Source organism: Enterococcus sp. AZ170 (genome assembly GCF_050545135.1).
Lineage (GTDB): Bacteria > Bacillota > Bacilli > Lactobacillales > Enterococcaceae > Enterococcus_L > Enterococcus_L ureilyticus.
Window position 1 is genome coordinate 346,029 of the sequence record NZ_CP172947.1, and the last position, 57,671, is coordinate 403,699.

Annotated in this window: 48 protein-coding genes (2 of these 48 cut by a window edge); 28 read left to right on the forward strand and 20 right to left on the reverse strand. The window is 35.8% G+C overall.

Features of this window, described 5'->3' with window-relative positions; translation table 11 throughout:
• Positions 1-1,012, forward strand: partial view of a DUF1846 domain-containing protein gene (locus IGJ55_RS01590; RefSeq protein ID WP_429951105.1) — the 3' portion only. Its footprint begins 497 nt before the window's first position; only the last 1,012 of its 1,509 coding nucleotides appear in the window; the start codon falls outside the window, past its left edge; the stop codon is at positions 1,010-1,012.
• Positions 1,013-1,136: 124 nt separating this feature from the next.
• Here the strand turns inward: IGJ55_RS01590 and IGJ55_RS01595 are convergent, their stop codons facing one another.
• On the reverse strand, positions 1,137-1,718 hold the full coding sequence (locus tag IGJ55_RS01595) for a helix-turn-helix transcriptional regulator (protein ID WP_430607188.1): 582 nt from the start codon (positions 1,716-1,718) through the stop codon (positions 1,137-1,139).
• 940 nt (positions 1,719-2,658) lie between these two features.
• Here IGJ55_RS01595 and IGJ55_RS01600 point away from each other — a divergent pair.
• Both IGJ55_RS01600 and IGJ55_RS01605 read left to right on the forward strand, forming a co-directional pair.
• Positions 2,659-3,936: a radical SAM protein gene (locus IGJ55_RS01600; protein ID WP_430607189.1), complete on the forward strand. Its 1,278-nt coding sequence runs from the start codon at positions 2,659-2,661 to the stop codon at positions 3,934-3,936.
• 179 nt (positions 3,937-4,115) lie between these two features.
• Positions 4,116-5,312 (forward strand): MFS transporter, encoded by a 1,197-nt coding sequence (locus tag IGJ55_RS01605; RefSeq protein WP_430607190.1) that lies wholly within the window; start codon positions 4,116-4,118, stop codon positions 5,310-5,312.
• A gap of 273 nt (positions 5,313-5,585) precedes the next feature.
• Here IGJ55_RS01605 and IGJ55_RS01610 read toward each other — a convergent pair whose 3' ends face one another.
• The 8 genes from IGJ55_RS01610 to IGJ55_RS01645 all read right to left on the reverse strand — a co-directional run bounded on the left by IGJ55_RS01610 (position 5,586) and on the right by IGJ55_RS01645 (position 11,938).
• Positions 5,586-5,942: a VOC family protein gene (locus IGJ55_RS01610; protein ID WP_430607191.1), complete on the reverse strand. Its 357-nt coding sequence runs from the start codon at positions 5,940-5,942 to the stop codon at positions 5,586-5,588.
• A gap of 64 nt (positions 5,943-6,006) precedes the next feature.
• Positions 6,007-6,780 carry a helix-turn-helix domain-containing protein gene (locus IGJ55_RS01615; protein ID WP_430607192.1) on the reverse strand — a complete coding sequence of 258 codons (774 nt, stop codon included), beginning with the start codon at positions 6,778-6,780 and terminating at the stop codon, positions 6,007-6,009.
• 160 nt (positions 6,781-6,940) lie between these two features.
• Positions 6,941-8,146 carry a tyrosine-type recombinase/integrase gene (locus IGJ55_RS01620; RefSeq protein WP_430607193.1) on the reverse strand — a complete coding sequence of 402 codons (1,206 nt, stop codon included), beginning with the start codon at positions 8,144-8,146 and terminating at the stop codon, positions 6,941-6,943.
• Positions 8,147-8,149: 3 nt separating this feature from the next.
• Positions 8,150-8,350 (reverse strand): DUF3173 family protein, encoded by a 201-nt coding sequence (locus IGJ55_RS01625; RefSeq protein WP_086330727.1) that lies wholly within the window; start codon positions 8,348-8,350, stop codon positions 8,150-8,152.
• Between the two features lie 90 nt (positions 8,351-8,440).
• Positions 8,441-8,818, reverse strand: coding sequence for a hypothetical protein (locus tag IGJ55_RS01630; RefSeq protein ID WP_430607194.1), 378 nt, complete (start codon positions 8,816-8,818; stop codon positions 8,441-8,443).
• Positions 8,805-9,953, reverse strand: coding sequence for a replication initiation factor domain-containing protein (locus IGJ55_RS01635; RefSeq protein WP_430607195.1), 1,149 nt, complete (start codon positions 9,951-9,953; stop codon positions 8,805-8,807). The genes IGJ55_RS01630 and IGJ55_RS01635 overlap by 14 nt, the downstream gene beginning before the upstream one ends.
• 153 nt (positions 9,954-10,106) lie before the next feature.
• On the reverse strand, positions 10,107-11,486 hold the full coding sequence (locus IGJ55_RS01640) for an FtsK/SpoIIIE domain-containing protein (RefSeq protein WP_430607197.1): 1,380 nt from the start codon (positions 11,484-11,486) through the stop codon (positions 10,107-10,109).
• Positions 11,487-11,539: 53 nt separating this feature from the next.
• Entirely contained in the window at positions 11,540-11,938 is a 399-nt protein-coding gene (locus IGJ55_RS01645; RefSeq protein ID WP_176893364.1) for a hypothetical protein, read from the reverse strand.
• Between the two features lie 291 nt (positions 11,939-12,229).
• Here IGJ55_RS01645 and IGJ55_RS01650 point away from each other — a divergent pair, with 291 nt between their 5' ends.
• The 3 genes from IGJ55_RS01650 (at position 12,230) to IGJ55_RS01660 (ending at position 14,560) form a co-directional block, all read left to right on the forward strand.
• Positions 12,230-13,159 carry a hypothetical protein gene (locus tag IGJ55_RS01650; protein WP_430607198.1) on the forward strand — a complete coding sequence of 310 codons (930 nt, stop codon included), beginning with the start codon at positions 12,230-12,232 and terminating at the stop codon, positions 13,157-13,159.
• Between the two features lie 134 nt (positions 13,160-13,293).
• Entirely contained in the window at positions 13,294-13,755 is a 462-nt protein-coding gene (locus IGJ55_RS01655; protein WP_430607199.1) for a TFIIB-type zinc ribbon-containing protein, read from the forward strand.
• Positions 13,745-14,560 (forward strand): hypothetical protein, encoded by an 816-nt coding sequence (locus IGJ55_RS01660; RefSeq protein WP_430607200.1) that lies wholly within the window; start codon positions 13,745-13,747, stop codon positions 14,558-14,560. The genes IGJ55_RS01655 and IGJ55_RS01660 overlap by 11 nt, the downstream gene beginning before the upstream one ends.
• A 115-nt stretch (positions 14,561-14,675) precedes the next feature.
• Here IGJ55_RS01660 and IGJ55_RS01665 read toward each other — a convergent pair whose 3' ends face one another.
• Positions 14,676-15,365, reverse strand: coding sequence for a hypothetical protein (locus tag IGJ55_RS01665; RefSeq protein ID WP_430607201.1), 690 nt, complete (start codon positions 15,363-15,365; stop codon positions 14,676-14,678).
• 62 nt (positions 15,366-15,427) lie between these two features.
• Complete coding sequence (locus IGJ55_RS01670; RefSeq protein ID WP_430607202.1) at positions 15,428-18,268, reverse strand: LysM peptidoglycan-binding domain-containing protein; 2,841 nt, start codon at positions 18,266-18,268, stop codon at positions 15,428-15,430.
• Between the two features lie 184 nt (positions 18,269-18,452).
• On the opposite strand from IGJ55_RS01670, the gene IGJ55_RS01675 reads away from it, so the two are divergent.
• Complete coding sequence (locus IGJ55_RS01675; protein ID WP_430607203.1) at positions 18,453-18,776, forward strand: helix-turn-helix domain-containing protein; 324 nt, start codon at positions 18,453-18,455, stop codon at positions 18,774-18,776.
• A gap of 373 nt (positions 18,777-19,149) precedes the next feature.
• The gene (locus IGJ55_RS01680) at positions 19,150-19,719 is read left to right on the forward strand and encodes an antirestriction protein ArdA (RefSeq protein ID WP_430607204.1); all 570 of its coding nucleotides are present in this window, start codon (positions 19,150-19,152) and stop codon (positions 19,717-19,719) included.
• Between the two features lie 30 nt (positions 19,720-19,749).
• Here IGJ55_RS01680 and IGJ55_RS01685 read toward each other — a convergent pair whose 3' ends face one another.
• From IGJ55_RS01685 to IGJ55_RS01700, 4 genes are all read right to left on the reverse strand, one after another.
• Positions 19,750-20,571, reverse strand: a complete 822-nt coding sequence (locus IGJ55_RS01685) for an S-4TM family putative pore-forming effector (protein WP_430607205.1) — start codon at positions 20,569-20,571, stop codon at positions 19,750-19,752.
• 2 nt (positions 20,572-20,573) lie between these two features.
• Positions 20,574-21,221: an SEC-C metal-binding domain-containing protein gene (locus IGJ55_RS01690; protein WP_430607206.1), complete on the reverse strand. Its 648-nt coding sequence runs from the start codon at positions 21,219-21,221 to the stop codon at positions 20,574-20,576.
• Entirely contained in the window at positions 21,218-22,393 is a 1,176-nt protein-coding gene (locus IGJ55_RS01695; protein WP_430607207.1) for a nucleotidyltransferase domain-containing protein, read from the reverse strand. Before IGJ55_RS01695 ends, IGJ55_RS01690 begins: the two co-directional genes overlap by 4 nt.
• A gap of 266 nt (positions 22,394-22,659) precedes the next feature.
• A complete protein-coding gene (locus IGJ55_RS01700; protein ID WP_430607208.1) occupies positions 22,660-23,949 on the reverse strand; it encodes a hypothetical protein in 1,290 nt (429 codons plus the stop codon).
• 241 nt (positions 23,950-24,190) lie between these two features.
• On the opposite strand from IGJ55_RS01700, the gene IGJ55_RS01705 reads away from it, so the two are divergent.
• Complete coding sequence (locus IGJ55_RS01705) at positions 24,191-24,580, forward strand: hypothetical protein (protein WP_430607209.1); 390 nt, start codon at positions 24,191-24,193, stop codon at positions 24,578-24,580.
• Between the two features lie 189 nt (positions 24,581-24,769).
• On the opposite strand, the gene guaA is transcribed toward IGJ55_RS01705, so the two are convergent.
• Both guaA and coaA read right to left on the reverse strand, forming a co-directional pair.
• Positions 24,770-26,326, reverse strand: a complete 1,557-nt coding sequence (gene guaA / locus IGJ55_RS01710) for a glutamine-hydrolyzing GMP synthase (RefSeq protein WP_348921641.1) — start codon at positions 26,324-26,326, stop codon at positions 24,770-24,772.
• Between the two features lie 95 nt (positions 26,327-26,421).
• Complete coding sequence (gene coaA / locus IGJ55_RS01715; RefSeq protein ID WP_069641246.1) at positions 26,422-27,345, reverse strand: type I pantothenate kinase; 924 nt, start codon at positions 27,343-27,345, stop codon at positions 26,422-26,424.
• Positions 27,346-27,503: 158 nt separating this feature from the next.
• Between coaA and IGJ55_RS01720 the strand changes: the two genes are divergently transcribed.
• From IGJ55_RS01720 to IGJ55_RS01790, 15 genes are all read left to right on the forward strand, one after another.
• Positions 27,504-28,094, forward strand: a complete 591-nt coding sequence (locus IGJ55_RS01720; protein WP_430607211.1) for a GDSL-type esterase/lipase family protein — start codon at positions 27,504-27,506, stop codon at positions 28,092-28,094.
• 10 nt (positions 28,095-28,104) lie between these two features.
• Entirely contained in the window at positions 28,105-28,707 is a 603-nt protein-coding gene (locus IGJ55_RS01725; protein WP_430607212.1) for a class I SAM-dependent methyltransferase, read from the forward strand.
• Between the two features lie 275 nt (positions 28,708-28,982).
• Complete coding sequence (locus IGJ55_RS01730) at positions 28,983-31,667, forward strand: Ig-like domain-containing protein (protein ID WP_430607213.1); 2,685 nt, start codon at positions 28,983-28,985, stop codon at positions 31,665-31,667.
• Between the two features lie 123 nt (positions 31,668-31,790).
• On the forward strand, positions 31,791-32,750 hold the full coding sequence (locus IGJ55_RS01735; RefSeq protein ID WP_430607214.1) for a LacI family DNA-binding transcriptional regulator: 960 nt from the start codon (positions 31,791-31,793) through the stop codon (positions 32,748-32,750).
• Between the two features lie 79 nt (positions 32,751-32,829).
• Positions 32,830-33,711, forward strand: coding sequence for a ribokinase (gene rbsK, locus IGJ55_RS01740; protein ID WP_429951061.1), 882 nt, complete (start codon positions 32,830-32,832; stop codon positions 33,709-33,711).
• The gene (gene rbsD, locus IGJ55_RS01745; RefSeq protein WP_069641148.1) at positions 33,708-34,097 is read left to right on the forward strand and encodes a D-ribose pyranase; all 390 of its coding nucleotides are present in this window, start codon (positions 33,708-33,710) and stop codon (positions 34,095-34,097) included. The genes rbsK and rbsD overlap by 4 nt, the downstream gene beginning before the upstream one ends.
• 20 nt (positions 34,098-34,117) lie before the next feature.
• A complete protein-coding gene (locus IGJ55_RS01750) occupies positions 34,118-35,599 on the forward strand; it encodes a sugar ABC transporter ATP-binding protein (RefSeq protein ID WP_430607215.1) in 1,482 nt (493 codons plus the stop codon).
• A 2-nt stretch (positions 35,600-35,601) separates the two neighbouring features.
• A complete protein-coding gene (locus tag IGJ55_RS01755) occupies positions 35,602-36,546 on the forward strand; it encodes an ABC transporter permease (RefSeq protein WP_069641150.1) in 945 nt (314 codons plus the stop codon).
• Positions 36,547-36,568: 22 nt separating this feature from the next.
• The gene (locus IGJ55_RS01760; protein ID WP_430607216.1) at positions 36,569-37,504 is read left to right on the forward strand and encodes a D-ribose ABC transporter substrate-binding protein; all 936 of its coding nucleotides are present in this window, start codon (positions 36,569-36,571) and stop codon (positions 37,502-37,504) included.
• A gap of 301 nt (positions 37,505-37,805) precedes the next feature.
• Entirely contained in the window at positions 37,806-38,771 is a 966-nt protein-coding gene (locus IGJ55_RS01765) for an ABC transporter permease (protein WP_422851585.1), read from the forward strand.
• Positions 38,772-38,785: 14 nt separating this feature from the next.
• A complete protein-coding gene (locus IGJ55_RS01770; protein WP_069641153.1) occupies positions 38,786-39,706 on the forward strand; it encodes a carbohydrate ABC transporter permease in 921 nt (306 codons plus the stop codon).
• Positions 39,707-39,827: 121 nt separating this feature from the next.
• Positions 39,828-41,294 (forward strand): ABC transporter substrate-binding protein, encoded by a 1,467-nt coding sequence (locus IGJ55_RS01775; protein ID WP_429951053.1) that lies wholly within the window; start codon positions 39,828-39,830, stop codon positions 41,292-41,294.
• A 175-nt stretch (positions 41,295-41,469) separates the two neighbouring features.
• Positions 41,470-42,084, forward strand: coding sequence for a YesL family protein (locus tag IGJ55_RS01780; protein WP_430607217.1), 615 nt, complete (start codon positions 41,470-41,472; stop codon positions 42,082-42,084).
• Positions 42,077-43,801 carry a sensor histidine kinase gene (locus IGJ55_RS01785; protein WP_429951052.1) on the forward strand — a complete coding sequence of 575 codons (1,725 nt, stop codon included), beginning with the start codon at positions 42,077-42,079 and terminating at the stop codon, positions 43,799-43,801. The genes IGJ55_RS01780 and IGJ55_RS01785 overlap by 8 nt, the downstream gene beginning before the upstream one ends.
• A gap of 110 nt (positions 43,802-43,911) precedes the next feature.
• Positions 43,912-45,408, forward strand: coding sequence for a response regulator transcription factor (locus IGJ55_RS01790; RefSeq protein ID WP_429951051.1), 1,497 nt, complete (start codon positions 43,912-43,914; stop codon positions 45,406-45,408).
• A gap of 57 nt (positions 45,409-45,465) precedes the next feature.
• On the opposite strand, the gene IGJ55_RS01795 is transcribed toward IGJ55_RS01790, so the two are convergent.
• Both IGJ55_RS01795 and IGJ55_RS01800 read right to left on the reverse strand, forming a co-directional pair.
• Positions 45,466-47,607, reverse strand: a complete 2,142-nt coding sequence (locus IGJ55_RS01795) for a GH92 family glycosyl hydrolase (RefSeq protein WP_429951049.1) — start codon at positions 47,605-47,607, stop codon at positions 45,466-45,468.
• A complete protein-coding gene (locus IGJ55_RS01800) occupies positions 47,608-48,645 on the reverse strand; it encodes a GntR family transcriptional regulator (protein WP_069641159.1) in 1,038 nt (345 codons plus the stop codon).
• Positions 48,646-48,806: 161 nt separating this feature from the next.
• Between IGJ55_RS01800 and IGJ55_RS01805 the strand changes: the two genes are divergently transcribed.
• The 4 genes from IGJ55_RS01805 (at position 48,807) to IGJ55_RS01820 (ending at position 56,681) form a co-directional block, all read left to right on the forward strand.
• The gene (locus IGJ55_RS01805) at positions 48,807-50,096 is read left to right on the forward strand and encodes a glycoside hydrolase family 125 protein (protein ID WP_430607218.1); all 1,290 of its coding nucleotides are present in this window, start codon (positions 48,807-48,809) and stop codon (positions 50,094-50,096) included.
• Between the two features lie 24 nt (positions 50,097-50,120).
• Positions 50,121-52,811: an alpha-mannosidase gene (locus tag IGJ55_RS01810; protein ID WP_430607219.1), complete on the forward strand. Its 2,691-nt coding sequence runs from the start codon at positions 50,121-50,123 to the stop codon at positions 52,809-52,811.
• 18 nt (positions 52,812-52,829) lie between these two features.
• Positions 52,830-53,717, forward strand: coding sequence for an ROK family protein (locus IGJ55_RS01815; RefSeq protein WP_207120403.1), 888 nt, complete (start codon positions 52,830-52,832; stop codon positions 53,715-53,717).
• Positions 53,718-53,939: 222 nt separating this feature from the next.
• On the forward strand, positions 53,940-56,681 hold the full coding sequence (locus IGJ55_RS01820; RefSeq protein WP_430607220.1) for an endo-beta-N-acetylglucosaminidase: 2,742 nt from the start codon (positions 53,940-53,942) through the stop codon (positions 56,679-56,681).
• A gap of 76 nt (positions 56,682-56,757) precedes the next feature.
• Here IGJ55_RS01820 and add read toward each other — a convergent pair whose 3' ends face one another.
• Positions 56,758-57,671: the 3' portion of an adenosine deaminase gene (add, locus tag IGJ55_RS01825; RefSeq protein WP_207120405.1), read on the reverse strand. The gene runs 94 nt beyond the window's last position; only the last 914 of its 1,008 coding nucleotides appear in the window; the start codon falls outside the window, past its right edge — the gene reads right to left on this strand; it ends in the stop codon at positions 56,758-56,760.

A 57,671-nucleotide genomic window follows, 5' to 3' on the forward strand; every position in this document is an offset into this window, starting at 1 on the left:
AACAAAACCAATCGTGGTGGTTACAGCACCAGGACCTGGTAGCGGGAAATTAGCGACTTGTTTGAACCAACTATATCATGAAAGCCGTAATGGTAAGACTGCTGGCTATTCAAAATTTGAAACCTTCCCAGTATGGAATGTTCCATTAAAGCATCCTTTAAATATTGCCTATGAAGCAGCAACCGTTGATTTAAAAGATGTGAATATGATTGATTCATTCCACTTTGATAAATACCAAGAAGTTGTGGTTAATTATAATCGTGATGTTGAGACATTCCCTGTAATCAAACGGATCATCGAAAAAATTACGGGAGAAGAATCTGTCTATCAATCACCAACAGACATGGGCGTTAACCGTGTCGGCTTTGGGATCGTCGATGATGATGTGGTGAAAGAAGCCTCTAAGCAAGAAATCATTCGTCGCTGTTTTGCCACAGAATGTGACTTTAAAAAAGGCTTGATCGATGAGGAAATTGTTAATCGCATTAAATTGATAATGGAAGAAGTGGAACTGAAAAAAGAAGACCGCAAAGCAGTACTTCCTGCCAGACAATATTCAGAGCAATTAAGAGAACAAACCCAAAGTAATGATACCCCTGCCGTTATTGCCTTTGAGTTACAAGATGGTCGAATTGTAACAGGGAGAACCAGCAGCTTAATGGATTCGTGTTCATCAGCTATTTTGAACTCGATTAAGACGTTAGCCAATATTTCAGATGAAATTTTATTATTATCGCCAGTGATTCTTGAAACGATTCAAACCATGAAACAAAAAGAGCTTCACAGTAAGATAACGGCTTTGAAAGCCAATGAAATATTGATTGCTTTAGCAATCAGTGCGGTGACGAACCCGACAGCACAATTAGCATATGATAAATTATCTGAATTGAATGGTGTACAAGCACATTCTACTGTGATGTTGAGTAAGAATGATGAACAAACGTTAAGAGAACTAGGCTTAGATATTACCAGTGATGCAGTTTATCCGTCTGAGAATTTGTATTATATTTAATTTATGAGATGCTGATAATGGTCAATAAACATAAAAGTGGTTAAAAAAAACAGTTGAAAGTTGATGATCAACGTTCAACTGTTTTTTTTAGGCTAAGACCATAAGTATGAGTGTATTGAAAAATTTACGAAAGCCAAACCCACAAAAATGAGCTAATTGTAGCAAGTATTCCAGCTACTAATGAAAAGCCAACAACGATTTTTGCTTTATTCCAACGATCCCTTTTTTTATCACGTTTGGCTCTCGCCGTTTCAAGATCGTTCCCATCCATAAAAGCCACAATTTCACTATAGGTTTGCACATCTTTTTCCTTTTTGATTTTCTCGATTTTTAGAGCAGCCACCATAGAAATTGCCCAAAGAACGAGAGGAATACTTAAGCCATACCAATCCCAAAGTAATAGGGCCGGTCCAATGGATAAAACCGCTAGCACAATAAATAAAAGCATAACCCAAGAGAGTCGATTCATTCTTTCTGCTTCAATATCTTGAGTGTTTTTCATAATTTCTACATCTCCTTTGACTAATTCATCTAAGGTGACATCAAAAAGAGTGCTCAGTGCAATCAAATTATGAATATCAGGATAAGTATGATCGTTCTCCCATTTAGAAATTGTTTGCCGTGTAACATAGATTTTTTCTGCAAGTTCCTCTTGAGAATACCCATCTCTTTCACGATAAATTTTTAATTGCTTATTAAAGTTCATTTTGCTGTCTCCTTTGATTATAAGATAATACACAAGGGCTTATTTTGTCTGTCAATAAGCGTGTACGTTAGCAGAAATTTGGGTGTATACAGGTGTTTACATTGGGAGAAACGTTGATATAACTGATTTTTTAGAATAGGGTTCAATGAAGCGAACGAGTGTCTGGAATAACAATTCCGATGCCTATTTTTTATGTATAGTCGAGAATTAAGTAGTCAAGGTTTTGCAAATTTGAGCTTTATGAAGTTACCCTATAAAAATAATTATGACACAAGTGCACACTTAATTACAGTTAAAAAAGAATTTGAAGGGAGGGCTATTATTTAGTCTGTTCCACTTAATTGGCAAGTTCAGTTGATATTATTTCTTAGAGGACTTCTGAAATGTCAATTTGAACTGATTGAGTAGTTATATAAGGAAAGTCATGTCATTGTCGATATTTTTCAAGAAGTTTATCTCTTCTGATATTAAATTATAATATTTTTTAAGGGTTATCCTTACTGAATGATTTTCACATATTAGATTAGACATAAAAAAGGCTCAAATATATTTTTCAGGTTCGTTTTCTTGAATATTTTCTTTGTATTGTGATATTTTGAACAATAAAATTGTTTACATTTATGAACTTGATGATATAATTAATTTATATTAATTAAGAAAGGGTGTGGAAAATATGAAAAAACCAGAATTCGTTTTACTAAATTCTAACCAAACTGCAATGATGGAGTCAGGATCTACTGTAGTAAATTGTGCGCAAGGAAGAAAATAGTGTGATGTTATTTTTCTAGTGATAGTCAGGAATTTATATGAGGGTTCTCTTGTATTTTTTGACTATCTCTTATATTTTTTAAGAAAATAAATTAGGAATGTATTCATGTTTTTATAGCTGATATTAGGTTGGAAAACATTTTATAATAATATAGGATTGGAGGTGTATTGTATGTATTTATCGTTAAAAGAAGGAAACTATCTTTTGAATCAACCCACAGGAATTTCTTTTTCATATTTACTTAATGGTACGTATATGAATATTGGGGTAAACAAAAGCGCAGAGGATATTTTGCTTAGATTAAGTGGACAATATGAGCAAGAAATGATCGTGGCAGAGCTTTGTGAAGTATATAATGAAAATCATGCTGTAGTTAATAAATTCGTTAACGAATTTATTAATACCCTAAAGTCCAACAATGTTATTGTTGAATCAAATGAGATAAAGAATAACATTGTTTTAAGAGGCAGTGGAACATACTATACACCAGAACATGTTACCTTCGAATTAACGCATAAGTGTCCGTTAAGTTGTCAACATTGTTTTGTGGATGCTGGATTTGGCAGTGAGATGGATAGTTTGAAATGTAAGGAGTCTCTTCAAGAATTACTGGATATGGGTGTAAGTGTGATTCAGTTAACTGGTGGCGAGCCATTTGCATATAGTGAAGTTGATCAAATAATCGAAATAATTCGTCGAGAAGGTAGAGCAATCCATATAACAACAAGTGGTTATATTTATACTAAAACCGTTCAATCTTGTTTAGATTTATTATCTGAAAGCGATACTTCGCAAATTCAAGTATCAATTGATGGGCTTAAAGAGATACATAATCAAATACGAGGGAAAAAAGATTCATATGATAAAGCAGTAAAATTTATTAAGGAATGTGTAAAAAGGGGAATAAACACAAGCGTGGCTACTTCTCTAATAATACAGCCTGTTGAGGAAATCGAAAAATTAGCTAGCATAGTTAAGGAGCTTGGAGTGACAGAGTATAAGTTAGGCTTAATTACGAATCAAGGAAGGGCGAAAGACAATAATCTTGATGGTTATACTTATAATGAGTATCGTAGCATGGTAAAATACCTGAAAAAGAAATTTGATGATGAATTTTTTACAATAGAAGAAATAGAAGAGAAAAGTGAGATAGGTAACTGCGGAGCAGGTTATAAAACATTAAAAATCAAACCGGATATGATGGTAACTCCTTGTGCCATGATGCAGTTGAACATAGGGAATTTAAAGCAAGAATCCCTTAAAACAATTTTAAGTAGAAGTTTCAAGTTGTTCTCAAAATTAGAATTTCCAGATTCAAAACAGTGTTCGACATGTTCAGAAGAAGATTATTGTAAAGGATGTATTTCAGAAGCCATTATAAGAAAAGATTCAGTTAGTGTCTGTAACTGGGAAGTGAAACAGCAAGGGGTATTGTGTAAAATTATTTGATCTTGTATGTGAGACTCATAAAAAGATGTAGTTGAAAAATAAGATGGTGCTATCAGTGATAGTGTACCATTATGAGGAGAATTTACGTATGAACATTTAAAATTACTTTACTTTGAAAGAATAAAGAAAAAAATCAAAGAGACAAATTTCTGTTTCTTGATAAGTAAAGGTGAGGAAAAATGGAAAAAAATAGAGCGTTTAAAAAGCTTGTTATCGGTCAAATGTTTGCGAATATTGGCGATATTATTTACACAATTGCCGTCGTGAGTTCAGTTTTTACGCTAACGAACTCTGCATTAGCAGCTTCCCTAGCACCAGTTATTATGACTGTTGGGACAGTATTTTCTGGATTGCTAACGCCGGTCTTAATTAACTATGCTACACTGACAGATATTTTACGAAAAACTCAATTATTTAAAACGTTTATATTAATAGGATTAGCAGTTTATTTAAACCTAAAAGTAAATAATGAAAATCTGTTCTTTTTGTATACATTTATTTTTAGTATTTCTTTTTTAGATGGTTGTGCTGAACCAATAAGTAGGGCACTCATACCTCATTATGCTGCAAAGTCTTATTTGATACGTGCTAATAGCATTTTTAGTACAATGCTCCAAATTGTCAGTATTGGTGGTTGGGCAGTGGGTTCTTCTTTATTGATAATCTTCTCTATACCTGGCTTAATTTGGATCAATGTTGGTATATTTGCTATTGCTACTTTCGCTTTTTGGTATTTACCAAAAGTTTCTACGACTGATAACGCTGAAGGAGATAGATGGAAACACCTGATTTCTGGGTGGCAAGAAATACGCAAACAACCCATTATATTTACAATTGTGAGTATGGATATACTTGAGAGTATTGCAAATACGGCGTGGATTTCAGCCGTTGTATTAGTCTTCGTGAAAGATGTTTTACATGTTTCAGAAAACTGGTGGGGCTACATTAATGCCACTTATTTTCTAGGTGCTGCTCTAGGAAGTATGCTTGTTTTTTATTTAAATGTAATGGTTGATAAGAATAAATCTAAAATAATAGTCATCAGTTCAGCTTTGGGCGGAGTCATTACGTTACTCGTTGCTTTGGGAGGAAATCCATTTCTTATTTTAGTGTATTCAATTCTGATAGGTGTATTCTTACAAGTTAAGAATATCCCTCAAGCTACGATTCTACAACAGAAAGTCGATAGGAATAAATTAACATCCGTGTATGCTGCAACAGGTATATTGAATACTGCAACCTTTTCTTTATCATCACTAATGATGGGAGCTGTGGCAGATGCTTTAGGTGTGAATATTGTTTTTGTTCTTTCAGGAATATTATTATTTGTGGTTGCTTTTATAGCGAAAAATAAAAGAAAATTGCTAGATGGGTAGGAACAAGGAGTAAAATGCCAATTCAACTAATTGTGATGAATTATAGTGACTATTAAGAGACCGAAAGGGAAGTCTGATTCAGGTCTCTTTTCTTGTTGAAAAAGATTGTACTAAAGTAATAAAAAAGCCGTGGAACCTTTTCAGTAAAGGATTCATGGCTTTTTTAGCAGATGTAATTTGATAAATCAAAGTCAAAATTTCTAGAATTTAAAAACGACGAATCATCTATCCGTCGTTTTAGCGTGATATTCATTATATAGACACTGTTTAAATCTATTCTTGATCGTATAACCAATAGAACGATAACTTATTGCCATCTGGATCAGAGAAATCAACGTATCGAATGATACCTGGTACATCCTCTATCGCCTCGTCAACGATTACGCCAAGTGTTTTTAAACGTTCAAATTCTGTGTCTAAATCTTCCACTTCTAAACGTAAAACATTCTCTGAAACATTCATTTTTTCTTCGAAAAGTTGAATCCAAATAGAACCAACTGGATACTCAATAACGCCTTCAACAGGGTTGATTTTCTCATCACTCATAAGAAGTTTTTCATACCAACATGCAGACGCCTCCAAATTACTTACTGGTAGACCTACAGTGATACTCTTTACATTTAAACTCATAAACATTTCCTCCATTCCATCAACATACGACTATCTTATCATTTCACGGTCAAATAATATTATTCTAGATTGTGTTCTTTAAACGGGCAATCAAAAGCTTTCCCACATTCACTAATATTGGTGGGTCTTCTGGTATCGGTTCTCTCAGCTTAATCGTGTAATGATTGCCAGAACAGTTTGGAAAAGATAACTTTTCATCTTCTTTCCCCCTCAAACTATTGCCTAAGTTAAAGTAAGATAGAACATTATTGGAACGGCTTATCCCACAAGCTAATAAAAAAAAGTCTCCACTTGGAATATTTTTCAATTTATTTCCGATTAAATTTTTAGTCGCTAATCCAGATATAGGCAGGTGATTCGGTATAAGTGTCCGGAAAAGTCCAATAAATACAATTCCCATCTCAAATCCATCAGGTACTTCAATCGTTACTGTGCAAAAAGAATGACTCTTTTCTTCAAAATGCGCTATCGACTGATCCTTATCATCCGTTTCAAAACGTTTTATATCATCAAAAAGTTCACTCATTTCCGTTTTATATGCTCTAGGAGAACTACCTGTATATTTTTTAAACGTATTCGTGAAACTACCGCTGCTTTCAAAACCTGAACGTTCTTGTAGGTCAAGTATTCGCTTTTCTTCATCAAGTTCAAAGATCGCCTTTTCAACTTTTAAACTAGAGAGGAATTCAACAACACTGAATCCATTTATTTCTTTAAATTTCCGACTAAAGTGATGTTTATCATAACCAAAGTGAACGGCAATCTCCTCACTTGTCATTTTTCTACTAACAGCTTCTTCTGAAATGAAAGAAAGAATTTCTGGCATTTTCGTTTTCATTTTTATTCCTCCTTTAAAGAAAAAGCTTTGAGAATCCCTATAAATAAGGATTTTCAAAGCTTTTTATATCACTCCCACTCCACGTAATTTTTAAGTTTAAAACGCTGTTATATCAACGTTTTCCACCAGAAAACATCGTTTTGGTAGGGAAATGGTAGGGTTAAAATTTTACTGCCTGATTTCCATTAAAAATTGCAACTTTTGATTCTTTAGCAAAAGTAAATTGAATATTGCCAGTCATTTGTTCGGCGATACCTTCATCATTTCTGCTCCACAGGTGAGCGTAATGCTTGAGTGTGATCTCTGGGCTAGAATGACCTAATCGTCGTGAAACAACTAGAATATCAGCATTAAATTCATTGATTAAGTAGCTGACATGAGAATGTCTCAATCCTTTGCCTTGAATAGCAGGAACTTTAGCCAATTTTGCATAGCGTTCAATGACACGTTGTACGGTAGAACGATACAATGGCAAGTCAGTATAGCTTAAAATGAATTGTTCTACACCATGCTTTTTTTGGATTTTTTTCCATTCTGCCAAGATATGAACAGTATCATCATCTAATGAAATAACACGCATACCACTCTCAGTTTTAGTATAAGGCTTTCTGGCGAAGTCATTATGATTCTTCATATCTAATGTATGATGAATACGTAATTTTTGACGTTTTAAGTCAACATCGTACCAATTTAATGCTAAGCCTTCACTGACTCGAATACCTGTCATGTAGTACAACCAAATCATCGTGAAGCACATATGCTCATAAAAATCCTCTTTGTATATGACGGATAATACTTTTTCGAATTCTTCTTTTGTCCAATAAGCTACAATTGATTTTCCTTTAGGGATTGCTTTTGTTCGCTTAGAGATATTCTCAGGGAGAAACTCTAATAAAACAGCGTAATCTAATGACTTGCGAAACATGCCATACATGAGCGAACTATACGCTTGGGAGTAGCCACTTTTGGTTAGTAACCAAATTCGATAGCCTTCACAATCTACTACAGAGATATCTCGTAGCTTTTTATCATGAAAGTAATCAGTGATTTGCTTTAGTCCACATTCACGAGAGCTCCATGTACTACGCTGAACAGATGATTTATAATGCGGAATATAGGAATGTTCCATAAATTCATCATAGGTCAAGTCATAGTTAGCATAGCCATTTCTTTTCATGTACTCACTTTTGATTCTAGTCACTTCTTTATGCGCTTCTTTAGCAGTTGCAAAACGTTTCCCTAATTGATCTTTGGTTCCTTTTTTCTGAATCCGTTTGCCAGTGGTTTTGTCTAAACCAAGTTCAATTACATATGAAAAACGACCTTTAGCATCTTGATAGACACAGGGGTACTTTGTTTTTGCCATTCGTTATTCCTCCGATTCAAGAGGAACACCGATAATTTCTTCAACTATTTTTCGTGGGACAATTCCCACTCTTTTATTATTATAATAGGCTACACCACTGTTTACAAGTTTAAGTTTAGCCTGTCGAATAATCGTAGTAGCTTGATGCTTTTTAAATCCTAATTTTTCGAGGTCTACTCTTGAGACCATGTTGTTTTTATACATAAGATACCTACTTTCTTTCATCGCTTAAACATGCGATAATAGCAGCAGTGGGTAGTACTACTGCTATCCGCATAATGTTTGTAACGCTCACTATTCTTTGCTTTCGTCGGCTGAATAGTGAGTATTTAGTTTGTTCCTTTCGACAAGTGAGATAAAGAAATAGACTTTGAAGTAACTGCTAATGAGTACATTTTCTGGATCGTCGATTAGAAGATTGTTAAACCTTTCTTTTTCCAGTTCGAGTTGATTACCAATGCTTGGATTCTGATGAATCTTGGAAAAATACACATCCCATAAATCAAACAGGTCTTCTACTAAAGTAGAATCGTTTGCGAATAGGATACTATCATTGATGAACTCAGCCATTAGATACGATTCGAATTTTTTAGATTCATCTAAGCTCTGATAATATTCATTGCTTATTTCTAGATTGCGAGCTTTGAACGCTAATAGATCACGATTTTCCATCTTTTTCACCTCCTTTCAATGATAGATCACGCCATGGAAATATCTTTCTTCCTTGATATTCTTCACGATATTTCATGATGTAGTTATAAGCATCTCTATTGGCTTCGTAGGCATTATTGTAGTAGTCGAATAAGTAGCCAATGAAGTTGTTAATTCCTTTTTGTCCGTAGAAATCATAGATTTTATAGAACGTAGGCATTAAACCAGAACCAGTACAGAGGTAGTTAATTGAAACCTCTAAGTTTGATTCCTGTGGTTTTCGTCCGTCAAGGATATCTGAGAGACCATCTGAATAAGCCAGCATGACTTTGGTTAATGTGGTATAGGTTTCATCGAATACATTATAGAAACGATATTTTTCACAGAAGGTGCTAAAAAGAAAGCCGCTCAGTTCTTCTTTCGTTTCAATTTTTACAAGCTCTTCACTAATTTGATGAGCGTACATTTGCCTAAAGCTTGCTTCAAACCTCACCCAATCGTTACAGTGCTTTGCTTCTGTATAATGAGTTGCATGTTGTGCGTTATCTAGCTGTTCAAGCTTTTTATCATAAATTCTCATGAGTAAGCGAGTATTTTTCTTTTTTGATCCGACGTAGATGGTATTAACAATTTGATTGTTGACAACAGCACTAATTTTACTGCTGTTTTTGCGATCATTTTTGTCTACAAGATAGTCAACTTCACTTACTAGACGATCATAGATAGTCGCTACAGAAAGACCTTCATCAAGAAAATCAATGGCAATATCAATCCTTGAAATATGAGCAGCCCCTTCATAGTAGTCTTCCAGTTTTTTGAAATCCTGTATGACTTTGGATGCAATGACATCTCTAGTGAACAAGTATTTACTAAATGCTTGTCCAGAAAAATGTACGTAGACTCCCATGTTTGGCATCATTTCGTTGTAACACACCTGTAGCATAAAAGCTTTATCATTATCATATTTAAGCACAGTTGTATAGCCTGCAAATCCTTTTTCACTGATAGACGGTCTATCAAATACAGTGCTCAATTCTAAGATAGTATCGATCAGTGTTACAAGATGCTGTGCTTGAGATTGCCAATCATCTAGTGAATCAATCTCAGATGAAGTGAACACTAGACTCATTTCATCTACTTTTACGGTTACTGCCATTAGACACCTCTTTTCCAATTAATTGTTTCATCGATAACAATAAGTGTTAGTTGTTGAGTGTGGGTCATTACTAATGCCCACACTTGGCACACCGCCTTTAGCTGCTGCGCAGCACAGGCGATGTGAATGTTCTTGCATGGTAATGAGCGAAACTCAAGCATCATTCACTTTTTTAGTCGTTGTTAAGCTCTTAATTGCCTCATAGATATCAAACGATAAACGAGGCATAGAGCATAACGAAGGTATGTTAGCCTTTCCAGATAGTGTATAGATACCTCTACCGACAGTCATTTTTGAAGTTGGAATCTGTGCGCCTTGTCCAAAAGCTGTTACATAAGTCAGGTCTTCTGAATCGCCTAAAACGCACTTGAAGATCATTTGATCACGAATCAGTGTATTCACGATGTCAGCATCGCTTTTTTGAAGGGCAATAATGATGAAACAGCCTAGTTGACGACCTTCAAGGATAATGTTTGTAATGATTTTCATTGCTTTATCACGTACATCTTTTTTCTCCACTTTTAGTGATTGGATGAATGAAGCGTACTCGTCAAATATAAAGACGTTTGGTTTCATGTGAAAATCGCTGTAAGATAAATCTAAACCCTCATGTAATCTTGCTCTCAGTACCATTTTCCGTTGCTGCATGGCTTTATCAAATGTTTCTAACAGAGACAAGATTTCTTCAACAGAGCTGGCACTATTACCAATCATTTCACCGATAATACTTATCGATGAAGCTTTTGGGTCAGCGATATACATATTCCAATCTTTTAGAAGACCTTGAAGTACATAGCTGTAAAGACTATATGATTTACCACTGCCAGTTTGTCCGACCAACATCGAATGATGTAGCTCATATTCTAAGTTTTTATCAACAGTGACAGTGTACCGATTGTTTGAGATTACATGTTTAAATTCATCAAGTGACTGAGCAATAATTTGTGTATCAATATTTACTTGATAACATTCATAGATAATCCAATTATTATCTTCACTTGAGTAACAGTTTTCTAAAACGAAGTCCTTTAAAGCAGGTGAAATATTGAGTTTTAACAATTTTTCAGATAGCTGTAAAGACGATTTTAGCTGCACAATTAAGCGTTGCTCACTATCCAACCACTGTAACTGAATTTTAGGTGTTTTAGCTAACTTTTGACCATTAGCTCGACTTGCATATTCTGAATATAGCTTTGCATCTACTAGTTGTTTATCGAGAGATCGATAAATGTTGAATAACCAAACAGAACGCTTGATTCCATATTTTCTAATGTTGAACTTTACAGAAAATATAAGTAGCAGAGCAACAATAGAGACTATGAAAGTAACGATTAGCAGGACTTGCAGTAGTTTCAGCTTGTCATAGCCCCAATCATGTAAAATAGATTGGCTGTAATGCATAATAATACGATTAATTGTGAAGGCTGCAATCAAGATGATTATTAGACTGACACCGTAATTTAGATTGCGGTGAGCGACACTCATGACTTTTGCATTTGAGGAAGCCTGAGGAACAGGGGAATTCTTTTTCATGTGATACCCTCCTTGATACAGAGCTGAATGAATCAGCTCTGTAATTCTCTGGTTTATTTTTGTTGTTGTTTTAGACGTGTTTCATATTCTTTAGCATCCATTAAGATACCTTCAAGGGACAACTGATTTTGATAGTCTCCATACGTTGTAGCTTTTGATAAAGAAACAATTTTTACTTCTTGACGTTTGTTGAATTGTGCAGGTTTCATTTCTGCTGGTGTTTTGATTGTAAGCTTTTCAAAAAGATTCAGTTCAGAGCCTTTTTCGCCATAATCGAAATTATCAGAGGTGATAACAACAGTTGTCTTGATTCCTAACTGTGTCACGTGATGTTCATCTGTGTGCGCATAATAAGGTTCCTGTGATAGAGCCTCTAACTTCCAGCTTTTTTGAATTGCTTCTAGTTCGATTTGAACTGGTCTTTTTATTTTATTCAGTGCTTTTAGTGCCATTAGTACTCCTTTGCGATGAGAGATCAATTTCTCTCATCGGTGCTATTTTTCTTAGCTAGCACAAGCTATTATTTTTTGATCTATTGATTATGAATGCATTCAGTTTTCAAAGATCAAGTTGTTTTGTAATTTGTATACGCGTATCGAATTACAAGACTTATAATAGCATCTGTTTTTCGATAAATCTATATAAAAAGGCTTTGTGACAGTGTTTTGAGTAACGATAAATAATTCGATACACTTTGAATTTTGTTGAGATTTGGTATAATGAGAAATGAAGGAGTGGATAGTATGGCTAAATCAGATTTAAGAAATAAACTTCTAAATCTTCAAGAAATTTTAGATATGGTTGATGAAGTGGTAGGCTACTCTAGCTTTGGTGATCATGTAATAGGTGAAACAACATGGCGTAAATATGTGAGGTTATACAATGAATTTAAGAAAGAAGAAGAAAAAGTTAAAAAAGTTGGTCAGACTAAAGGGTCAAAATATTATTTATCCGATGTAGAAAAAGTTATTCAGTACAATATGAAAAGGATTGAGAATAATTGGTTTGATAAAACAACATTCTTACCAAAAAGAAGAAATGTTGTGACTGTTCCCAAAAATACTTCTAAGGAAAATAAAGAACTATACAGATATTTAAATTCTTATTTGGAGCCAGAAGAAAGAGTAGATAGAACAACTTTTATGGAAATGGTTAAGAACAAAAGAAATGAAGTTCCTGAATTTACCAAGATTCCAATTGTAGAGATAGCTAAATCAATTAATGAAGAAAGAGTAGAAAAACATTTTAATGTTTTTGACACTGATGATAAGTATGACTTTCTGAAATCACCACAAATAGAAAAAGATTTGTTTTTGAAATTATTTGATCTAGATGCTTACCACTCAATTCTTGAAGACGTTAATGATAGTGAGTATGATCGACGTTATAATCGTAAGCTTGAGTACATGATTAATAATCCGATAGTTTTTCTAAAAGAAGAGCATCGCAAACATATTATGGCACTTGAAAAAGAAAAGTTTTGGGGAGAAGAGGGTTCATCCTTTTTGGTGGGTGTTGCGGTTGGGGAGTACTATGAAGATTTTCATGGTGAAGATTTGATATATAATGGTATTGAATTAGGAGAACTTCACCAAGGTAATAAAAAATATTGGAGAGAAAATAATGAGTGTAAAGATGAGCTGAAAATTGGGGATGATGATCTTTTGATGTAAAACTACATTAAAATTGTATTGTGATTGTAATGTAGTATAGAAACCGACTATACAAGCTTCTTTTGTTAATGTTTTATGATAAAATGAATATAATCTGTTTAGTTTTAAATAATTAACAATAAGGATGTGGTTTCGTGTCGGATAATGTAACATTTAATATTTCTGTTCCATCTGATTCAGAGGGATTTGTCATTTTACAATGCTCATTATGCAGTGAATTCTTTAAAATGACACCTACTGATTTCGAGGATGAGTCGCAATTACAAATTTGGTGTCCTAGTTGTGGTTTAAATCCCGATAGTTTAATTACTGATGAAGTAATTGATATAGCTATGAAAATGGCTAATAATCATGTATCAGATATGCTCAACGATTTTGGTAAGGAAATAAGTAAAACATTTAAAAGCAGCGGAAACATAAAATTTAAACGTGGTTCAGATTTAAAAAAAGACCCCATAGATCCATTAGTATCGCAACTAGATAATTTTGAAATTCACACATATGATTGTTGTCATAAGAAAGCTAAAATTAGACCAAGCTTAAAAATGGAGGGCGGATATTGCCCGTTCTGTGGGGAGATGCAAAATGGAAATTGATAAGAAAGAACTAAAAAAAGTAAGTAGAAAGTTTAGACAATTAGCCTCAAGAGTCATAAATGCTCGTGTTAGTGAAGTTAGTTCAATTGTAAGAATGTTTATTGAATACATCGACGATACACCTATAATTAATGAATATATTCAAAGTATTTATGAAGAATACCCAAACTTAGAAGCAGAAGTTGAACAAGTATCTGGAAGTTATGGGCGCTCAGTCTTGCCAACTGGTGATACACTAGAGCAAGAGATTAGTTGGATTTATCAAATCTTGAAATTCATCAGTGACAATCCTTCAGTTCATATTTTTGAATTGGGATGGGGATATACATCTTCTAGAAAATATCAAGATATGGTAAAAGAATTTGGAAATCGTGTTGTAATGCCTTTTGTAGAGGGAATAAATTTATACCTATCTGATATTTCTACAGATATGGGATATGATGAGGAGAGTAAATTTATGATAAATATAAGCGGCGGTCAAGCTCAGGTGAATATATCTAATGATAATAGTACTTTAAATGCAACTCAGAATATTCAAATCAATAAAGCAGAAGTTGACAATGTGATTTCAGAGTTAAAAACTAATCTTGAAAAAGAATTAGTAGATAATGAAACTTTAAAAGACCTATTATTTTCTCAAATCCAACTTATTGAATCCGAAACTGTGGAAGAAAAACCAAAGAAAGAAGTTTTGAAGACAGCAATTGGTACAGTTCAAACTTTACTAAAAACAGTCCCGCTTGCTTTAACAGCTGCGGAAAGTGGTAATAAGTTATATGAATTGATTGCGCCATTATTTATGTAATTCATATTGTAGGAAATTAAGAAGTATATTTAAATATTACTAAAATAAATAAGCATGCAAATTTTACTGTTTGCATGCTTATTTTGTATATAATTTAAGCTATCTTTTCCTATGTTTATTTAGTTTTTGATAAATCTATTACAAACCATCCTAGAATAAACGAAAAATACCAAGATAGCAACCAAAGTAACATTCCAAAAAATAGGCGTAATGTGTAAGCAAAGCCTTTTGCACTTGCTTCTTGATAAGCTTCTTTAACGCCATTCATTTTTCTTGATTCTGTAGTTGTAGATTGCGAAACGGTCGTCGTTGTTTTAGGTATCGGAACTCCTGAATTATCCACTTTGACATTGCCAGAAATGTTAGTCTCCCATTTTGCGTTACCAAACATATCTTTTTCAACACCTGTTGTGACAGTTGTTTCTCGTCTAGTGTTAGGTTCTTTACTATGTCCTTTTTGATAATCTTGTTTCATTTGATTAATAGACATCTTGATTTGCGGCTTTTTAAGTAAAAGTGATGTTACCCAAGGTTGAACAAAAGGATAGAATCGAATGTTTAAAAAGAGATAAATGCCAAAAGCGAGAAGGGCAACTATAATCTGGAAGACATAGTGATAAATATCTGCTCTAGCTTCTGAATGGCTGAGGTAGGGCATCACTGCTGAAATTCTTTGGATGTTATCCAGAATAGCAAGACTTAAAAAAATAATGATTAGTGTTGAATTTATTAAGGTGAAAATTTTGAGATAAGCTGATTTCTTTAATGAACCAGATGTTTTCCAAATACTTTTAATAAGCTCCATTTAATGAGCCTCCTTCTCTTAATGAAACTAGGTGACAAATAACTGCCACCTAGAAACGAGTATTATCTTGCTGTTGAGTGATTACCTGTGATAACAGTAGTTGTAACAACATAGTTATTGCCTTGTTTCACTACAAATACACCAACCGACATGTCAGTATATCCTTTTGCAGCAATATTAGAATAGTGCATGGCAGCCGATGTATTTCCTGCTAGATACGCAGCACGTTCTTCTTCAATGTATTGTTGGAACATTGCTTGTGCAATTAGCTTGGCTAACTCGCTTGAATCGCCGTTCACTTTAGATGCTGAAATTGTAGACTGAGAAATATTTTCTGTTGTGTTCGCCATCTCTGTATCGCCTGTGTTATAAGATAATTTATACGTGCCATTTTCCAGATCATTTTCTGGTCTAGCGTGGTCGAAATTGTACATTACCTCGACTGCACGAGAAGAGGTGCGATCACCGACTTTATCATCAGTCGTTAGATTCGTTTGATTGTAGTTGTAATTCGCTTGTTCTGCTTGAACCATTTTTGCAAATTCTTCTGCTACTTTAGCTGTCAATTCGGCATCCGTTAATTCACGAGCTTGTTCAAGTGAAACGGCTGTATCATCTTTACTTACTTGATTTTTTATATCAGTAATTTTTTGATCGGTTGATGATAAGATATTATCAATAATTGGATCAGTTTGGGTAGCTTTTTTCTTATACGTAACAGTAGTAGTGTAAGTTGTTATAGTATCTCCATTAGGTAGCGTTTCAACTGATTTTACTGGCGTTGATTCTGATACTTTTTCATAATCTGTTAAGTCTGTGAGAACTTTTCCAGATTCGTCTACACTGATGTTTACATGTTTATCAGTATTTACGTTTTTGTGATAAGTGATCGTCGTTGTATAGGTTGTCACTGTATCACCATTAGGTAAAGTCTCTACTGTCTTAACGGCTTCAGATTCGGAAATCTTTGTGTAGCCAGTTAAATCAGTAATAACGTTACCAGCTTCATCAATCGTAATCGTCACATGCTTATCTGTATTGTTCACTTTACGATAAACAATTGTCGTAATTTGAGTCGTCACAGTGTCACCATTAGGCAAGGTTTCAACTGTCACGCTATTATCACGACTTAGTTCAACATAATTAACCAAATCTGCTTCATCAATTGGATTTCCTACCTCATCAATATGATAGGTTACGGATTTATCTGTGTTGATCGTTTTATGGTAAGTAACGGTTGTTGTATATGTGGTTATTGTATTCCCATTTGGTAAGGTTTCAACTGTTTTAACCACTTCTGATTCTGATACTTTTACATAGCCTGTTAAGTCAGTTAGTCTGTTTCCAGCTTCATCAACGTTCACCGTCACGTATTTATCTTCATTAGATGGCGTTGTTGTACCACCATTATTTATTTCTGGCAATTCCTTCTCTGTGTTATTCGCTGTATCGTTTGCATTGGTTACTGGTGTTTCATCTGCTAAATTTTCTACAACATTATCGGCGGAGTCCTTAATCTCTTCAAAATCTTTTTTGCTTTGGTCGGCTTGTTGATCTAGTTGTGCAATTTGCTGATCCAGCTGTTCAATTTTATCTTTTAATGTCGTAATTTGTGTATCTAATTCTTTGAGACGTGCTTCAAAATCAGCTAATTGTTTTTGAAGTTTTTTTGCTTCTTCTACTGTTGAAGCTGTCACCGTTTCAGGCAAGCTATTTAATTCTGTTTCAGCTGTTACTAAAGCCACTTGAGCAGCTTCTACATTTGCTCGTGCTGTGGCAAGTTCAGCTTCTACAGTTGTTAATTGTGTTGTTGCTGTATCGTAGTTCGTTTGAGCAGTTGCTAAGTTATCAGTGGCTACATTTAATTCATTTTGATAGGCTGTTAAATTCGCTTGTGCAGCATCCATTTCTAATTGCAAGGCAGCTAGTTTTGCTTGAGCTGCTGCATCATTTGCAGTGGTTGCTTGTTCTGCTAGAGCATCCATTTGAGCTTGCACTTCATTGACACGATTCTGAGCTGCATCTGCATTTGCTTGAGCAGTTGCAAGTGTCGTTTGGGCATTTTCTAGGGCTGTTTGAGCAGCGGCTTGAGCTGTTGTAGCCTCAGCTACTTTAGCTTCTGAATTTGTTACAGCAGCTAATTGAAGATCATAGGCTGTTTGTGCCTCGTCTACTTTTTGTTGCAAGTCATTACGTTTCGCTTGTAAATCTAATAAAGTACCGTTATTGCTTTCATTAAGAGCTGCCAGTTCTTTTTCAACTTCCTCTTTCTCTTTTTCAACCTGTTCCTTATCCTTTTCAGCTTCTTCCAGTTGGGATTCAGCCTCTTCTTTATCTGCTGTAGGATTTTTTGATGGCGTTGAAGGTTTAGTTATTGGAAGAGAAGCATTCGGTTTATTGTTAGTACCTGTATTGGTTTTAGCAGGTTGATTTGTTGTAGCTTGTCCAGCAAATAGCTGTGTTGTATCAATTTTATCATTGTTGTTAAGCTGTGTTTCGCTAATAACTTCTCCTGCTGCATTAGTGACAGTCATTTTGGAGCCGTCAAAAGAAATCATTGTTCCAACAGGTACAGAGTATTGAGAGCCTAACTCAAATCCATTAGCGGTCATTAGGGTTTCCCATTTTACGTTCACAGCGAGCGCAATATTATAGAAGGTATCTCCTTCAACAAATGTATAGGATGATTGATTTTCTTTTAGTGTTGCTTTGATTGCTTCCACTGAATTAACTTGCCACTCAGCAGCTTGTACAGTTTCTGACTCTACTAAGAATGCTCCACCAAATAATAAGGTAGAAAATAGCATTCCCTTAATCAGCCAGCCTTTCTTTCCTTTTACCATCTTAGCGCGGTATTTTTGTTCAGTTGCGTTAACCATGTTCTTATTCTTCGTATTTTTCATAAAATACTCACTCTCCTTTTAATATTTACTGTATTTTTTCTGAACAAGTACTATTATATCACGTTAACGTACTTTTAAGAACTGTAAATAATAGTTAATCGTACTTTTGAGATGTGATATTTTGAGCAGAAACAGTTTAATCTTAGTTAAGAGGAAGACAAATTTAACATTAGAGGTGAATCCAATGCAGCTTGATAGTGAAGTGTCAAAAAGAATCAGAGAGATTCGCATCAGTAAAGGCATGAGTCAAGAAATGCTAGCACAAAAGGCAGATATCAATTCAAATTTCTTAGGTCGAGTGGAACGAGGAGTTAGTAGCAATCTACAATTAAAAACGCTTGATAAGATAATTTCAGCCTTGGAAATTGATTATCCTACATTCTTCTCTTTCAATATAGAAACAGCAGATAAGAAAACAAGAATCATGAATAAGTTATCTTTATCTTCTCAGCAAGACGAGATTTTAGATGTCATTGATAGCATTTTAGATATTGAGAAAAACAATTAAAGACGATGAGTTGATAGAAGTTTGCATACGCAAGCTTCTTTTTTTACGTGTTTTACTTTTCCAACCGTATGTCTCTCTGTCATGTTCCATTCTGCCCTTTCGAGTTCGGACGATGCAATTTAGCAATTTTGTTTGATTGCCTACAAGGAATCAGGCGAGCCTTCGAATACTTCGTCCTTTCCGTCAATCAAAAAAATTGCTGTGTCAATTGCGCCGAAAGCGAAAGAGCAAAATGAACCATTCATTGAAAGTTGATACATAAACTTTGAAAACTAAAAGAGAAGAGAAAATCGTCAGGATTGCATCCTAACAAACTGCGCCTCAGCTCGAAACAAAATGGATGGTCAAAAAGACAAAGAGAGGAAGAAATAAGATGGAATTAGTAAAAGTAACGGAAGAAATGATGATGGAGCAAGATGGAAAAAGAGTTGGCGGTGATAGCGATCATTGGATATATTTAACTAATTTGAAAGCTTATAATGAAGGATTTTTGTTGGGTGTGTATTTACACTTTCCATTTGATGAGGACGACTTGGCTCAAGCCTATCAAACGATTTGTGTGGGAAATGAGTTTGTGGATGAATTTGGTTATTCGTATGAAGAGTATTTTATTACTGATTATGATGTGCCATTTTCTGTAGGAGAGTATGATTTTCCTCAATCTTTAGCAGAAAGGTATGATAGTTTGGAAGAGTATATGGGTTATCCAGATGAAGTAGTTCGAGTGATTGCAGAAAATAGAGATGCTGAGGTAACTATTATTGAATTGGATGATACAGGAGTGAGCGATCATGAGAAGTTGGGATATGCTTTGGTAGATTTGGGGTATTATGATATTCCTGAGCAGTTGGTGAATTATATTGATTATGAAGCTATTGGGAGGGATTATGATTTTGGGACTAGTGGAGAGTTTATAAATGAGTACTATGTAGAATTTATATAGATAAAAAGATGACTCATTTAGGGTCATCTTTTATTTATCTGATCTAAAAACAGATACTTCTTCATGTATTTTTTTAGTTTGGAAAAAATAAATTAGTTTATTGGACGTTCTAGAGATTGAGCGTTTTTTATCAATTTCAGATTGCAAGTAAATTAAATCAGTATCTTTATCACACAGCAAGTTTTCAATATTGGAATTTATGTTAGACACTTTTTTCATGTTTACAAAAGTTGAGTATAGCTTTTTTGTAAATGATGCGAAGGTGACAAATAATCCAAATAATACTTCATAAAAAGTTAGTTCAGAAGTTGACAGTACAAGAAATAATACTCCTACAAATATTAATACGCAGAAATAAGCACTACTATTAATTCTTTTATCGAAATAAATATTTTCTCTCATGGCTGATTTAATTGCTTGTTCTTGAGACAGATTTTTTTCCACAGTTGTGTACCAATTTTTTACTCCTTTAGGTTTATCAATTCCAGAATTGCTAGTTTGTCTTTTAAAAAATTCCTTGTTCCTAGCTTCATATGTTTTAGATAGATGAATCAATTTTTCTTGAAAATCATTAGTCCATCCATATACATAATAATCAAAACTTTTTTTTAATTCCGCAGCAGTATCAGTAAACTTATCGATATAGTAGTCTAATATGAAAGAAGCGAGGAACCAAATCATCATCAAATAGTTCAAAAATATACTTTGCAAGAAAAAAATTTTAAGTATAGGAAGTGATAGAACAATAATCCATTGTATTATATCAATAGTATCGGCTCTATTATACAGCAATCTCGCTGTAGTTTGTATTCTCAGCGATTTGCTTTCATTTTGTTTTTCTAATATCTCCATAACTAACCTCCCTTTAGCAATATATAATCTTTTTTCATTTGTGCATGCTCTAATGGATTAGAAAGAATAGCGTTTAATGTGCTCCAATGACAATTTTTAAACTTCAAACCCGAATTACAGGGGCATTTTTTATTTCGGAATTTATTTTTTAATTTATTCACTTGCATAAGATTTGAAACTTGTTGATTTGTAGTCACATTAAAAACTTCTTTATATGTTTCTAAAATCCCTAAATTTCCATGTCCACGATCTCCATGTGGAAAAACCCCATATTTATTATAATACTCATACGTTCCTAAAAATTCAGCAATTAGCGAGATATACTTATCTAAAGAATAGTCAGGTTTCATTTTTCTTCTTATATCCAATTCTGTACCCAAACAAAACGTTCCCTTGGTATCAGGATTAACATGTGGAAAATTATTAACTCGCTTTTCTCCTGCTTCAAAGACAATAGGTAGCTCAATGGGATAATTTTTTGGAATTTCTAAGTGGATTTTGTAATCAATCAAAAAGTTTGCTCCATTAATTGCAACTTTAGCATCAAAATCGAATAACACAATAATTGATTTTTCTTGATTTGTAAAAGATGCTATTCTAATTCCGTCTAAAGAATTAAATAGATTTTTTACATGTGGAAAATCTATCATTTTATTCTCCATGGCTTGGATGAATTAGAAGTTACCGAAAATTGTTTTTTCTCTGTATCTGATACAGGTGAGTCAATCGCAAATGCATTATAAATCTCAGTGACACTTCTTTCTTCATTATTTTTTTCTATTAATGTTGCAAATGTATCTTGTAAATTATCAATCCAAATAAAGAAATCCTTAGCTTTAGTTTCATCTTCATTCCAAGAATTTAAAATATTATCTTTACCGTTTGCTGGATTATTTAATACCCACTGTCCCATATCACGAGTAATAATATCTGAAATTGCATATCCAGTAACATTCATTCTTTTAGATAAACTATTGGTAGGATAGTTTTTAAGTTGTTGTAGTTGTGTAATAACTTGTATTAGTAAATCTAACTCACTAGAAGTGGGTCTTAAATTTTTTGCTAGCTTTCCAATAATTGTTGTAATAATAATTGAAGAAGGTCTATTATCAGAGTTTCGGCGATAGTAGAAGACATCTCTAGTACGCTTTAATATTTTGATGATATTCAATAAATTATTGTTAAATTCATCATCAGGCAGTTCTTCAATAGAAGCAGAAAAGCTATTATCGCGTTTTTCTAATAAGTATCTACTATGGAATTGTTGAATTTCATTTTCAAACCATGTTACGTATCCTTTAGGATTATTTGTTATCCAGTAATTGTTTTCTTCAAGAGTGTTAGGGATAGCCACAGAACTTTTAACCAAATGAGGATTCTCAGTTATGCCAGTTAATAGTTGAACTGTCCTGTAATCTTCAGGAACACTTGGGATTATATCAATAGAGAAATCTACCCCATCCTGTTCCTTAAATTCAATTGTAAAACATTTGTCTGACTCTTCAAAAGTATTTGAATATCTACTATCTTTCAAAGCATTTCTAAAGTATTCTTTTAGAATTTTAGGGCTAATTGATTCTTTCGTAACATTGACTTCACAAATAACATCAACATCGTAAGCACGGTCTCTGCCGTTTTTATAAGGTCGAATAGCTGTTTTAGTTGCAAATGAGCCTTGAGCGTAAAAAGAAATTTCTAATCCAGATTTTTCTTCTATTGATTTACAAACATTGGTGTAGAGGTCAATTGCCCTATCTCGTTGTGTCTTTGTTAAATCGACTTTTTCCAAGATTTTTTTCAGTTGCTCTTTTGATTTTTCCATTTATTTCCCTCCGATTTTTTCTACATACATATCAACAATCTTTTTAACCTAAAAAAACAAACTAACGTTCTCGTTTATTCTATCATAAATTAAAAATAAAATAAAGTTAGGGAATAGGTTATATTGTGCTTTCGAATAATAAAAGTCTATCCGAACACTATATATAGTGTTTAGATAGACTTTAGTGAGGGGGTTCTTAGAAATTGAATCGGTGAACTATATTTTGAAAGCAAGAATAAAAAAATATTCCCTTAGAAGGTATTTTACTAAATCTTTTCTTTCTCAAATCTGTATACTGTAGTGCCATCTTCTTCGACACTTTTTAACATTCCTTGTTCTAAATCATATTCCTCATCCTTATATACTATTGTCGCACTAAAACTTAAGGGGTAAATTGACTCTTTACTAAATTTTAAACCATAAATTTTTATACCATATTTCGGAAGTCTTGAACCTGTCAAAAAACAATCATCTTCAAAAGATGAGTTAAGTAAATAGAACATATTTTTAATATTTGATTGTTGCATATCAAAGAATCTGAAGAATTTATTACCCTCTATTTCAACATCTGAAACGGACATATCTGAAAATTTAGTAGCGCTTGAAAAAACACTGTCTTTAATTTTTATTGAGCGTAAATTTAAGTAGCCTAACGAAGTAAAATTATTAAATGTACATTTATTTATTATGATATCACTATATTCATTATTCCCATTTCTTGAGTTAAATTCTACAGAACCATAGAAAATACAATTATCAAAGTACAAGTGTAAATTATTATGTATTTTGAAAGTGTTATCCCCTTTAAATATACAATTTTTAAATGAAGAAATCCCTCTAAAAATAAAATTTGAGATTATTTCTTTAAACGAAGAATTAGTTGAATCAAAGGTGACGTTTTCAAATGTTGCCTTGCTTAAAGTATATAGATTACGTTCATTTAATACTTCTAAATATAAATATTCATCCTTAAATTCACCTATATGAAGGTCATTGTATTCACAGAAATCTATTATATGAGTAGTGGAGTAGAGGTATCTCAACAAATATCTTGCATCAGCACGAACACATTTTTTCTTATCTCTAAGAAGAGAGTGGAGATAATCTGCTAAAATTATGACTAAATCATCAGCTAAGAGCATACCTGAATTTTCTGTATTTATTCTTGGCTCCAGTATTTGTTTATCTATAGCTTCTTCGATATCTCTAATGTCTGATAAACATTGTCTTTCAGAATTATTTGAATCTAAATTTGCTATTGATCTGTCTAAATTTCGTTTTATAAATAGTAATTCTTCTTTTTCTTTTAAAATTTTATTGTTGTGTTCATTTGAAACTTGTTCCATTCGCACCATTAAAATATTCAATAGAGTAGGAACTAAAACTAAAATTGTTCCAATGCCAGCCCAATATGCTGTTACGTACTCTAGTCCAAATTTATCCAAGAAAAAAAAGTTTGGAATTACTTTATTTTGATTGTAATCAAAAATAACTCCAGCCAAAAGACCAATAATTGCTATTAAAAAAATTGTATTTACGACTTTATATTTTCTCATAAAAAACCTCCTGTTTCTTAATTATACTACATTTTTACGAAAATAAATTGTATTAAAAATAAGCTACTAAACAAGTTCAATGAGGAATGATTGACTTAGAGATTTGAAAGACTACAAATGTTTTCTCATTTGTTTAAAGAGTATTTTCCACATAACTGTAATTTGAATGGAAGTATAAAGAATAACTTGAAAAAAATACAAATCAATCATATGGTATATATTATAAGAGGGGGATGATAGAGTGTTTGATTATACTGCTTATCTACAAAAAAATGATTCAATGTCTTTTGAAGAAGCATTGGAAATTTACAACTCTGTTCTTAATGTACTGGAATGCAAAGATGAATATTTACATGAGCTATGGAAAGAAGTCATAGATTCAGCTTTAGTCTATTCTAATATGAGAACTAACTGGAATTATTTTTCAAGGGAAGAGAAACAGGAGAAGGACAAATTGAGAACTAGCTATCATAATACATTTATGATCAATCTAAAGGCATTCCATAAGCTAACTGAACAATTAGAACTAGGTACTAGTTGGAGAGAAAAACTTGGTTCATCAGAAGATAGAAAACGCTGGGGAGATTTTGCAGGGTACATTTTATGTTTTGAAAATATTAGAGCTAGATAAAGAAAACAATTTGAGAATGCTATAAAAAGTAGGCTCATAAAAAATAAACCCCTGTCAAGCGTTATCCTGACAGGGGTTTTTGGTAGGGAAAATGGTAGGGAACCATATCATTTTTAATGAAAATCAAGCATTTCATAAGTTGAAAAACGTTGATTTATCGGCATTCCCCATCCTTATTATGTTGGCTCTTTATTCCCACTCAACAGTAGCAGGTGGCTTACTCGTAATATCATAAACAATCCGATTCACATGATCCACTTCATTCACGATCCGCACAGAAATCTTCTGCAAAACATCCCAAGGAATTCTAGCAAAATCAGCTGTCATTCCATCAATCGAAGTCACTGCACGAATGCCCACAGTATAATCATACGTACGGCCATCACCCATCACACCCACACTACGGATGCCAGGTAATACAGTAAAGTACTGCCAAATATCACGATCTAAACCAGCATTGGCGATCTCTTCACGTAAAATCGCATCAGAATCACGCACGATTTCTAATTTTTCTTCAGTAATTTCACCAAGAACACGAATCCCTAAACCAGGACCAGGGAATGGTTGGCGCCAAACTAGCGCTTCTGGCATTCCTAATTCGATACCTAATGCACGAACTTCATCTTTAAACAAAGTATTCAATGGTTCGATCAATTCAAATTGCATATCTTCTGGCAATCCGCCCACGTTATGGTGAGATTTGATTGTTTGCGCTGTTTCAGTTCCACTTTCTACGATATCTGTATAAAGGGTACCTTGTGCTAGGAAGTCGATTCCATCAAGTTTTGTCGCTTCATCATCGAAAAGATAAACAAATTCATTTCCAATGATTTTACGTTTTTTCTCTGGATCAGAAACGCCAGCTAATTTATCTAAGAAACGTTCTTTTGCATCTACTTTAATAATGTTTAAGCCAAATTTTCCACCTAAACTATCCATTACTTGTTCTGCTTCACCTTTGCGCAATAAACCATGATCTACAAAGATACACGTCAATTGATCGCCGATGGCTTTTTGTAACAGCACACCAACAACGCTTGAATCCACGCCGCCTGAAAGGCCAAGAAGGACTTTTTTATCGCCGACTTGTTCGCGGATTTTGTTGATTTCCATTTCGATGAAGTTACCCATTGTCCAGTCGCCTTCGCAATGACAAATATCAAAAGTAAAGTGACGTAATAAGTCGTTGCCATATTCAGAATGACGTACTTCTGGATGGAATTGCACACCGTACAGGTTGCGGTCTGTATTTTGAACTGCTGCAAACGGACAATCTGCGCTAGTTGCCACCGTTTCAAAGCTATCAGGGATAGCAGCGACTAGGTCACCATGACTCATCCAAGCGATTTGTTTTTCAGGTGTTCCTTTAAAAATAGGTGAATCAGGAATCAAAAGTGATAGCTCTGACTTACCATATTCACGGTTACCAGCAGGCTCAACTTTTCCGCCTAAATTATGCATCATCAGTTGCATACCGTAACAAATCCCTAGAATTGGAATGCCTAATTCATAAATTTCAGGATCGATACTAAACGCATTTTCATCATAAACACTATTTGGGCCACCAGAGAAAATAATTCCCTTTGGTGCCATTTCGCGAATTTCATCCGCTGTGATTCGGTGGCTCAATAATTCTGAGAACACGCCAAATTCACGAATACGTCGAGTAATCAATTGGTTATATTGACTACCAAAGTCTAAAACAATAATTTTTTCGACAGTTGTCAAATCGGCAACATTGGTCACATTTATTACCCCTATCCATTTAGATTTATCTAATAAAAGGTCAAAAAGAATTTTTTGACCTTTTTAGAATCAAGTTAAGTGATACATATCTATCTTTAGTATTTACGCATGAAAATCTCATCAATAATATGATTTTCAGTCTTATGAAGTATAATATCCGCTCTACCTCGAGTTGGCAAGATATATTCCTCTAAGTTTTTCAAATTCACCGTTTTCCAAACTTCTTTAGCCATCGCAAAGGCATCGTCACGATTGCCGATTGCATATTGATAATAGTAATTATCTGGATCAAGAAAAGCTGTATCGAGTAAGGCACCAAAACGTTCAAGGTACCATTTTTCAATCAACTTCGGTTCAGCATCCACAAAGACGGAGAAGTCAAAGAAGTCGCTGACGTAAATTTGCTGATTGGCAGGCAATTGCAGCGTGTTGATTCCTTCAACGATCAGAATATCTGGTTGTTGGATCACTTCATATTCGCCTTCAATAATATCATAGACACTATGAGAATAAAGCGGTGCTTTGATTTCTTCTTGGCTATTTTTGACTTGGTTTAAAAAGTCGATCAACTTTTCCATGTCATAGCTCTCTGGAAATCCTTTCCGATCCATAATGCCCTTTTCTTCCAATACTTTATTCGGATACAAAAAGCCGTCCGTCGTAATCAGTTGGACATTGCGGCGTTTAAAGGTTCTGGATAAAATCAGCTGCAGTAAGCGAGCGGTGGTACTTTTCCCAACAGCCACACTACCAGCGATCCCGATGATAAAAGGCGGAACAGGCACATATTCATGCAAAAATAGCCCTTTGCTAACAGTTAAAGACTCAAATTCTTTCATATATAAATGAATCAGATGAGTCAGTGGCACATAAATGTCCTGCACATCCTGCAATGAAATTTGATCATTGAAGCCTTTGATATCTTCTAATTCTTCTTCTGTCAGCGGCGCTTTGCCGTTATGATAGAAGCCCTGCCATTCCTTCCGTGAAATGGGGTAATAATTCATTTTATCGTCCATCGGTTCCTCCACCAAAGCCAACATTTATTTCTGCTCCTATTTTAACACAATTTAGCTAGACCTAACACCAATTCCTAAAATAATTCTTTGCCTCAGCAAAACGGCCTTTTCAATGGTATGATAAATAAAGAAAACGAGTTGAGAAAGGAAAATGCTTGATGAAAAAAATCGTTTTATTTGGAGATAGTATCACAGCTGGATATGGCGAAGAAGCCATCACGCCAATTTTGCAAAATCTGATCACTGAAGATCTAGCAGCCCAAAATTATGAAGAGGTGATGATCGTAAATGCTGGCATGCCAGGAGATACCACGCAAGCTGCAATGAACCGTTTGGACAAAGAAGTTGTAGCTGAACAAGCAGATATCGTAACCATCTTTTTCGGCGCGAATGATACGAATAGCGACAATCTAGTACCTTTAGAAAAATACGCAGAAAACATCGAAACAATGATTAATAAAATCGGCAAAGAAAAAGTGATTTTACTCACACCGTCTTATGTAGATTGCGCTAGAAAACCAACACGTGCTGATGATCGGATTTGTGAATATGTCGAACGAGTGAAAGTAATCGGCGCTAAATATGAAATTCCTGTTATTGATTTATACAAAGCAATGGTGGTTTACCCCGGCACAGATGAATTTTTACAAGCAGACGGACTTCATTTTTCTAAAACCGGTTATGACCTATTAGCTGCCTTGATTGTTCGTGAAATAAAAGGTAGACTGGTGACAAGAGAAAATAGTTAGGAAGAAGAAAATGAATAATCATTATTATACAGAAAATCCAGATTTAGCTCATAATTTAGAGCAGTGGTCGTTTGAATTAAGAGGGAAGACGTTTCAGTTTTTAACTGATAGTGGAGTTTTTTCTAGGAACACCGTCGACTTTGGTTCTCGTGTGTTGATCGATGCCTTCGAATGGGAAGTATTACCGGAAGGAAAGTTACTTGATGTCGGTTGCGGTTACGGTCCAATTGGTTTAACGTTGGCTTCATTCAGTGGTAGAACGGTAGAAATGATCGATGTCAATCAGCGAGCAGTCGCTTTAGCGCAAGAAAACGCGAAGAAAAATCATGTTGAAAATGTCGATATCCATACCTCAAATATTTACGCGGATATTCATGAAAAACAATATGCAGCAATCATCAGTAATCCGCCAATCCGAGCGGGAAAAAAAGTAGTGCATGAAATTCTGAGTGAAGCTCACCCGCTGCTTGTTATAGGTGGTACGTTAACTGTGGTGATTCAGAAGAAGCAGGGCGCTCCCAGTGCAGAGAAAAAAATGAAAGACATTTTTGGGAATGTAGAAATCGTAACGAAAGATAAAGGGTATTATATCTTGAAAAGTATGAAAGAATGACTAATTAACTAAGCCACAGAAGTGGAGGTAGAAGTGTTTAACTCTGAGTAATAAGAAGGAGATGATTCTGCCTGCTAGCCTCATCTATTCGGATTTTAAGTGTCTGAGATGTAACTCGAAGAGTTATGCCTTTGATACTTTTTTTATATCTAAAATAATATTTATTTTATATTAAAATAAAAACAAGTTACTGTTATTTCTTTTTTTTGGTATGATAAAGATAGCTAAAAATTCAGTTGAACTGTATTTTTAGAAAAAAACATTAGGAGGAAAAAATGAAAAAAAGATTTTGGGTAGGAATAGTAGCGATTGGCTTACTTGTAGGAGTAGGTTCGCATGTGTATGCGGAAGAATTGAAGGAGCCGACGATAGCTGATGTTGTAGGTGAAGGTTTGCAGCCTGGTATTCCAGAGAAAAGAAAAAAAGCGCGTACAACGAAGGCAGCCACCGAAGTAGTTTATGTTCCAGCGGAGGAAGTTGAGAAGATCAAAGCTGTTCAACAGAGTTATCAAGATGTGGTTGCTGATGTTAAGCAGACGGATAAGTTTTCAACACTGCCGGTACTGGCAAATGGCACATATACTTTAGGGGAATTTAAAACAGAAGTTGTTGAAAAGGCGGCCGAGCAAGTCAACTTTTACCGTACACTTGCGGGCGTATCACCAATTCCGTTTGCAGCAGAATCGACCGAATACACACAACATGCAGCAATCGGCATGGCTGCTATCCAGAAACAAACGCACTATTTGGATACGTATGAAAAACCAGCGGATATGCCTGAAGAGTTTTGGTTGACGGCGAATAAAGCATCAAGGCAGTCTAATATCCATTCAAACCAAAAAGAAGCGTCTTTAAATAGTCATCAGGATGCGTTTGTTGTAGATTGGGGTAAAGGGAATAAAACAGTAGGACATCGTACAGGTATGTTGAGTTTATCAGGTGTAGATATGGGATTTGGTTATGCCAAAGCAAATCAGTCTGCTACTGAAGCGAGCGAAATGAATTATTTTACCTCTACGTATATTAGAGATGATTATAAAGGAATCAGTACAAGGTATGAAAATGATACTATTGTTCAGTGGCCAAGTTCTGGGATTTTCCCTTATGAATTATACAATGTGGATAATCCTTATATGGCTAATTCGTATAAAGAAAACATGCCAGACCTCTATGAAAAAAATATGCGCTGGTCAGTACATTTTAATGAAAAAGGCTATAAGCTGACAGATAAAGTAGCTGTGACATTAACAAATCAAGCAACAGGAAAAAGTACTGTTATTAGCAATGATGCGGATGGTGGTGAATTAACACTTGAAAATCCAAAACCTGGCTACTATGCAAGAGGTGGCTATGTAACAGTCGTTTTTAGACCCAATAATAATTATACGATTGAAAAAAATGATGTTTACAAAGTTGAAATTACAGGGATCGAAAAAGCTGGGACAGCCTATACCCATGTTTATGAAACGCGTTTTGCTGGAATGAATGATACCTTTAAAGCTGAAGTAATTCCAGTGAAGGAAATTGTATTCGACTCAAGCGTTGATGAACTAGAAGTTGGAGAAAAAGCGAAAATTGAAGCTAGCGTGCGTCCGGAAAATGCGACGAATAAGACTCTTGTTTGGAAAAGCTCAGATGAAAATATAGCAACAGTAGATCAAGCGGGAGAAGTAAAAGCATTAAAAGCTGGTAAAGTTGTGATCAAGGTCGAAACAGAAGATGGCACTGTTAGGAAAGAACAAATGTTAACCGTCTACAATGAACGAGTGAATATTAATTATGCTGATTATGACGAGTTGCAAAAAATTATTGGATTTGATGAAGATAATGTAAATGACTTTATCTGGGAACGATATAAAGGATTCTTCCATTCGATTGATGACTTATCACGAGTAGAATGGATTGATGCAGCTCTGATAAAAAAAATCAAAGATCAGGGAATTGCTTATGTACCAGCGAAGTTTAATGGCGTTTTTCCAGCAAAAATAGCCAATATTTTCGAAGATCCGTCAATGGGAAATGGAGTGGCTAATTCACTTGGCCTCTCGGTTTATGATACGGTGAGTAGAGAAGACTTATTGAGTTTAAACTATTTTGGTGCGAGCTATTTAGAAGTTGTTCATTCGTTTAGCGGGATAGAATATTTAGGGAACCTAAATCGTCTGTTTGTTTATACAGATGTAACTGAATTTTCTTGGACCAAGTTTATACCAGAGTTAGAAGAGCTAAATTTATTTGGTGATGTTGTAGGAGGAAATCCTGTTGATATGGAAAATACTCTTCAAGTTGATGCTACAGGATTGGCGAATTTAAAGAAGTTGAAAAGATTAGAACTTTCTGAATCGTATATTCATGATCTTCGTTTTATAAATGAATTACCGATGTTGGAAAGGCTAGAGGTTTTTCGAATGGTGATTGAACAAATGCCACAGATTGAAACGATGGAATACCTAGAATCAATCTCTATTGGCGATAGCCGTTTCAAAGATATCTCTTGGATGAAAGATTTGAAAGATTTATCGGATTTGACTTTTTGGTTAAGTCATAACGAGCTAACAGATATTTCAGGGTTAGCGAATTTGGAAAAAATTGGGTCCTTGAATCTTTCGAATAACAATATTTCAGATATTAGTTCTTTAGCCAACTTGAAAGAGTTTTACTCCTTAAATTTGAGAAACAATCAGATAGAAAATGTTGATGTTTTCTCACAGTTAGCGATAGTAAACGAAATTGATTTATCAAGGAATAAACTTACAAATATTACTGGTTTTTCTAAGTTAGAACAAGCGAGCACGTTAAACCTATCACATAATCAATTAACAGATATCTCGCCATTACAGAATTTAAAGAAAGCGTCTGTTTTAGATTTATCTAATAACCAGATTACTGATCGCTCACCACTTAATGGTAGTGGAAAATCTTTTTATTATCTGTACTTAAATAATAATCCATTAAAATAGTTGAATGAAGCAATGTTTGCTCTCTCATGAGAAGCAGACATTGTTTTTTTAGGGTCCAACTATCTTTTTACAAGCGTTTCCTCTAAAATAAAGATACGAGAAAACAGGACAGGGGTGCCTTAAATGGTAACAATCAAAGATGTAGCAAAAAAAGCTGGTGTATCTGTTGCCAGTGTTTCCAGATATATCAATAAAAATGGCTATGTAAGAAATGAAACTGGGGAAAAAATTGCAGAAGCAATAAATGAGTTAAACTATGTGCCAAACGAAGTAGCACGTTCTTTATTTCAAAAAAAATCAAAAATCATAGGAGTTTTGTTACCCGATATTGCCAATCCCTATTTTCCTTTATTGGCAAAAGGCATTGAAGAAACGTTAATTAAAAATGGCTATATGATGTTGCTAGCAAACACATCGGATTCAAAAGAACAGCTACAACAATACATCACGACCTTCATCCAAAATAATGTAAGTGGAATCATCACAGCGTTACCAATTGAACCTTTAACGGATATTTCAGTTGTTGGCATCGACAGAGTGTACGCTGGTGATTTTAATAAGGTATTACCGGATGATTATTTAGGTGGCAAGATAATCGGGGAAGAAATTCTAAAGACGAACTTTGAAAATATTTTGATCATTACTGGGGATTTAGCCTTTCAGAGTGCGAAGAAGCGATTGAAAGGACTAAAAGATGCTTTAAAAGGACAGACGGATCATTACCAAGTATTTGAAACAAGCTCATTCAACGTCAATGAAGTGGATAAAATTTCAGATACCTTTTTTAAAGAGTACGAAAATGTAGATACGGTGATTGCCTCGAATGACTATCTAGCATTAAAAATTATGCAAAAAGCGCAACAAAAAGGGTTATCGATCCCTAAAGACCTACAAATAATGGGTTATGATGGGATTCCTTTTTCAGAGATGACGTATCCTAAATTGACAACCATTAAGCAACCAGTTTATGAAATAGGGGAAACGGCTGCATCACTCATGATACAGCTTTTAGCAGGAGCAGCAGGGGAAAAACAAGAAAAAATCTTACCGGTCATCTTGCAAAAAGGAGAAAGTTTACGCTGAAAAGGTTTACATTTTCGCCGAATGGTGTTAATGTATGCTTATAGGTAACCGGTTACACATTGTGAATGGAGATGAAATAATGAAAAAAGTAGCAGTAATTGGCAGCATATCAACAGATTTTGTTGTAACAACTAAAATTATTCCAAATCAAGGAGAAACGTTGGTAGGAGAGAGTTTTCAGACCTTTTTTGGTGGTAAAGGAGCAAATCAAGCAATCGCTTTAAGCCGTTCAGGTTTAGACGTTTCAATGATCGGAGCAGTAGGGAAGGATGTTTTTGGTCAAGCACTGATCGATAATTTAAAAGAAAATGGCATCAACACAGATATGATTCAAACCGTTGATACTGCAGAGAGCGGCTCTGCACATATCCAAGTAATGGATGGTGACAATCGGATCATTATTATTCCAGGAGCCAATGATCGACTATCCATTGATGTTGTGAAACAGTACCAACAACAACTTCAACAAATGGAAATGGTCATTTTACAAAATGAAATTCCGGTAGAAACGATTGAGTATATTATTGATTTTTGTGCAACTCAGCGTATTCAGGTATTATACAATCCTGCGCCAGCCAAAGAAATCTCAGAAGAATATATAGAAAAAGTGACGTATCTAACCCCGAATGAGCATGAAGCAGTATTGCTATTTGGAAATAAAGAACGAGCAGAAGTATTGCGAAACTATCCGAATAAATTGATCATCACCTTGGGCGATCAAGGTGCAACGTTCTTTGATGGTGAAGCAGAAGTGATCGTACCTGCACAAAAAGTAGCAACTGTTATCGATACAACAGGCGCGGGGGATACCTTCAATGGTTATTTTGCAAAGGGAATTTTAGAAGGACTAACAATTGCAGAAAGTCTGAAACTTGGGAATGCGGCATCAGCCATTGCAATTCAAACAAAAGGTGCCCAAAACGGTATTCCGATGTATGAAAAGGTGGTCGCTAGTTTATGAAAAAAAGAGGGATTTTAAATTCTGAGATCGCTAAAATTGTGGATGATCTTAGACATACGGATCGGATTATTATCGGTGATTGTGGCTTGCCTGTTCCAGAAAATGTCAAGCAAATCGATATTTCTTTAAAGCAGGGAACGCCATCATTTTATTCTGTTTTGGAATTGATTTTAGAAGAGGTAGCGGTAGAAAAAGCTGTACTAGCAACCGAAATCAAGGAGAACAATGTTGAATTACATGGACAACTAAAAGAGTTGCTCCCAGAGATTGAGTATGTTTCTCATGATGAGTTTAAACAACTTAGCAAAGAAGTAAAAGCTGTGATTCGAACTGGAGAAGATACACCCTATGCAAATGTGATTTTACAGTCAGCGGTAATTTTTTAGAAAATGAGAGGGGTAATCTCATGGAAATTAAAATGATAGGAATCAGTAAAAGTTTTGGAACGAATAAAGTGTTAGAAGGTGTTGATTTCGAATTAATATCAGGAGAAATACATGCGTTGATGGGGGAAAATGGTGCCGGCAAATCAACATTAATGAATATTTTGACAGGCTTGCATAAACGCGATGCTGGAAAAATCTATATTGATGGAACAGAACACTATTTTAAAAATGCCAAAGAAGCAGAAGAATTCGGCGTAACTTTTATTCACCAAGAAATGAATACGTTTTCTAATATGACAGTATTGGAAAATATGTATCTTAATCGAGAATTAAAAACAAAGCTAGGATTATTGGATAACAAGAAAATGGCAGCAGAAGCCAAGAAGATATTCAATGAACTGCATATCTCATTAAACTTGGAAGCGCAAGTTGATACGTTATCTGTAGGGCAACAACAAATGTTGGAAATTGCTAAATCACTGATGACAAATGGAAAAGTGTTGATTATGGATGAACCGACAGCAGCATTGTCAGAAACGGAAATCGATAATTTATTTACAATCATTCGTGGATTAAAGAACAACGGGGTAGCAATTGTTTATATTTCTCATCGGATGGAAGAGATTTTTGCCTTGTGTGATCGGATTACAGTGATGCGTGATGGGATATCAGTCAGCACCCATCAAATTTCTGAAGTCAATGTGAATCAAATCGTACGAGATATGGTAGGGCGTGACATTGGAGACTTTTATCCAGAAAAAACAACCCCGATCGGTGCTATAAAATTTGAAGTAAAAAATCTAACGTCTACCGGTCTTTTTGAAAACGTTTCATTTTCAGTTAGAGAAGGAGAAATACTTGGTTTCTCAGGATTAATGGGGTCGGGAAGAACTGAAATTATGAGAGGAATCTTTGGGATTGATCGCTATGACTCTGGCGAAATTCGATTAAATGGAGAGCAAATCACTATTCGTAAGCCCTCTGATGCAATCAAAAAAGGCATTGGTTTTCTAACAGAAAATCGCAAAGATGAGGGATTGATCCTTGATTTTAGTTTGGAAGATAATATTGTGCTTCCTTCAGTGGATGAATTTAGTAAGCGAGGGTTGCTGGAGCAAAAAACAATAGATGAATTTGTGGCGTTATTACTCAAACGTCTCGTAGTGAAGGCAGAAAATAAGGATGTCCCTGCCAGTAGTTTATCAGGTGGTAATCAGCAAAAAGTGGTATTAGCTAAATGGATCGGGATAGGTCCCCAAGTGCTGATTTTAGATGAGCCGACTAGGGGTGTAGATGTTGGTGCAAAGCGCGAAATTTATTTATTGATGAATGAATTAGCACAACGTGGTGTGGCGATCCTCATGATTTCCAGTGATTTACCAGAAGTAATGAGTGTCAGTGATCGTATCATCGTGGTGAGAGAAGGACAACTCGCTGGAGAAGTTTTAAAAAGCGAAGCAACACAAGAAAAAATTATGAACTTAGCTACGGGAGGGAATTGAGCATGGAAAATATAAAAAAGAAAAAGATTGCCTTAGGATCATTAGGCCCATTACTTGCATTGGTCGCTTTAGTGATCGTTGTAACGGTGTTAAACCCTAGCTTTATTACACCCAATAATTTATTAAACCTATTGCGCCAAGTGTCAATTAATGCCTTGATTGCATTTGGGATGAGTTTTGTTATTTTGACGGGCGGTATTGATTTGTCAGTGGGCTCGACATTAGCTTTGTCGGGAGCGTTGACGGCAGGACTGATTGCTAACGGTATTTCTCCGATTTTAGCGATGCTGTTTGGTATGATTTTGGGCGCTTTTTTAGGAATGGTCAATGGACTTTTGATCACGAAAGGGAAAATGGCACCGTTTATCGCGACTTTAGCAACAATGACGATTTATCGTGGTGCAACACTGGTTTACACCGATGGTAATCCAATCACAGGAATTGGTAAAAGTTTTATTTTTCAATTTATGGGCAAAGGCTATTTGTTTGGCGTACCGTTTCCGATCATTGTTATGTTGGTATTTTTCTTCTTATTATATATGTTGCTTCATAAAACTGCGTTTGGAAAAAAGACCTACGCGGTCGGTGGAAATTTAAAGGCCGCAGAAATAGCTGGAGTGAAAACAGACCGAATTCAAATTATCATTTATACGATTTCAGGATTGATGGCGTCAATTTCAGGGATCATCCTCACTTCTCGTTTAAATTCGGCGCAACCTACGGCAGGTCAATCTTATGAAATGGATGCAATTGCTGCAGTTGTGTTAGGAGGGACTAGTTTATCAGGTGGAAAAGGGCGTTTATTTGGAACCTTGATAGGTGTGTTGATTATCGGGACAATCAATAATGGCTTGAATTTATTAGGGGTATCCAGTTTCTATCAACAAATCGTCAAAGGATTAGTGATCATTGTCGCAGTATTGCTAGACCGAAAACAAAATAAATAACTAAATAAAGGAGAAGATGACTATGAAAAAATTGTTCATTTCAATGATGGCAGCAAGCTTACTTTTATCAGGGTGCGGTGCAGCAACTTTAGGGAATAATGAGTCTAAAGAAGATAACAAAGTGGAAGAGAAAAAAGCTGGAGAGCTAAAAGTGGGCGTAAGTATTTCTACATTAAATAATCCATTTTTCGTTTCAGTTAAAGACGGGATCACTACGCTAGCAAATGAAAATAAGACAAAGACGATTGTTTCCGATGCGCAAAATGACGCTTCAAAACAAAGTAATGATATTGATGATTTAATCCAACAAAACGTCGATGTCCTGTTGGTTAATCCCGTTGATTCTTCAGCGATCCAGCCAGCAGTGGAAGCTGCTAATGAAGCAAATATTCCAGTGATTACGCTAGACAGAAGCTCGGATGGAGGGGATATTTTAACGTTAGTTGCATCTGATAATGTCAAAGGTGGAGAAATGGCCGCAAGCTTTATCGTGGAAAAAGTTGGTCAAGGCGCAAAAGTGGTTCAACTTGAAGGGACTCCTGGCGCTTCAGCTACTCGTGAGCGTGGAAAAGGCTTTGAAACTATTGCCGAAAAAGAGCTGAACGTGGTACAAAGTCAGTCCGCTGATTTTGATCGCGCTAAAGGATTGAGCGTTATGGAAAATATGTTGCAGTCAAATTCTGATATCACGGCTGTGTTTGCTCAAAATGATGAAATGGCGCTTGGTGCGGTGGAAGCATTGAAAGCAGCGGGCAAAAAGGATGTACTTGTTATTGGATTTGATGGTAATGAGGATGGCGTAAAAGCAGTAAAAGATGGAACAATGGCCGCAACCGTTGCTCAACAACCTGTTGAGATGGGGAAATTAGCATTACAAGCAGCATATGATCATTTTGAAGGGAAAAAAGTAGAAAGTAAAATAGATTCACCATTGGAATTAATGAAAGCAAATAAATAGTCAATTCTGAGAAAAAAACGCACGCTCTGATTCTGCTAGATAATCTAGTGGGAGAAAGACGTGCGTTTCTTTTTTAGAAAGGTTTGTTCTAACTCTTTGTAATTAAGGTATGTTAAAAATATAGAAAACGTGTGATTAGTTTAATAAGCGTGACTATTTTTCTCTTGATTATTGTGCCGTAAGAAAATGGCGATTGAGTTTGTTTTATTTAGATGAAATCTATATTTTTTATAACAATACCTATATTTTGTTTATTCTTATCCTTTTTTGAAAGCGCTACAATATTAATGTAGACAATTTAATGAAAGGAGTTGGGGAAATGAAGAAAAAGTCAAAGAGCTCGCTTTTTTTTACGAATATATGGCGATATAAAGCGTTGATTTTAATGGCGATTCCAGCGATGGTTTGGATGATTTTTTTCTTTTACATTCCAGTTTTGACCAATGTTGTAGCTTTTAAGGATTTCCATATTTCACCAGATGGATTTATTGCTAGTTTAAAAGCGAGCCCTTGGGTTGGCTTAGAGAATTTCAAGTTTTTATTTTCTTCTAATGATGCCTTTTTGATTACGAAAAATACAGTGTTGTACAACGTGACTTTTATTATTTTGAACCTTGTCATTTCTGTATTTTTTGCAATCGTGATGAGTGAACTGCGGAATAAGCGTTTGGTAAAAGTCTATCAAACAATGTCTCTTTTGCCGTACTTCTTATCATGGGTTATTATTGGGTATTTTGTGTATGCCTTTTTAAGTCCAGATAAAGGGATTTTCAATCAATGGATTGTAGGTCAGGGCGGTACGCCAATCAATTGGTATAGCGAACCGAAATTTTGGCCGTTTATCTTGATTTTTATCGGAACATGGAAAGGAATTGGGTATAATAGTATCATTTATTTTGCCTCGGTTATGGGAATCGATCCTACTTATTATGAGGCCGCAATGGTCGATGGTGCCAGCAAATGGCAGCAAATCAAGAATGTCACGATTCCTCAATTATTGCCGTTGATGACGATTATGACGATTTTGGCTGTGGGCAATATTTTTAGAGCTGATTTTGGTTTGTTCTATAATGTTCCAAGAAATTCCGGTTCCTTGTATCAGGTCACCTCTGTTTTGGATACGTATATCTTTAACGGATTGACTGCTACAGGAGATATTGGAATGACAGCAGCGGCTGGGTTGTATCAATCAACAGTCGGTTTTGTCTTATTGATGATTACAAACGGAATCGTTCGTCGCTTTGACAATGATTCGGCATTATTCTAAGGAGGGTGAAAACATTGAGGAAAAAGCCAGTTTCAAAAGTAGCAATTCGGTCGTTTAATCGACCTGTCAATTTATTTTTTAATGTGTTGATCGCAGTTTTCGCTCTATCTTGTATTTTGCCGTTTCTATTTGTTGTGGCAATTTCACTTAGTAATGAAACAGCATTAGCCGCTCATGGGTATAGTTTTTGGCCTAAGGAATTTAGTATTTTCGGCTATACTTATTTATTTGATCAGATGCAAGAAAAAATCTTTCAAGCATTATTTGTAACTGTTTTGGTAACAGTCGTTGGAACCTTGATCAATAGTACTGCAACGTCATTGTATGCTTATGTGATTTCAAGATCTAATTTTCCGTTTCGTCGTTTTTTTACGATATTTTGTTTGATTACGATGTTATTTTCTCCAGGGATGGTGGCGAATTACTTAGTGATGACGAATTTACTTCAATTGAAAGATACGATTTGGGCGTTGATTTTGCCAATGGCGGTCAGTCCGTTTAATATTATAGTGATGCGGACCTTTTTCAAACGTTCAGTGTCTGATTCGATCATTGAATCAGCTCGAATCGATGGTGCTTCTGAGATGCGGATTTTTATTCAAATCGTGTTGCCACTAGCCGTTCCAGGGATTGCAACAATCAGTCTATTTGCCGCTTTAGGGTATTGGAATGACTGGTTTAACGCACTTTTATACATTCAAAAGGATAGCTTGGTTCCACTGCAATATTTATTGATGAAGATCCAAAATAATATTCAATATCTGACCCAAAATGCTGGAGCCAGTAGTCAATTATCTGGTGGGATGGCGGCGATACCAGGAGAATCAGCGCGAATGGCGATTGTCGTTATTTCAACATTGCCGATTGCGATCAGTTATCCATTTTTCCAAAAGTATTTTGTCAAAGGGTTAACGATTGGCGGAGTTAAGGAATAAAAAGTTCGCTCATTTAGCTTTTGCTTTAAAACAGAGTGAATAAAATGAGCGGACGTTGAAATTTACAAGCTGAAGAGACGTGGAATGTTGTTACTATTTTAAATTACGAGGAGGAACAGTAATGAAGACGTGGAAAAAAGTAGTCGGTTTAAGTACAGCAGTTGTTCTTTTAGGGGCGTTAACAGCCTGTGGCGGAAGCGGTAAAGAAAAAACGGATGGAAGTAGTAAAAAGACGGATGAGAATACGTTATTGATGTATCAAATTGGAGATAAACCGGACAATTATGATGCATTGATGGAAGTGGCGAATAAGAGAATCGAAGAAAAAACAGGCGTTAAACTAAATATCCAATACATTGGTTGGGGTGATTACGAGAAGAAAATGAGTGTGATTGTCTCTTCGGGTGAAAATTATGATATTGCGTTTGCTGATAATTATGTACCGAATGCGCAAAAAGGTGCCTATGCCGATTTAACAGAATTAGCGCCTAAGTTTGCCAAAGATGCATACGATCAGTTAGATGAAGCGTATATCAAAGGAAATTTAGTAGATGGTAAGTTATATGCATTCCCTGTAAATGGGAATGTTTACTCGCAACAAGTATTGACATTCAATAAACAATATTTGGATAAATACAATTTATCGATCGACAATATCAACTCTTACAAAGATGCTGAAAGTGTCCTAAAAACGTTCCATGAAAAAGAACCGAATATCGCAGCATTTGCGATCGGTCAAGGGTTTAAAGCACAAGGAGACTTTGATTTTCCAATCGGAAATGGCTATCCATTTGCTGTCGACTTGAATGGTGATACTAAAAAAATCGTCAACCAATACGAAAACAAAGACTTTATGGACGTGCTGAAAACAATGCATAAGTGGTATCAAGCGGGGTATATTCCATCAGATGCAGCGACAAGTAATACAGAGTTTCCATTAGAAGGAAATACATGGTTCATTCGTCAAGAAACACAAGGGCCTTACGATTACGGTGATACGATTTTGAGCAATGCTGCGGGACAAGCGTTAGTTTCTAAAGCCTTTACGGTACCATTGAAATCAAGTGACCAAGCTCGAATGGCCAATTTTGTTGTTTCAAATACCTCTAAAAATAAAGAAAAAGCAGTAGAAGTACTAGGACAAATCAATAGTGATCCAGAACTGCTAAATGGTTTGGTCTGGGGCATTGAAGGCGAAGCTTGGGAAAAGATAGACGGTAAAGAAGATAAAATCAAATTGCTAGAGGGGTACAAACCCAATACGCATTTACCAGCTTGGAATACTGGAAACAATAGAATCTTATATACACAAGATACGATTACAGATGAAATGATCAAAGAACGCGATGAATCGATTGCGAACGCTGAAACTTCCCCAATTTTAGGCTTTAACTTTGTGACATCAAATGTGAAAACTGAAATGAGTAATATCGCTAACGTTATGAGCCAATATTTAGATGGCCTAAATACAGGGACTGTTGATCCAGAAGAAACAATTCCTAAACTGAAAGAAGCACTTGCTAATGCCGGTTATGACAAAGTCTTGACTGAAATGCAAACCCAATACGATGACTTTTTGAAAAAATAAAACTCGGATAATAGCTGGAACCAAGTGATTCGATGATTCATCGTCTTTACTTGGTTCTTTTTTGAAAAAAAAAATTCAGCATAAACTGCGTAGTATATTAGAGACAGCAGTTTTTATATTTGGAATATCTTGAAGAGTTATTTATTATAGTAAAGAAGTAGAAAGGAAGAATTAGATGGTTGGAAAAGCGTTAGAAACGTTATTTATTAAAATTTGGGTCATTATAAAATTGAATTTATTCTTTTGGCTATTTAGTTGCTGTGGTTTACTCGTAGCAGGCATAGGACCAGCTTTGAAAACAGTGAATGAACTATTTGTCAGTCATGAATTTGAGTATAAAGATAGTACCTTGAAAGAAGGTTGGGATTGTTTTAAGCGGAATTTTATCAGAGGGAATGTCCTTTTTTATGGAGCTGTTTTGCTGTTAGTGACCTTGGCTTATAATTTGTTTTTATCTGTTCAAATCCAAGGACTGGCCTTTTTGATGATTGATTTTCTTTTGGTTTATGCAATGGTTTACGCAGTTGTGACGTTTCAGTACACTTTGTTATTAGATAGTTATTATGAGATCGGATTAAAGAATTTGTTGAAGCTAGCTTTTATTTCAACGTTATCTAATTTTACCAATCTCTTGAAGATTGCACTTGGTCTTTGCTTGATTTTATTCATTACCTGGAAGTTCAAAGGACTGATTTTATTTGGAACGTTTTCTATGATTCAAATTTGGAGCTTTACGGCAACAAAATCATGGCGACAAACGATCGATCAACGATTGGAACTCCATGCGTAAACGAAAACCTTCTTTCTTTAATGAAAAAACGCTACTGAACCGATTACTCAAAAATTATGCATTGATCCTCGTTTCCTTGATTTTAGTCGGCATGTTCAGTATTGGGATGAATACCTATTGGCAATCGATGGGAAGAGGGAAAGTCACTGCGCAGGAAGCTGTTGATACAATTAGTCGTTCGATCAATGATAAGAATTTACAAGGAAAAACCATGCTGAATGAGCTGAAAGAAAATCAAGAGAAAATCAATAGCTTAAATCGTTATATGGATACTCCGATTTCAGATTATTTGACTTATTCATACGATCAACAATTAGAAACTGGAAATTATTTATTTTTACCTGGCCAAGTTAAAAATTTTTATACCATGTATGATAACATCGAATCGATCATCATTGTATTGAATAATTATAATGACTACTACCTTTCGACCGCACAAGATAAAAGCGGTAAGAAAATTAATGGAACACCTCGTCTAAATAATAAGTTTTATTTAGCCTATCCGATCACGAACCCAGTGACATTAGAAGTGCTAGGAAGTTTTTATGTTGAGTTTTCTCAAAAAGATATTCTTGATAGTTTAACTCATTTAACGACATTTGATGGATTATCAGCATATGTATTTTCAAGTACAGGAAATCCATTATTGACGTATACGGAAAAAAACAATACGTTAGATCAACAATTGATTCAGCAAAAAATGAAAGAAACCTCTGTCTTACCACTTCAAAAATTAATGGAAAATAATATTTTGGAACATATCCAAACAGCAAGTGAGTTTGAAATTTTAGTGACGATTTCTAAGGAAAAGATTCTGACACATGTTCTTTTTGAACTACGTATTTTGATGCTAGGCGGTTTAGTGCTGATTTTAATACTGTTATACTTACTTTATCGCACATTTACTAAGTATTCTCAGCAAGTTGATATTATTATGGGGGCAATGGCACTCGTTTCTGAAGGAGATTTAAATACCCGAATCAATGAACAGGAGACTCAGTTTGAGTTAAAAGAGCTTTCTAAAGGTATCAACACGATGTTGGATAATATAGAACAATATATTTCAGATATTTATAAGTTGGAAATCAAGCAACAAGATGCGCATATGAGAGCATTACAGTCGCAAATCAGCCCCCATTTTCTATATAACACGTTAGAGTATATTCGTATGTATGCGTTAAGTGAAGGAAGCGAGGAGTTAGCGGACGTTGTATATGCATTCTCAACTTTATTACGGAACAATACCGATCAGGCTAAGACCACGACCCTAGAAAAAGAGCTAAGTTTTTGTGAAAAGTATGTATACTTGTATCAAATGAGGTATCCGGATCGAATTGCGTATCACTTTGAGATCGATGAGGCATTAAAGGATCTTGTTTTACCAAAATTCTCGGTTCAGCCCTTGATTGAAAATTATTTTGTTCACGGCATCGATTTTTCTAGAAATGACAATGCTATTAGTGTGAAAGCGCGTTTAGTTGATGGGCAAGTGAAGGTTTTGATTCGTGATAATGGTAAAGGAATCTCTTTGCAAAAGCTAGCGTTGATTCAAAGCAAATTGAAGAGTGAGCAAATCGAACTGCACGATTCGATTGGATTGCAGAATGTAAATGAACGTTTGCGAGCTTATTTCGGCCCTTCATTTTTGATGACGATTACGCCGAATGAAACAAAAGGTATTGCAATTATGCTATCTTTCAATGATCCCCTTTCTTGAAAATAGTTGATTTTAAAAGAAATCATAGAAATAATCACTTCAAATAAGTCCTCATATTTCACAGCAAAATCATGTTGCGACAAGTAGTCATAAAGTAAAGGAGCAATCGAATGAATTACAATGTTTTACTGGTTGATGATGAATATATGATCGTAAATGGATTAAAAAAAATTATTTCTTGGGAAGCAGAAGGCTTTTCCATCAAAGGGACGGCACGAAATGCAAAAGAAGCATTAACAATGATGGAGACAGAGGCTATCGATCTGGTGATCACTGATATTACAATGCCGGAAATGACAGGGTTAGAATTTATTGAAGCTGCCCAAAAAGAGGCTAGAGAGTTTGAGTTTATGATTCTCTCTGGCTATCAAAAATTCGACTTTTTAAAAGGCGGTCTGCAGTTAGGGGCAATCAATTATTTGATGAAGCCTGTTGATAAGGTCGAGCTTTTAAAAAGTGTTAAAAAGGCAAAGAAACGTTTAGATGACCGTAGTCAGCAAGAAACTAGAAATGGTTTGTATAGTGAAATTTTATTATCTCAATGGGTGAATGGTGAAATCGACAAGGACAGTTATGAAGAGTTGGACCGATTGGTCAATACGGCAGAAAAATCAGAGTGGACTGTTTTATTGATAGAGGTTAATCGTGAGAAAAAAATCACCGTTATTGACTGGCTGGAAAACCAGCTGCAATCTTTATTGTTTACTAGAAATTTAGGGGATAAAAGTCTGATTGTACATATATTTAGAGGTGGCAAGTATCAATTGAACCAACTGCTAACGGCAAATCCTTTAAAAGCAAATGAAGACGATAGTTGGTTGATAAGTGTCGGCGAGACGGTTGGTGATTGGGAAGATGTACCGGATAGCTATGAAAAAGCAAATCAGACGTTGCAACGCTATAAATTTTATGAAGCAAGTGGCAATAATGTGTTATATTCTGTTTTTTCAGATGATTTCGATCTTTCAGCAGATATTATTAATTTTAATAAAACGTTGATGGTTGGAGATTTCACTACGATCGAGAGCACGATTGCTGAAATTTTTGCTAAAACGCAAAAAATTGGTGCCCGCCCAGAAGATGTTCGCCATATTACGTTTATGCTGTTTATGGATATCTATCGCCGCTTTAATCATTTGGATGAAGGCGAGTATCAACAAGTTCTAGATGATATCAATCATTCATCGAATGCTGATGAACTGCACGATATTTTATCGACTACAGTGACTCAAATCACACGGGAAAAAATAGCATATGACTATTCAGAAAATGTGCAAAAAGTGATTGATAAAATTCGTTCTGAGTATACAAGTGAATTAACGTTGAAATGTGTAGCTCAATCATTGCATCTTAATGTAATGTACTTGGGGCAATTATTTAAAAAAGAAACTAAGAAGAGTTTCTCTCAATATTTGAACCAATATCGTATGAAAAAAGCACAAAATCTGTTACTCTATACGGACGATAATGTAAATGAAATCGCTGATAAAATCGGTTTTAACAACAGTACTTACTTCTCTCAAATTTTTAAAAAAATGAATGATCTAACCCCTAAAGAATTTCGAGAAAAATATAAACATCATTATGATTCGGTGGGTGAAGAATAATCAAGCAAGCACAAGAACAGAACTCTTGTGCTTGCTTTTTTCGTAAATCAAACGCAATTAAATGCTAAATGGACGTTGCTCTTCTTTGTATTGTCTCGGTCTAGGTACGGTCCCTAAAGTAAAGTCGATCGTACCTCCATTCATCAAGCTAGCATGAGTGAACACTAATCCCTCGTGTAAAGAATCATTGTAATGAATATGGTCCACAAATTGTTGCTGTTCTTGATTTGGACTAGTCGAAATAGTCAAGGTTTCACCAGTAGATAAATGAAGAATAGCTTTATCAAATAAAGGCATCCCGATCACATATTCACCTGAACCAGGACAAACAGGATAAAACCCTAATGAACTAAAAATATACCAACTAGCCATGCTGCCATTATCTTCGTCTCCTGGGAAACCAGTAGGACTATCATTAAATTCTTGGGTCATCAATTGTTTTAGCAATGGCTGAGCAAACTCTGGCTTTCCAATATAGCTAAATAAATAAGGAAAATGGAAGCTAGGCTGATTAGAAATGGCCAATTGACCAAACTCTGTGGCAGCCATTTCACTCATTTCATGAATTTCAAACCCGTATCCATCAGCAGAAAAGACAGGTGCTTGATTACATAAATCGATCAATTTCTCTTGGAATTTGTCTTGGCCGCCGAAAGCAGCAATCAAGCCCTTGAAATCATGATATACAGCAAAACTACTCTGCCAAGCGCTACCTTCAGCATAATCTTCGCCCCAACGATGGCTGTTGAAGGGTTCTTTGAACCTACCGTCTGTGTGTTTCGCCCGCATAAAGCCAGTGTTAGGATCGAAAATAGATAAATAATTCTTGGCTTGTTTTTCATAGTGTTCAGCAGTCGTATGCTCTGCCAAGCTTTTAGCAACTTGGCGAATACAAAAGTCACTGTAACAATAATCTAAGGTATGATTTACTGACTCGTGATAGTTAGCAGGCACATATCCATAGGTTAAATAATCGTTGGTTCCTTGTCTACCGTAGTTTGAATTCTCGCTTTGAATTGTTGCCCCTTTGATCATGGCCTCTAAAAATTCAGGCATCAGATCAGGACGGATATCTTTCACTGCGGCATCAGCTACTACCGCATCAATCAAGGTTCCGGGCATCAAGCCACGTTCATCAGGTGAAAGCCATTTAGGCAAATAGCCGCTTTCTCGATAACTATTTAAAAAACCTTCCAGCATTTCTGCATATTTTTCTTGAGCGATCAATGAATAGAGCGGATAAACAGTCTTATAAGTATCCCAAAAGCCGTTATTTGTATAAAGAAACCCTGGTTTTACTTCTTTAGCCAACGTATCATAATGAATAATTTTCTCGTTAGCATCTTTTTCATAAAAGGTTTGCGGGAATAAAAAAGCACGATATAAATTATGATAAAAAGTCGAGCGACGTTTGGTATTTTTATCTTGGATATCGATTTTACTTAAATAATGCGACCATTGTTCCTCAGAATTTTTGAGATAATCTTCAGGTTTCCAATGAATTTCACGAGATAAGTTCAGCTTGGCTTGATCGCAGCTTATAAAAGAAGTGCCAAATTGAACGGTTTGTTCTTGAATATCGCCAAAAGTAAAAGCAATACAGTCATCTTCTCCATTTTTTTTAATAGGAGTTTCAAAAGTTAATGGTTGCTGAAAGTGAAGCGTAAAATAAAATGAAAAATGAGAATCCTCACAACCTGCGTAGTTTATTATAGAGCCGGAAACTGTCTGGTCATCTTCTACCGTCAGTTGATATTTTCCAGGTAATGAAAGTAACAGATTTGCATTCGGCTGACTATAGCGAACAGTCAACACACCTCCGTACATACTAGGGATTATGCGTGTAGTCAATTGATATCGTTGTTCTTTAATTTCTAAATAGTCAGGTCTGAAAACGCTCTTATTTGGTCGGTAAGAAGATTGGGCATGAAAGAGTGTCTGTTCTTTCAATTGACCGTTAAAAGGTAATAGCACAAAGTAACTGAAATCCCCCATCCAGGGACTCGGCTGATGTGTTAGTCGAAATCCCTGAAAGACGGGGTCTCTGGGGTTGAACCACCAGCTGCCATTCTCTCCATTCGTTTGAGGGGCAAAATAATTCATGCCCCAAGGAACACCTGTATAAGGCAGGCAATTGCCATTGGAAAAAGAGTGCTGATTATCTGTTCCGTGTCTAGTATCGATCAATGTTGGGTTCATCTATTGATTCTCCTTTGTTGAGTGTCGAATGATTTGTTTTACAGGGATTTGCTGGTCAGTCGGGACTTTATGTTTTTCAATCCAGTCGATCAGCATTGTTCCAGCAAGTGTCCCCATGCCTTTAAAATCTTGTGCAATGGTTGTTAGTGATGGGTCGATCAATGAAGCTGCCTGAATGTTGTCGAAGCCGACAACTGACAATTGATTAGGTATATCAATATTCGCTCGTTTTGCCAGATTCATTAAAGAAATTGCCACTAAGTCATTCTCGCAGACCACTCCTGTAATGGCATTTTCGTGTAAATAGTGAATGACATCAGCATTTAAAAAAGATTGTTTATCCGTTAACGCAGTATGGAACGATAAATGTTGTTCTTTTGTTGCATGGATGTAGCCTAAATAGCGTTGACGTACCGATTGCGGCAAGGTAGTTTCACCAAAAATATAAGCAATTCGTTGATGCCCTAGCTCTGCTAAATAAGTTGTTGCCATCACACCACCTGAAAAATTATCCGATTGTACTGTTGGATAAGATAGATCATGAATTTTTTTATCTAAGATAATAACTGGAAACTCCTGAATGGATAGCTCAAACAGTGTGTCTAGAAAGTCTTCTGTATTATGAGCATAATAGATCATTCCGTCAAAGTCTTCGATAATATCAGCTGCTTTTTTATTGATCAAAAATTCGGATGAAGACATGATCACTTCATATTGATGCTTACTTGTGACAGGTGCTAGACCTTCATTGAAGTTGCCAAGTGAAAGGTCATTTACAAAGGGGATCAAAAATAAGATACGAGCTACTTTTTTCTTCATGGGTTTACGCTTTTGGACATAGCTGCCTCTTCCCTGTATACGGTAAATCAAGCCTTGATTCTCTAACTCTGTGAGTGCACGTTTAGAGGTAATACGGCTGACGTTATAGGTTTGAGATAATTCCTTTTCTGTAGGAAGTTGTGCATTTTCCTGCAAATTACCAGTTTCAATAGCATGTAATAAGTCATCGATAATTTTTTTATATAGTGGTTTAGACATAGTTGTTCTCCTAATCGTTAAATGATATATCATTAAAGGTAGTTTAACATAGAAAGAAAAAGAGTTCAATTCAAAAATAGTAGAAAAAACAGTGGACAAAACGCTTTCATTAGCATATACTTTCGTTGTTAAATGATATATCAACTGACAAGGAGGCTATTATGATTTATAACAAAATACCGAACTCTGTACAAGTTTTTATGGATAAGATGACTCAGTTGTGTGGAAAAGAGCATGCAGGTTGGGCTGAGAATTTTAATGCAGCGTTTGCGAATACTCTGACTACTACAGTTAAGAAGCAAGACGATGGAACAACCTTTTTGCTGACAGGAGACATTCCTGCGATGTGGCTGAGAGATTCAACGGCCCAAGTTCGCCCTTATTTAGTGGTTGCCAAAGAAGATGAAGAACTTGCAGAGATGATTTGTGGATTGGTTCAACGACAATTTTTCTATATCACGATTGATCCTTATGCGAATGCCTTTAATGAAATACCGAATAGTGCGGGGCATCAAACGGATCACACTAAGATGAATCCTTGGATCTGGGAGCGAAAGTATGAGATCGATTCACTGTGTTATCCAGTTCAATTAGCCTACTTATTGTTTAAAAATACTGGATACACAAAGCAATTTGATGAAAACTTCGTTGAAGGTGTGAAGCATATTTTGAACGTTTTCAAAACGGAGCAAGAACATAAACATTCCCCTTATACCTTTGAACGTGACACAACTCGATTAGAAGATACATTGCCGAATAAAGGGCGCGGCACTGAAGTTCATCTGACAGGGATGACTTGGTCAGGTTTTCGTCCTAGTGATGATTCGTGTCGCTATGGTTATTTAGTGCCGTCCAATATGTTTGCGGTCGTTATCTTAGGATATATTGAAGAAATCTTTACGGAAGTCTTGTCTGATACAGAGATAGTGAAACAAGCTGCTATCTTGAAAAGAGAAATCGATGCTGGGATTCAAAGATATGGAAAAACCCACAACCAGCTTGGGGAGTCTGTGTACGCTTATGAAGTAGATGGTCTTGGTAACACGAGTATTATGGATGACAGCAATATCCCTAATCTACTTTCAGCTCCTTATTTAGGATATACAGAAATTACAGATGTAACGTATCAAATGACGCGCAAAACAATTTTAAGCAAGGAGAACCCTTATTTTTACGAAGGGGAATATGCAAAAGGGATCGGCAGCTCTCATACTCCAGAAAATTATATTTGGCCGATTGCATTAGCAATGGAAGGTATGACCACAAATGACAAGTCTGAGAAAGAAAGAATCTTAAATTCCTTAGTTGCAAATGATGGGGGTACTCATTTGATGCATGAGGGATTTGATGTGGATGATCCTTCTAAGTACACACGTGAATGGTTTTCTTGGGCAAATATGATGTTTTGTGAATTAGTGATGGATTATTTTGATATACGAGTTGAGCGATAAAAGAATGAAATGGAGCGTGAAATCATGAAGAAAAAAGTTTATATTATCTCGCATTCTCATTGGGATCGTGAATGGTATCTGCCTTATGAGCAGCATCACATGCGTTTAGTAGAATTAATGGATGATGTCTTAGAGTTGATCGAAACGGATTCTGCTTTTGATAGTTTTCATTTAGACGGGCAAACAATTATTTTAGATGACTATTTACAAGTAAGACCAGAAAAAAAAGCAGCAGTTCAAAAAGCCATTACAGAAGGGAAACTGCGGATTGGTCCGTTTTACATTTTACAAGATGACTTTCTGATCAGCTCTGAATCGAATGTTCGAAATATGTTGATTGGCAAAAAAGAAAGCGATAGATGGGGAGCCGTTGTCAGATTAGGGTATTTCCCAGATACTTTTGGCAATATGGGTCAGACACCGCAAATGATGAAACAAGCAGGCTTAGATGCTGCTGCTTTTGGTAGAGGGGTAAAACCAGTCGGCTTTAATAACGAGGTGTTGGATGATGAAAACTATACTTCTCAATATTCAGAAATGTGGTGGCAAGGACCGGACGACAGTACAGTTTTAGGATTATTATTTGCAAATTGGTACAGCAACGGCAATGAGATACCTACAGAAAAGGAAGCGGCGTTAGCCTTTTGGACGCAAAAATTAGCAGAAGTTGAAAAATTTGCATCAACGGATCATTTATTGATGATGAATGGTGTTGATCATCAACCTGTTCAAAAAGATATCACAAAAGCAATAGCTTTAGCAAATGAACTATTTCCAGAATATGAATTTATCCACTCGAATTTTGATACGTATTTAAAACAAATGCAGCAAGATTTATCGGAGAAAGTTGGTACAGTTTATGGTGAGTTGACGAGCCAGGAGACAGACGGCTGGTTTACTTTAGCTAATACAGCTTCGGCAAGAGTTTACCTGAAGCAATGGAATACAGCTGTGGAACGTCAATTAGAAAATAGAACAGAACCTTTGGCAGCAATGGCTTACGAATTGACTGGCAATTATCCTCATGACCAATTAGATTACGCATGGAAACTATTGCTGCAAAATCACCCTCATGATAGTATTTGCGGCTGTTCTGTAGATGAAGTTCATCGTGAAATGATTCCAAGGTTTGAAAAAGCCAATGAAGTTGGGAAATATTTGGCAGAGGAAGCGTTATCTCAATTAGTTATCGCAGTAAATACAGAAGATTTTCCAGAAAAAAGTCATCCATTTGTTGTGTTTAATACTTCTGGCTATCAAAAATCAGAGAGCATAAAAGTACGCATTGAGATTGAAAGAAAACCATTTAAAGAGGAAATTCCTCATGAACTATGGGAAGGGCTAGTTGATAGTGATACTCCTGCATTTGCAGTAATCAATACACAGGGACAACAAATTTCAGCGACTGTTTCAAAACCAGAGACTTGCTTTGGTTATGAGTTGCCAAAAGATCGTTTTAGAGTCCCTTATATGGCTAAATATGTTGAAGTAGAGCTGTTAATAAGTGATATGGCGCCTTTCTCATGGGCTACATTTGCATTACAGCCAACGGAAAACTTAGATGTGGAAATAGATTCTATGATCAAAGATTCAAAGAATTATGTTCTGGAAAATAGCTGTCTAACTGTAACAATCAATGAAGATGGAACCCTTGAAGTATTGGATAAGTCTTCAGAAAAGAGCTATGACAACTTATTGTTGATTGAAGATACAGGAGACATTGGGAATGAATATATCTTTAAACAACCAGAAGGAACAACGCCTATTTTGTCTAAGCATCATCCCGCAGAAATTTCAGTAGTAAAAGATGAATTATTCATAGCGCAAATTAAAATCGTTCAACAAATGTTAATCCCAGAAGCAGCAGAAGATTTACTAGAACAAGAGCAAAAGGCAGTTGTAGATTTCCGTTATCGCAAAGCTGGCCGTTCATCAAAGATGAAAGAATTAACGATTGAAACGCTAGTAACGATGGAAAAAGATTCTTCGCGCTTAAAATTTGAAACGACATTGGATAATCAAATGAAAGATCATCGTCTGCGGATATTGTTTCCTACAGGAATCGAAACACAGACCCATGAAGCTGATAGTATTTATGAAGTGGTTACTCGACCAAATCAAGTAAGCAAAAGCTGGGAAAATCCAACCAATCCCCAACATCAGCATGCGTTTGTTAATATCCATGATGAGGAATCTGGAATAACGGTTTCTAATTTTGGCTTGAATGAATATGAAGTATTACCGGAAAATAATACGATTGCATTGACTCTTTTAAGAGCAGTCGGAGAAATGGGAGATTGGGGGTACTTCCCAACACCAGAAGCACAATGTTTAGGGACACATACGTTCCACTATGGCATTGACTTTCATAGCGAAAAGGAAAGACGGTATGCTACGTATCAACGAGCTTATGCTGCGCAAATTCCCTTTAGTGTGAAACAAACGTCAAGACATGCAGGTTTATTAAACGCGAAGGATGCTTACTTAATGATTAAAGGGGAGACATTCGCAGTAACCGCAGTGAAAAATAGTGCGGATGATGATGCACTTGTTGTCAGAGGCTTCAATATGAGTGGGAACCAAGCTCAGATTGAAATAGAAAAAAATGGGAAAGAGGTGGCACACTTATTGAATTTGCTAGAAGAAAAGCAACATGAAGAAGTGGTGAAACAATTGAAGCCTTACGAAATTCGAACGATTGGTTTTGATCGCTAAGGACAGGAGGAAAGCTAGATGACGTACTATGGATCAATCGAAGCTGGCGGTACAAAATTTGTCTGTGCAGTCGCAGATGAGCAATTAAACATTATTGAACGAATCAACTTACCAACGAGGTCACCGAAAGTAACCTTGGATGAAGTTTTTGCATTTTTTGACGCGTATCCGTTAATAGCACTTGGGATAGGCTCGTTTGGACCTATTGATGTTAATAGTAAGTCTAGTACTTACGGATATATCACCTCTACACCGAAACCAGGCTGGCAAAATATCGATCTTTTAGGGTCCTTAAAAGAGCGCTATCAGGTTCCGGTTGCTTGGACGACGGATGTTAATGCAGCAGCGTATGGCGAAATGCATTTAGGTGCAGGGAAAGATACTGAAAGCTGTATCTACTTGACGGTAGGCACAGGTGTTGGTGGAGGTGCTGTTGTCAATGGAACCGTTCTGCAAGGATTTAGTCATCCAGAGATGGGGCATATCTCTGTTCAACGTTATCCAGGTGATACAGTAGAAAGTGCATGTCCGTACCATGATAATTGTTTAGAGGGATTAGCAGCAGGTCCAGCATTGGAGAAGAGGACCGGAATCAAAGGGCAGTTACTAGAAGCGACGCATGATATTTGGGAAATTGAAGCCTTTTATATTGCACAAGCGTTGATGAATTATACACTAACATTGTCGCCAGAAAAAATTATTTTAGGCGGCGGTGTTATGAAACAGACGCAACTGTTTCCAAAAATCCGCGCATCGTTAGAAAGGCAATTGGGCGGTTATGTAGCGTTGCCTGTGTTAGAGGACTATATCGTAGGGTGTGATTTAGGAGATAACAGCGGGACAATGGGTTGCTTGCTTTTAGCTAAAGAGAAATGTGAAATTAAATCAGATGAATTCGTAAGCTGATGCACAGGGAATTGTCTATATCTTGATTAAGTAAAACGATAGCTGGATTATTGGTCATAATATTCAATAGTCTAGCTGTCTTTTTTTTCTACAAAAAGAACCTATACTTTTTGATACAAATGCTATAGTTTCTCTATTTATAAAAAAGATGGAAAGCGTTATCATTTTCAGGAGGATGAATAATGCTGGAATTTAGGGAAAATGATTAAGGGGGTTCATTCATTGAAAAGAAAAACTTTGAAACATGTGTGTTGTAGTGCAGCTGTTGTGTTCACTCTATTAGGCGGTGCATCGGTATCAAGGGTTTATGCAGAATCGCTAGAATCAAGAAGTAATAAGGAAATAGCTATCCCGTTGTTTGATCAAGTACCAGAAGCGACAGCCTTATTTCCAGATACGTTACTCAGCTGGGATGCTAAAAACGATCCTGACGCACCATTTAATAGTTCTAAAGTTCCTTTAGCGACTCGTGTGCAAGGAAAGAAAATGAATGTAGATCAGAGTACAGAAGCCAAAGTTCTGTCAATCGCAATTGTTAATCGGCATACGAAAGGAACGCCATCACAAGGTGGTACAGATAAAGCGGTCTACAATTTTACAAATTGGCAGTATGTGGATACATTAGTTGCTTGGGCGGGTTCTTCTGGTGAAGGAATCATAGTTCCACCAAGCGGTGATATCACGGATGTAGCCCATAGAAATGGCGTGCCGATTGTTGGAACTGTTTTCTTTCCGCCAGAAGCTTATGGTGGTAAAAGTGAATGGGTAGAGCAATTCGTACAAAAAGATCGCACAGGAAAATTTCCAATGGCAGATAAGTTGTTAGAAATGTCGGCAGCCTATGGTTTTGATGGATGGTTTATCAATCAAGAAACCAATGTTGATGCACAAACAGCGACTGCTATGAAAGAATGTATGAGCTATTTACAAGCTCGTAAACCAAAAAAACAGCAGGTTATTTGGTATGACTCGATGATTCCAACTGGTGCTGTTGATTGGCAAGGTGCCCTAAATGAACAAAATCAAGGATACTTCCAAGAAGGGAAAAAACGTGTTTCGGATAAAATGTTTGTTGATTTCCGCTGGCAGAATCTTGAAACATCAAGAGCAAAGGCGGTTCAGCTGAAGCGTGACCCATATGATTTATTTGCAGGCATCGACGTTCAAGCGAACGGCATAAATAGCCGGCGAAAACCAAGTAGCATTTTAGGGGAAAATGGACAACCACTTCTCTCACTAGGACTGTACTGTCCAGATTGGACACTACGTGATGGCGGTCAGTACGATGTTGATCGTTATTGGGAAAACGAAACATTACTTTGGATAAATTCACAAGGAGATCCTCGCTCGGTAGAAAGTGCTAAAAGTGAGTGGCAGGGCGTTTCTAGATATTACGTGGAGAAAACACCCATTACAAGTGTACCGTTTTTAACAAATTTTAATGTTGGAAATGGGGATGGTTTTTATTTAGATGGTACAAAAGTCAAAGAAGGAAGCTTTAATAATCGTAGTATTCAAGACGTTATGCCTACCTATCGCTGGGTTATTGACAATGAAGCAGGCAATCAACTTGAAGCAACAATCGATTATAAAGATGCATTTAATGGTGGTTCGTCGATCAATTTATCTGGAACGATGACCGCTGACAAACGAACGTTTATTCAATTATATGCTTCTCAATTGAAAGTGAGCGCCTCTGAGACAGCCGCTGTCGTGACAAAAGGAGCAGACAACGTATCTTTAGTTTTAGAACTTAAGGGAAAAGAAAAACCAGTGACGATTCAAGGTGAACAACAAATGTTGGCAAATGGCTGGGTACAAACGACATATTCCTTAAAAGCAGCAAGCGGCAAAGCAATTACGACTATTGGCTTGGATATCAAGAATAATCAGACAGGTCCGGCTTCAATTCGTTTGGGGCAATTAAGAATTGGAAAAGAAAAAAAAGTATCAATCAGTCCAGTCAGCAAACTTACCTTTTCAGGAAAAACAGTTATTGATGATTTAACAGAAAGTATTCGTATACGTTGGGAGACGAAGGGGAAAAACACTAACTCTTATCGCATTTACCGAAAAGTGGCTGGGACATGGCAGTTTGAAGGAGAAACAGCAAACAACTCCTATACATTATTAAATCAAGAACGAATAGAAGATACTGCAAATTATCGTGTAGTTCCAGTTGATCATTATGGTCGAGAACAGCAAAGTAAAGGGACCACAGCTGTTTATCCATTTGAAGCGCTAAAAAAACCTGAGATAGCGATTAATGCTAGCAGCACATTAGTTTCTGTAGGAGAAACAATCACTCTAGATGCAACGGTTTCTAAATCTACAGAAACCGTGAACTGGGAAGTGGTTGGTGCAACACCAGAAACTGCTTCTGGACAAGAAATGACACTATCCTTTGCCAAAGCAGGTACGTATTCTGTAAGAGCAACGGCAGTTAATGCTTCAGGTGAGACTGAGATCATCAAGGAAAAGTATCTTTACGTTTATGATCAAAATACTGGGATTAAAATAGAGAATCTATCAGTATTACCAACAACTACTGCGGACCAAGGCTCTGGTTATACAAATGAAGGAGAAAGCTATCGCTTTGCTTTAGACGGGAACTTGAAAACGAAATGGTGTGATAATAGCAGTGACAAACCTTGGATGATTGCTGATTTAGGCACAGTAAAAACAATTGCTGGATTTGAATTATTCCATGCTGGCGCAGGTGGCGAAAGTTCAGAATGGAATACGAGGGAGTATGATATTTCAGTAAGTGATGACGGAAGCAATTGGAGAACTGCTGTGCAAAAAAGAGGGAATACCTTAGATCATAGCAAAGATGCAATTGGCTTAGTGGAAGCAAGATATGTCAAGCTAGTTTTAGAAAAGGCAGAAAAAAATGGGAAGACAGCTAGAATTTATGATTGGCAAATCATTGGTGTTGACCAAACAGGTATTGTTAAACCGTAGTATTGGTATTTCATTAACTTAAGAAAAAAATAGGCAGAAGAATCGAGTAGCGGTTCTTTCTGCCTATTTAGGTTAGCTAATAATTGTTCGTCAATTGTTCATGCAAAGTTCTTTTTTCTTCATCAGAGATGAAAGCACCATTGATCGCATTATGATTCAATTGTTCCATGTCCGCGTATGTGATACCGTACCATTCATAAAGCTTCATAAATTCGTCGGTCAATGTTGTATTCGAAACGGTGCGATTATCCGTATTGATACAAACCTTGATTCCTGCATCAAGAAACAAACGGAATGGGTAATCCGCTAATGTAGTAACAGTTTTAGTTTGAAAATTACTTGTGGGACACATTTCGATTAAAATATCTTTTTCTTTTAATAATGGAAAATAGTTCGGAGAATCTTTTACAGCAATCCCGTGTCCAATCCGTTTAGCGCCTAAATAAACAGCATCAGCGACATTTTGACCACATCCACATTCGCCAGCATGTAATGTTAAAGGAATCTTTAATTGCTCAACAAGACCTAATGTCTCTTCGAAGGTATAGGGCGGAAAATCTAATTCGTTGCCTGCCAGATCAAATCCCACGATGCCATCTGTTTTGAACGTATCGGCCAATTGAACGATTTTTGCGATATCAGACAACTCTTCATGGCGCATACCGCATAATAATGCATTACTTTTTACCCCAAATTGTTGTTGACCTTGCTCCAGACCAGCTAATACAGCGGTTATGACCTTAGGTAAAGAGAGACCTTTTTTTGTATGTAAGGAAGGAGCAAACCGAACTTCGATATAATAGATATTCTCTTCAGCGGCTTGACTGATCACGTCAAATGCAGCAGCTTTTAGCGCAGATTCTGTTTGCAGACAGGTCAAAACTAGATCGAAACGCTCTAAATAGTCGCTCAAATTTTGGCAATCTTGAGGAGCAACTAACAGATTTTTCAATTGGTCTTGTTCAGAAGGTAAATAAATGTTATGTTGAA

What these genes read in the sequence shown, in the direction of transcription:
- IGJ55_RS01595 (WP_430607188.1), bottom strand. Translation starts at nt 1,718, where the DNA reads ATGAACTTTAATAAGCAATTAAAAATTTATCGTGAAAGAGATGGGTAT.
- IGJ55_RS01600 (WP_430607189.1), top strand. Translation starts at nt 2,659, where the DNA reads ATGTATTTATCGTTAAAAGAAGGAAACTATCTTTTGAATCAACCCACA.
- IGJ55_RS01605 (WP_430607190.1), top strand. Translation starts at nt 4,116, where the DNA reads ATGGAAAAAAATAGAGCGTTTAAAAAGCTTGTTATCGGTCAAATGTTT.
- IGJ55_RS01610 (WP_430607191.1), bottom strand. Translation starts at nt 5,942, where the DNA reads ATGAGTTTAAATGTAAAGAGTATCACTGTAGGTCTACCAGTAAGTAAT.
- IGJ55_RS01615 (WP_430607192.1), bottom strand. Translation starts at nt 6,780, where the DNA reads ATGAAAACGAAAATGCCAGAAATTCTTTCTTTCATTTCAGAAGAAGCT.
- IGJ55_RS01620 (WP_430607193.1), bottom strand. Translation starts at nt 8,146, where the DNA reads ATGGCAAAAACAAAGTACCCCTGTGTCTATCAAGATGCTAAAGGTCGT.
- IGJ55_RS01625 (WP_086330727.1), bottom strand. Translation starts at nt 8,350, where the DNA reads ATGTATAAAAACAACATGGTCTCAAGAGTAGACCTCGAAAAATTAGGA.
- IGJ55_RS01630 (WP_430607194.1), bottom strand. Translation starts at nt 8,818, where the DNA reads ATGGAAAATCGTGATCTATTAGCGTTCAAAGCTCGCAATCTAGAAATA.
- IGJ55_RS01635 (WP_430607195.1), bottom strand. Translation starts at nt 9,953, where the DNA reads ATGGCAGTAACCGTAAAAGTAGATGAAATGAGTCTAGTGTTCACTTCA.
- IGJ55_RS01640 (WP_430607197.1), bottom strand. Translation starts at nt 11,486, where the DNA reads ATGAAAAAGAATTCCCCTGTTCCTCAGGCTTCCTCAAATGCAAAAGTC.
- IGJ55_RS01645 (WP_176893364.1), bottom strand. Translation starts at nt 11,938, where the DNA reads ATGGCACTAAAAGCACTGAATAAAATAAAAAGACCAGTTCAAATCGAA.
- IGJ55_RS01650 (WP_430607198.1), top strand. Translation starts at nt 12,230, where the DNA reads ATGGCTAAATCAGATTTAAGAAATAAACTTCTAAATCTTCAAGAAATT.
- IGJ55_RS01660 (WP_430607200.1), top strand. Translation starts at nt 13,745, where the DNA reads ATGGAAATTGATAAGAAAGAACTAAAAAAAGTAAGTAGAAAGTTTAGA.
- IGJ55_RS01665 (WP_430607201.1), bottom strand. Translation starts at nt 15,365, where the DNA reads ATGGAGCTTATTAAAAGTATTTGGAAAACATCTGGTTCATTAAAGAAA.
- IGJ55_RS01670 (WP_430607202.1), bottom strand. Translation starts at nt 18,268, where the DNA reads ATGAAAAATACGAAGAATAAGAACATGGTTAACGCAACTGAACAAAAA.
- IGJ55_RS01675 (WP_430607203.1), top strand. Translation starts at nt 18,453, where the DNA reads ATGCAGCTTGATAGTGAAGTGTCAAAAAGAATCAGAGAGATTCGCATC.
- IGJ55_RS01680 (WP_430607204.1), top strand. Translation starts at nt 19,150, where the DNA reads ATGGAATTAGTAAAAGTAACGGAAGAAATGATGATGGAGCAAGATGGA.
- IGJ55_RS01685 (WP_430607205.1), bottom strand. Translation starts at nt 20,571, where the DNA reads ATGGAGATATTAGAAAAACAAAATGAAAGCAAATCGCTGAGAATACAA.
- IGJ55_RS01690 (WP_430607206.1), bottom strand. Translation starts at nt 21,221, where the DNA reads ATGATAGATTTTCCACATGTAAAAAATCTATTTAATTCTTTAGACGGA.
- IGJ55_RS01695 (WP_430607207.1), bottom strand. Translation starts at nt 22,393, where the DNA reads ATGGAAAAATCAAAAGAGCAACTGAAAAAAATCTTGGAAAAAGTCGAT.
- IGJ55_RS01700 (WP_430607208.1), bottom strand. Translation starts at nt 23,949, where the DNA reads ATGAGAAAATATAAAGTCGTAAATACAATTTTTTTAATAGCAATTATT.
- coaA (WP_069641246.1), bottom strand. Translation starts at nt 27,345, where the DNA reads ATGGACGATAAAATGAATTATTACCCCATTTCACGGAAGGAATGGCAG.
- IGJ55_RS01720 (WP_430607211.1), top strand. Translation starts at nt 27,504, where the DNA reads ATGAAAAAAATCGTTTTATTTGGAGATAGTATCACAGCTGGATATGGC.
- IGJ55_RS01725 (WP_430607212.1), top strand. Translation starts at nt 28,105, where the DNA reads ATGAATAATCATTATTATACAGAAAATCCAGATTTAGCTCATAATTTA.
- IGJ55_RS01730 (WP_430607213.1), top strand. Translation starts at nt 28,983, where the DNA reads ATGAAAAAAAGATTTTGGGTAGGAATAGTAGCGATTGGCTTACTTGTA.
- IGJ55_RS01735 (WP_430607214.1), top strand. Translation starts at nt 31,791, where the DNA reads ATGGTAACAATCAAAGATGTAGCAAAAAAAGCTGGTGTATCTGTTGCC.
- rbsK (WP_429951061.1), top strand. Translation starts at nt 32,830, where the DNA reads ATGAAAAAAGTAGCAGTAATTGGCAGCATATCAACAGATTTTGTTGTA.
- rbsD (WP_069641148.1), top strand. Translation starts at nt 33,708, where the DNA reads ATGAAAAAAAGAGGGATTTTAAATTCTGAGATCGCTAAAATTGTGGAT.
- IGJ55_RS01750 (WP_430607215.1), top strand. Translation starts at nt 34,118, where the DNA reads ATGGAAATTAAAATGATAGGAATCAGTAAAAGTTTTGGAACGAATAAA.
- IGJ55_RS01755 (WP_069641150.1), top strand. Translation starts at nt 35,602, where the DNA reads ATGGAAAATATAAAAAAGAAAAAGATTGCCTTAGGATCATTAGGCCCA.
- IGJ55_RS01760 (WP_430607216.1), top strand. Translation starts at nt 36,569, where the DNA reads ATGAAAAAATTGTTCATTTCAATGATGGCAGCAAGCTTACTTTTATCA.
- IGJ55_RS01765 (WP_422851585.1), top strand. Translation starts at nt 37,806, where the DNA reads ATGAAAGGAGTTGGGGAAATGAAGAAAAAGTCAAAGAGCTCGCTTTTT.
- IGJ55_RS01775 (WP_429951053.1), top strand. Translation starts at nt 39,828, where the DNA reads ATGAAGACGTGGAAAAAAGTAGTCGGTTTAAGTACAGCAGTTGTTCTT.
- IGJ55_RS01780 (WP_430607217.1), top strand. Translation starts at nt 41,470, where the DNA reads ATGGTTGGAAAAGCGTTAGAAACGTTATTTATTAAAATTTGGGTCATT.
- IGJ55_RS01785 (WP_429951052.1), top strand. Translation starts at nt 42,077, where the DNA reads ATGCGTAAACGAAAACCTTCTTTCTTTAATGAAAAAACGCTACTGAAC.
- IGJ55_RS01790 (WP_429951051.1), top strand. Translation starts at nt 43,912, where the DNA reads ATGAATTACAATGTTTTACTGGTTGATGATGAATATATGATCGTAAAT.
- IGJ55_RS01795 (WP_429951049.1), bottom strand. Translation starts at nt 47,607, where the DNA reads ATGAACCCAACATTGATCGATACTAGACACGGAACAGATAATCAGCAC.
- IGJ55_RS01800 (WP_069641159.1), bottom strand. Translation starts at nt 48,645, where the DNA reads ATGTCTAAACCACTATATAAAAAAATTATCGATGACTTATTACATGCT.
- IGJ55_RS01805 (WP_430607218.1), top strand. Translation starts at nt 48,807, where the DNA reads ATGATTTATAACAAAATACCGAACTCTGTACAAGTTTTTATGGATAAG.
- IGJ55_RS01810 (WP_430607219.1), top strand. Translation starts at nt 50,121, where the DNA reads ATGAAGAAAAAAGTTTATATTATCTCGCATTCTCATTGGGATCGTGAA.
- IGJ55_RS01815 (WP_207120403.1), top strand. Translation starts at nt 52,830, where the DNA reads ATGACGTACTATGGATCAATCGAAGCTGGCGGTACAAAATTTGTCTGT.